The sequence below is a fragment of the Paeniglutamicibacter sp. genome, assembly GCF_046714615.1.
Classification (GTDB): domain Bacteria; phylum Actinomycetota; class Actinomycetes; order Actinomycetales; family Micrococcaceae; genus Paeniglutamicibacter.
In genome coordinates, this window is record NZ_JBKKAP010000126.1 from 1 (window position 1) to 57671 (window position 57671).

A 57671-nucleotide genomic window follows, 5' to 3' on the forward strand; every position below is an offset into this window, starting at 1 on the left:
GCGGTGCGATGCCGCCGCCGAAGACGGAGGAGAACTCCCGGCCCAGCGCGACGCCGGCGTAGCGGTAGCGGGACCCGAAGAGCTCGGGGAAGTAGGCGGCCTGGACTCCGACGGATCCCTGCGCCGCGAAGATGAAGCCGAGCACAATCACCAGCGAAATCAGGAACAGGTTTCCGGTGTTCAGCAACAGGAAGGCCGGGACGGGGAAGACAAACAGGAACGCCGTGATGATGAGGTACATTCTGCGGCGGCCGTAGCGGTCGGACAGGCTGCCGAAGGCGTATGCCGAGACGCAGGCGAAGAGCGCACCCACCAGTAGGACCTTGGGAATGAACGTCGCGTCAATCTTGAGCTGCGTGATCAGGTAGGAGCCAAGGAAGACCTGGAAGATGTACGAGTGCGCGTTGGCGCCCACGTTCATAAAGAAGACCCGGAACAGGCCCGCACGGCCGTTCTTGACGACGTCGGCCACGGGGGTTGCGCGGACGACGCCGGCGATCTCTTCCTTCTTTTCCTCAAAGACCGGTGATTCCTTCAGCTTGCGGCGGATCACGTAAGCGGCGATGGTGACGAAGATCGACGAGAAGAACACAGGCCGCCAGCCGTAGGCTTCCAGGGCTTCGCGGGGCATCATCTGCACCAGTATCCAGACGACAGCGCCCATCGCGGTGCCGGCGGCGGCACCAACGAAGACGAGCGAGGCATAGCGTCCGCGGCTACCCTTGGGGGCAGTTTCCGCAACCAGGACCACGCCGCCAGCCTGTTCAGCGCCGGCGCCGAATCCCTGGAGGAAGCGGCAGGCAACCAGCAGCACGGGGGCCCAGATCCCCGCCTGCTCGTAGGTGGGCAGCAGGCCGATGGCGAACGTGGCGATGCCCATCAGGAAGAGCGTGGCCACCAGCACCCACTTGCGTCCCAGCCGGTCACCGTACTTGGAGAAGAAGAGGCCACCGAGGGGGCGTGCACCGAAGCCGACGGCGTAGGCACCGAACGCGGCGATGATGCCAATGGCCGGATCGATGTTCGGGAAAAAGATCTTGTTGAAGATGATCGCCGACGCGGTTCCGTAGATCACGAAGTCGTACTGCTCAAGTGCCGTGCCTACCAGGCCCGCCCAGGCGGCCCGGCGGACGTTCTTCTGGTCGTGCCGCAGAGTCGTGGCGGCAGGCTGCGCGCCGGCCGTCACTGTTCCGCCGGCGGGAACACCGTTGTTCTCGTTCATAGTCACCAATCCAAAGATTCTTGCCATACCTATTATAGGGATGGCGTCCCACTTTCAATAATCCAACTATAAGCGACATCACACCCCTAAATGCAACCCCGGTCACACTCACAAAAGCCCCGGCAGGGAAAGCCCCAAGTCATGTCAGACTGATGGCATGGAAAAACCGACCGGAGCAAAGACCCTCGAGCGCGGCCTCGAGCTGCTTGACCACGTTGCAGCGGGCATCGACAGGCTCGATGACATCGCCGCTGCGGCCGGTCTGAGCCGCTCCTCCACCCACCGGATGCTTTCTTCTCTGGTGGCCGGGCGGTACCTCTCCCTGGGTGCGGACAACCGCTACCGGCTCGGCCTGAAACTGATGGAACTCGGCGCCCAGACCCAAAGCAGACTGAACCTGCCCGAGGAAATCCAGTCCCGGCTGGCTGAGATCGCCGAGGCCACCCGGGACACCACCCACCTGGGCATCCTGGAGGCCGACGACGTCCTCTACCTCGCCAAGGCCAGAGGAACCCGCGGCATCGAAATGGCCTCGCGGCCCGGCGGCCGGCTGCGCGCCCAAAACACCGCGATGGGAAAGATGATCCTCTCGCTGCGGCCACGCGCCGAGGCGCTGACGCATTTCGATCCCACCGCCACGATCACCGACTACTCCCTCAAGACGGTGGAAGACTTCGACCGAGAGCTGACCCTGGTCCGCGAACGCGGCTACTCGCTGGACAACCAGGAAAACGAGCTGGGCATCATCTGCGTCGCCATCCCCATTCCGGATCTCAGCGGCCAGCCGGTCGCTTCGATTTCGGTCTCGGCCCCCAGCGTCTACATGACCCCGGAACGGATCTCGGACCTGGTGGCACTGCTGAATTCGCACGCGCCTCAGATCACCAGCTGCCTGCCGCCGGGGTTCAAGGATTCCTGGGAGTGATCCGGAACTTCTGCACCGTGTGACCTGGATGCAAGCATCTTCCGTCCCCCGGCACCACGATTGTTAGAGCTTGCTCTTCTGCGCCGGAAGGCGCCCGGGATCGGGCTTCGTCTTGGGCACGCCACACGATCGATCCGCGTTCTGGGAAGCAACGATTCCAGTCTTTTTCCACTGCCCTTCGACAGACACCCCAGGCCCAGCGTCCAGGGCCGTGAAGCCACACCCAAAATGATCGGCCAGCCGGCCGAATGCGCGATGAATCTCCAGCCGCCCGTGGCGTAGCGTCGCTTCCGTTCACGCAGTCTGAAATTCCCACCGCGCGTGCCCACAGTCCATCAACGCGCTGCCACGCGTCAAGAAGATATCGCCTCCCTGCACAGGTTTTACAGCGCTGTCATGCTTCGGAAACATCAGGTCAATCACGATTTTTCCCTTATTCTGCGCGAAACAAAGCCGAAAGCCATGCGGAATCTTGCCCCGATATGTTTGCCCTACCCGCACAACAATTTGGGAAGGGAGCACCGCATGGAACCCGCAGATACCGCTTGGATACTGACAGCTTTCGCATTGGTTCTATTGATGTTCCCCGGTCTTGCCATGCTCTATGGCGGCATGCTCAACGGACGCAACGTCCTGAACATGGTGCTGATGGTCCTCAGCTCACTGGCCGTGACGGCAGTGGTGTACGTCGTGGTGGGTCACGGATTGGTCATGGGCGATTCGGTCGGAGGGGCAGGCATCATTGGCAACCCCTTCGAGCACTCGTTCCTCACCTCCATGATGGTTGATGACGGCAGCGGCGGCCCGCTCTGGGCAGCGTTCTACCTCCTCTTTGCCGGCATCAGCATCGCGCTGGTTGCCTCCGGCGCCGCGGGCCGCATGAAGTTCGGTGCCTGGCTGGTCTTTGTCGCCATCTGGGTGCTGTTGGTCTACGCACCGCTGGGCCATTGGGTCTTCGCCTTCTCCAACGAGGAAACCGGAGCTGTTGGCGGCTGGATGCGCACCCAGCTGAAACTGCACGACTTTGCCGGCGGCACCGCCGTGCACCTGAACGCCGGCGCGGCCGGCCTGGCTCTCGCGTTGGTCCTGGGCCGACGTAGTTCCCCCGCCGGGCGTCCGCACAACCTTCCGCTGATGCTCGTGGGTGTTGCCCTGATCGTCACCGGGTGGATGGGGTTCAACGGCGGCACGGCGGGCGGCGCAAACTTCCTGGCCCAGTACGTCACGCTCACCTCCCTGCTGTCCCTGGCCGGCGGCATGCTCGGCTTCATCACCATTGAACGGTTCCGCGACGGCCACGCCACCATGCTGGGCCTGGGCACCGGAGCGATCGCCGGGTTGGTCGGGATCACCCCGATCGCCGACGCCGTCGGACCCCTCGGCGCCCTGGTGGTCGGCTTCGTGGCCTCGGCCGCGGCCGCGTGGGCCATCACCTGGAAGCGGCGGCACCGGATCGATGATGCGCTGGATGTCTTTGCCATCCACGGCATCGCCGGAATCACCGGTTCCCTGTTCGCGGTCTTCTTTGCCAATGCCGCAGCCCCTGCCGGATTCAGCGGCATCGTCTTCGGCGGCAGCATCGACCTGCTGTGGCACGAGGGCCTGGCCCTGCTGGTCACCATGGTCTACAGCTTCGCCATGACCTACGCCATCGCGTGGACCATGAACAAGATCGTTCCCATCCGGGTGAGTGCCGAGGATGAGGAACTCGGCCTTGACCGTTCCCTCCACGCCGAAACGGCCTACGAGGGCCGCACCTTCTGAATCCCCCAAGTGGCACACACTCCCCCAACGCGCGAAAGGCACCCAAGCATGAAACTCATTACCGCAGTGATCAAACCGATCCGCGTCGAATCGGTGTCCAAGGAATTGGAAAGGGCCGGCTTCACCGGATTGAGCGTCAGCGAGATGCAGGGCCGCGGCGCCCAGGCCGGACGCACCGAGTACTACCGCGGCCAGGCGTTCGCCGTGGAGTTCCGCACCAAGATGTGCATCGAGCTGCTGGTCGACGATGACGAAGTCGACCAGGCCATTGACGTGATCGTCGCGGCAGCCCGCACCGGGTCCGAAGGCGAGATCGGCGACGGCAAGGTCTGGGTGACGCCGGTGGAACGCATTGTGCGTGTCCGCACCGGAGAGCTCAACGAAGCGGCCATCTAACCCAGCACCCTAATTCCTGCTGCGGCGGCGCCCCGGTCCTTGCGGCCGATCGGCCGCCGCAGCAGTACCCGCGCCACTAGTTTCCCCGGCCCCGCGCCGGATCACCGCGTTGTCTTGAGAACGGCCTCCCGCCCCTACGACAAACATCGACTTCCGTTTCCTGAGCGAAGCAGACCTGCTCGAGGCCGGCGTCACCGACATCGCACGCTGCGTGGACGTCATGGAGGAAACCCTGGTGCTCAGGCACAAGGGAGATTGCCTGATGGCCGGAGAGAACGGCAATTCGCACGGCGCCATTCCAATCCTTCGCGCGGGAAGGGTTTCGCTCCGTGCCGGTGATAAAGTGCCTTGAAGAATGAGTGACAACGAACAGAAGTCCGCGCAGACGCGCCGCAGCAGCCATTTGTCGGATGTTCCTTCCGAAAAGCTGTCACTCCGCGAAGCCCAAAAGCGCCTGACCAGGGAACGCCTGATCACGGCCGGCGAGGCTGAATTCAGGATTCGCGGCTACAACGAGACGACCGCGGAGAACATCGCCACCTCCGCCGGAACCTCCCGCGCCACGTTCTACGTCTATTTCAAGTCCAAGGCCGAAGTGGTCCTGGAGCTGATGCAGCGCTCTGCACCGGATGTGCTCAGCGCCTACAGCGACCTCGACGCCATCACGAAACCCACTCCGAAGAACGTGCGGGCATGGCTGCGCACCACCATGGCGCTGTGGGATACGCGGCGCAACGATTTCACCATCATGGAACAGGCGCTCGCCAACGACGACGCGGTGACCGACTTGTGGATTTCCACGCTGGCCAATACCTACCGGGTCATGCCCCGAACCTTTGGCCGGCTCACCGATGCCAAGGACCACGAGCGGGCACGCTTGCACCTGTTGACTCTGCAGTCGGCCCTGGAGCGGATGATGTACTTCGCCGTGATCCGGCGCCGGCCCGTCAAGATGGACCTGCTGCTCGACACTCTCACCGTCCAATGGCTGGCTTTCCTGGAATCCACGTTCCCGGACCACGACAAAAGCTGACGCCACCGACAATTTCTGTCGGCAACGCCAGCTTCAGTGCTGTTAGAGCGAGAGCTTCAGCGGGCATCCGCCCTTGGAGCGGGAGACGCAGATGAACATCGATTCGCACTCCACCTTTTCCTCATCGGTCAGGATGGAATCCCGGTGATCCACCTCGCCCTCAACCACCGGCGTCTCGCAGGTTCCGCAGGTTCCCTCGCCGCAGGACGAGATCACGGACAGGCCCTCGGCCTCGGCCACTTCCAGGATGCTCTTGCCCACCGGGATGCTGAGCGTGACACCGCTGTCAACGCATTCCACCTCGAAGGGGACATCCCCGCCGGTGTCGAATTCCTTGGCCACAAAACGCTCGACGTGCAGGCTGCCCGAAGGCCAGTGGGCCGAAGCGGCCTCAACCACCTTGAGCAACGGTTCCGGACCACAGCAGTAGATCAGGGTGTCCGGCTGGATCTCGCCCAACAGCTCGCCGAAATTGACGTAGCCTTCGGTTTCCTCGGGAGCCAACCTAACCTTGTCGCCGTGGGTCTGCAGCTCCTGGGTGAACGCCATGGTGGCCAGCGAGCGCCCGCCGTAGACCATTGACCACTCGGCGCCGTCATGTTCGGCCTGGGTTGCCATGGCCAGGATCGGGGTGACACCGATCCCTCCGCCAATGAAGATGTAGCGGCGCGAGGGCAGGAGCGCGAAGTTGTTGCGCGGGTGGCTGACCGTGATCAGGTCGCCTTCCTGGATGGTTTCGTGGATCGCCTTGGAACCGCCGCGGCCGTTGGCCTCCTTGAGGATGCCAATGCGCCATGCACCTTGGTCACCATTGGGGGTGCACAGCGAGTACTGGCGCACGAGGTCGCCCACGACGACATCAATGTGGGAGCCGGGTGTCCAGCTTGGAAGGGCTTCCCCGTGGGGATCCACCAGGGACAGGGAGATCACGCCGTCGGATTCCTGTACGCGCGAGCTGACCCGCAGCTGCTGGCGGGCCTGCGGATCGGCGGGCAGTTCCCGACCGTTCCCGGACACGATGTCCTTCGCGTCCCACCTGACCTGCAGGCTGCGCCGCACCGGCAGCAGTGCCATGCGGATGAAGTCCAGTTCCCAATTCTCGGCCGGGTGCAAACCCGGAAGGCGCTCGTAGAGCACCTCGAGTCCGACAGCACCTTGAACCCGGGCCAGGGGCTGGCCCAGGCAGGTGTGGCGGCCCTTGGTGAAGGAAAGGTGGTCGCGCGGATCCTCTCGGTGGATGTCGAACTCGAAGGGTCGCTCCACGTGGTCCGGGTCCACATTGACGCTGGCCAGGGAAATCCAGACCATGTCCCCGGCCTTGATCTCGGCCCCGCCCAGGGTCACGTCGATGTTGGACCGTCGCGAGGCAAAGGGGGAAGACGGGCGGCGACGGACAGTCTCATCAAAGACCCGCTGCCAGAGCGCCGAGTCATCCAGGGCTTCGGCAATGGTGCCCGGGGAATCGTTGAGGAAGAGCACGGCATTGGCCATGGCCTGGGCGGTGGTGTCGGTCCCGGCGGCGGCGAATTCGCTCAGGTGCAGCGCGATCTGGGCCTCGGACAGCGAGTAGTTCCCGTCCTTGTCCTTGTCGCGGGCCATCACCGAGATGAGGTCGTCGTTCTGGCTTTCGCGGCGCTGCGCCACGATGCCGCGCAACACCAGTTGGGTCTTGACGTAGCGATCCCAGACCTCGGAGCGCCGAGGTTCGGGCAGTTCCTCCTGCGCGCTGGCCAGCACCTGGAAGAAGTCGTCGCGCAGCTGGTGCATCATCGGCACGTATTCCAACCCCAGGTCCATCAGGGCCATCAAGGTTTGGGTGGTCAGTTCCAGGCAGTAGTTTTCCAGCAGGTCGATCTCGCCGAGGGACTCGAAGTTGTCCAGGATGCGGTGCGCGCGCGCTTCGATCTCCGGGCGCAGCGCCTCGATGCGTGGCTGGAGGAATCCCTTTTGCGCCACCCTGCGCGCAATGGTGTGCCCCATGGGGTCCGAGCCCACCAGGATCCGGGAGATCAGCTCCGAGGGCATGGTTTCGACGTGGGCGTCGGGAACCGTGATCAGGCCGGCGTTGGAGGCACTGGAGAACTTCTTCCAGTCCGAGAGCACGAACTCGGCGTCGGCGCGCCTGTTGACGATCCAGGCATTGAGGTAGGGGAAGAAGAAGGTGTCGACATCTCCCCTGGCCTCGGTGATGTGGCGCGTCGGATCGAGATAGTAGGCATCGGACATGGGGTCGAAGCCCGGTGCCAGGGGACGGCTCGCGTGGTCGATTACTGGTGTGGTTGTCATTTTTTGCTCCGGCCGAGGTCTTAGAGGGCTGCTGCGGCAGCGATGGTGGAAAGCTTCTGGAATCGCAGGACGTTGTCGCCCTCGTCCATGACACCGGAGGTGAGGCAGACAAAGGTCATGTCGCGTTCCGGGTCGATCCAGAAGAGGGTGGAACCGGCACCGTAGTTTCCGTGCGTGCGCGGGCTGGTGAAGGGCCCGAAGAAGGACGGGTGGGTTCCGGTCCCGCTCAGGGAGAAGCCGAGCCCAAAGTTTCCCGGCGGCTCTTCCCAGCCACGGGCCTTGGCGATCATGGCGTACAGGTCATTGGTCATCTCGCCGGTTTGCAGGGTGGTTGCGGCATCCAGGATGGCCGGGGCAATCACGGCCTTGCCGTCGACCTGTCCATTGCGGCGAAGCATCTCGGCAAAGGCAAACACGTCCTGGGCCGTGGAGACCGAACCAACCCACGGCATTTCGGCATCCTCATCCACGACGTCATTGAGATCCTCAATGTCCTTGGGAGAGAGCCAGCCGCTGTCCGGGATGTAGGCCTTGAGCGGAACAATGCGATCCTTCCACTCATCCAGCGGCCCGAAACGCGTGTCCTTCATGCCCAAAAGCGAGAGCAGGTTCTTCTCGGCCAAATCCCGGAATGACTCCGCGCCATAGACGCGACGGAGCATTTCACCCATCAGGGCGTGGTTGATGGCCGGCGAGTAGGTGAGGTTGGTGCCCGGCTCGTGAATCACGTCGAGCTTGCAGATCGCGGCAATGACGTTTTCGAGGTTGCCGAGTTCCGAGGTTGGAACCGGTTCGGGAGTGGCCGGCATACCCGAGCGGTGGGTCAAGAGGTGACCGAGGTTCACCCGGTCCTTGCGCATGGTGCGGAAGCGATCCGTTCCCCAGAACTCCGGAATCAGGTCCACGACGCGGGTGCTCAATTGAAGCTTTCCCTCACCGAGCGCTTGGTAGACCAACGCATTGGTGAAGGCCTTGGTCAGCGACAGCACCCGGAAGATGTCATCGTCCTTGAGTTCGCGCCCGGCGGCACGGTCGGCCCAGCCGATCGTGGCGTCGAGTCCCACTTCTCCGTGGCGGGCAACAATGATGCGGGCACCGTCGTAGCTGCCCTCACTGATGTCGTTGCGGATGGTGGTCTCGAGCAGTTCGAGGGTCTCGGCGTTGAGGTCGGCGCTCATGGGTCTCCTTGGAATTCTGGGAATGGGGTTGGGCCGGGAAGGAAGGTGTGAATGAGCTTCCAGGGACTACATGTACAGGCCGCCGGAAGGCGAGAGGGTCTGTCCGGTGTAGTAGGCGCCGGCTTCACTGGAGAGGAAGAGCAGGGTCTGCGCGATTTCCTCGGGGGTCGCCGGTCGCTTGATCGGCTGCATGCCGATCAGCATGCCGGTGATCTCCTCGGGCTGCTGGCGGAAGAGTGGGGTGTCGACTGCACCGGGGGCAATGGCGTTGACGCGGATGTTGAACGGGGCGAGTTCGGCTGCGGCACCGCGGGTCATGCCGAGCACCCCGGCCTTGGAAGCCGGGTAGTACAGCGGCATGGGCACACCCATCAGCGCCGCCGCGCTGGAGACATTCACGATTGCTCCGCCGCCGGTGCGCTTGAGCAACGGCGCGGCAGCCCGGATGACATAGAACGGGCCAAAGAGGTTCACGTCCATGACGCGGCGGAAGTCCTCATCTGTGATGTCGGAGAGGAAGTCGGGGTGGAACACCTCACCGGACTGCGCGGCCCGGAAGGACTTGACGTTGGATTCGACGAGCCTCTCATTGGCCGCACGGCTCGGTGCGTTGACGCCGGCGGCGTTGATGACAATGTCCAGCCGTCCGTGCTTTGCCTCGATATCCGCGAAGAGCGCATTGACTGCGGCCGAGTCCGCGACATCGAGCGGTGCGGTGTGGATGTTTTCCGTCGTGGAGTGTTCCCGCGCCAGGCCGTCTGCGGAAAGGTCGGCGGCAATGACGATTGCGCCTTCCGCAGCGAAGGTGCGCGCCGTGGACAGGCCGATCCCTGAGGCCGCACCCGTAATAAAGGCGACCTTGCCGTGAAGCTTGCCGGAGGACGCGAAAGCAGTCGTGCTGGTTTCCGGAGAGGCTGAGGTGAGGGTCATGGGAGTCCTATCAGGAGGTGGCGACAAGTTCGGGAAAAGTAATCCGCGTCACCGGATTTGGGTGGCGCGTGTCACCATCATTGCAACTCGCTAGACACTTGTCCAGTGAGTTTCGAAAAATATTCATGATTCACGGTCACCGCTCAGCCAACTTGCCAGACGGGTGTCCACAGTGGATGATGGGAAAAACTTCCGTGACCCACGTCCCATTTCCGATTCGACCACACCGACCCCGCGTACCCAGCCGTTCGGGCGCACGGCTTGAAGTCGATGAATTCCCGCTTCCCACACCGAAGGGTGACCCATGACCGACCACATCGATTCCCCCGAAAGCGCGACACCTCCGCTTGGCCTCACCTGGGGCATCAAGCGCAGCTTCGTGCGTTATGTTTCGTTCCTTCCCGACGTCTCGGTATCCATCGAGGGCGGCGCCGAGGCAACCAATGGGAGCTACTTCAACTTCGCGCCCAATGGCGGAGAGCTGGATCCACACACCGGCTACGGCACCCTGCACTTCAAAGGCGAAGTCCGCATGTCCGGGCACGGCGGGATGATGCGTCTGGATATCCTGGACCCCTGGGTAGCCCTAACTCCCCAAGGTGCGACTCTCGGGATATCCGCAGGACCCGCAACCGGCGGGATAGTCCTGGCCACCCTGGAACTTCCACCGCCCGAGGCACTGAAAACCGGCACACTGTGGCAAGACGTCCCGACGTTCCTCGCCCCCGGCGGCGTCGCGCTCTTCAACGACCAGTACCCCGTTGGCCAGGAAATGGATCCCCTCTTCATCAACCTCCCCATCACGCCGGCGGGCTAATTCAAGGGCCGGCGGCACCACTTCGACGTCGACGCCCGGGCAACGAATGCGCCCGGGCTTCAGCGAATCCCGTGGCGCCCCCAAGGGAAACGTCACCACCTTCGCCCGCCACCACCCGCCACCACTCGCCCGCACCCGGCCTCGGGCCACCGAAACGATCCAGGCGCAGGTGAGTCTGCCGGCAGCATCGACTCCCTCGATCGGTGTCGATTTCGCGCGCCACGCTGCCATGCTCAATGCGCCGCGCGCGTCCGCCGACCCAAGCCATCGCGGAATCCGACGATCGCCTGGAACCTTGGACCGCTGGCAAAACAGCCGCCTACCAATTGTCGAAACAACCCCCTCACCCAGGGGAATCCCCAGATTTTGGGCCATACGTAAAACGTATATTGACGGCAACTCAATTACTTGTTCTATATGTATTGGACTTCTAGGATCGGTGTGACCCGCCGCACACAACCGTTCCAAGCCACTCCCGCTTAAGACCAACCTCCAGGAGGATGCCCAATGTCGAGCATCACGACCACACCCCCGACAGCACGCCAATCATTGCGTCGCGTTGCCGCGGCCTCACTGGCCGGTAACGCCATTGAGTACTACGACTTCTCCATCTACGGACTGGCTGCAGCCCTCGTCTTCCCCCAGATCTTCTTCCCGTCCTCCGACCCGCTGGTGGGAACGCTGGCAAGCTTCGGGGCATTGGCGGTCGGTTACCTCTCCCGCCCACTGGGTGCGATCGTCTTCGGGCACTTCGGTGACAAGATCGGGCGCAAGCCCATGCTGGTGTTCACGCTGCTGCTCATGGGCATTGCAACGCTCGCGATCGGCCTGCTCCCCACCTACAACGAAATCGGCATCTGGGCCGCTGTCATCCTGATCTTCCTGCGCTTTGTGCAGGGCATCGCGTTCGGTGGCGAATGGGGCGGCGCCATCCTGATGGCCTTTGAATACGCGCCCGAGAACCGTCGCGGCTTCTTTGCCGCCGTGCCTCAGGTCGGACCGGCAACCGGTGCACTGCTCGGCAACGCCGCTTTCCTGGCCGTCACGCTGCTGCCGCGCGAAGACGTTCTGGACTGGGCTTGGCGCGTCCCCTTCATCCTCAGCTTCGTACTGGTCATCGTGGGCATGATCATCCGCCTGAAGATCGCCGAATCCCCCGAGTTCCAGACCACCAAGGACAAGGGACTCGAGGTCAAGGTTCCGATCGCCTCCGTCCTCAAGAACAACTTCAAGGCCGTCCTGCTGGTGGCCGGCAGCTTCCTGGGCTTCGGAGCCTTCTCCATCGTGGTCATGACATTCCTCGTCGGCTACAGCCAGAACACCCTGGGCATCCCCGCCTCCACCATGCTGAGCTTCACCATGATCTCCTTCGTCCTCCAGATCCCCATGATCCTGCTCTCCGGGCACCTCTCGGACAAGTACGGCCGCAAGGTGCTGGTCATCTTTGGAACGCTCGCAGCGATCGCCGGCATCATCATCATGTTCGCCGCCGTCGTCTCGACCCAGCCCGCATTGATCGGTGTTGCCTACGCCCTGGGCTTCGGCTGCCTCTACACCTTCTGCTACGGCATGCAGCCGGCCCTCTTCGCCGACAGCTTCCCCGCCGAGGTCAGGTTCACCGGCATGAGCCTGGGCTACCAGCTGGGCAACGTCCTGGGCTCGGGATTCACCCCGCTCATCGCCACCTGGCTGGTCATGACCACCGGCAACATCGTCTTCGTCCCGGTCTTCGTGGTCGCAACCCTGCTGATCTCACTGGTCTGCCTGTTGCAGCTGGTCAAGCTGGCCAGCCAGCGCAAGCAGGTTGAAGCACGGGAGTTCGCCACCGCCGCCGCGGGCAACTGACACCACTTTCCGTTCCATCCTCGCGGCCACACCGCTCCCCTCCTCCACAGTCAAAGGACCACCATGCAGTTTGAACACACCACCCTGGGCCAGCGGGTCCTCTTCGGAACCGGCCTGGCCGCCGAACACGTGGCCGCCGAAACCGCGCGGCTCGGGGCCACGAACATCATGTGCATCGCCTCGGAGTTCGAGCGCGAATTCGCCCAGATCGCCCTGGCGCAGGTGCAGGTCGCGTTGTGGCACACGGACGTGGTCCAGCATGTGCCGATCGCCAATGCCGTCGCTGCCCGCCAGTCGGCGACGGACGGGCACATCGATCTGATCGTTTGCGTGGGCGGCGGCTCCACCACCGGCCTGGCCAAGGCCGTGGCCCTGACCACCGGGATTCCCATCATTGCCGTTCCCACCACCTATGCCGGTTCGGAGGCCACCAACGTCTGGGGCCTGACCGAGGAGGCAACCAAGACCACCGGCGTTGATGACATGGTGCTTCCGGCCACCGTCATCTACGACGCGGCCCTGACCCTTGGCCTTCCGGTGGGGTTGTCCGTGGCCTCGGGCCTCAACGCCCTGGCCCACTGCGTGGATTCCTTGTGGGCGCCGCGCGCCGATCCCATCAATGCGGCACTGGCTGCCGAGGGCGTGCGCGCCCTGGCGCAGGGCCTGCCGCTGATCCACTCCGACCCCACCGACATCACGGGCCGTGAAACCGCCCTCTACGGTGCCTACCTTTCCGCCGTGGCCTTCGCCTCGGCCGGTTCGGGTCTGCACCACAAGATCTGCCATGTGCTGGGCGGAACGTTCAACATGCCGCACGCCGAAACCCACGCGACGGTCCTGCCCTACGTGCTGGCCTTCAACGCTCCATCGGCCCCCGAAGCCGCCTCACGCCTCTCGGCCGCCATCCGCGCGGGCCTGGGCGCCAGCGCTCCGGCACTGGACGGACTGGATGCCGCGGCCGAAGCCGTCGCGCTGCTGAACGAACTGCGCACCCGCTTGGACGCGCCCACGGCCCTGAGCGACTACGGCTTCACGGCAGCCGACATCCCGGAGGCGGTGACCCGCATCCTCAAGGCCGCACCCGACTCCAACCCCACGGCCGTGACCGAATCCAACATCGCCGAACTGCTCGGCGCTGCCCTTGCCGGTACGACTCCTGCCGTCCTGTCCCCGGCCCTCACCTAACCCGAACCCCCAAGGAGCACACATGAGTATCGACAACGCCTTCACCGATGCGGCACCGGCCCAGGGTCTCTCGGATGAACAAATCGCACGCGAGGAGACCCTGGTCTCCGAGGTCATCGGCTCCTTTGCCGGAGGCGGCAGCGAGCGTGACCGCGAGCTGATCAATGGCCTGGTTCGCCACCTGCATTCCTACATTCGCGAGGTGCGCCTCACCGAGGAGGAATGGAGCACCGCGATCGGATTCCTGACGCGCGCCGGCCACATCACCACCGACACCCGGCAGGAATTCATTCTCCTCTCCGACGTCCTGGGCGCCTCGATGCAAACCATTGCCGTGAACAACGAGGCGGTGGGAGATGCCACGGAGGCCACCGTGTTCGGTCCGTTCTTCGTTGAGAACGCCCCGGAAATCGCCATCGGCGGGGACATCTCCGGCGGAGCCGCCGGCGAGGCCTGCTGGGTCGAGGGAAGCGTCAAGGACACCAAGGGAAACCCCTTGCCCGGCGCCCGCATCGAGGTCTGGGAAGCGGACGAGGAAGGGTTCTACGACGTCCAGTACAACGACGGCCGCACCGCCGCCCGCGCCCACCTGCACAGCGACGCGGACGGGAACTACGCGTTCTGGGCATTGACCCCCACGCCCTACCCGATTCCCCATGACGGCCCGGTGGGCCAGCTGCTGGAGCGCTTCGACCGCTCCCCGGTGCGCACCTCGCACCTGCACTTCATGGTCTCGGCCCCCGAAACCCGCACCTTGGTCACCCACATCTTCGTTGATGGCTGCGAGTACCTGGACAAGGATTCGGTCTTTGGCGTCAAGGAATCCCTGATCAAGGACTTTGTCCCGCAGCCGGCCGGAACCCCGGCCCCGGATGGACGGGATCTGGAGGGCAAAGCCTGGAAACGGGTTGCCTTCGACATCGTCCTGCCGCCGGTCTAGGCATTCACCAAATTTTTCTCCCCCACCCCCAAGAATTCGAACCAGAGTAGAAACAGGACCCACCATGGAATCCCACCACACCCACGCCGAAACCCTGCAGGAAGGCCTGGAGATCCGCAAGGAAGTCCTCGGTGCCGCCCACGTCGAGAAGTCCCTGGCCAACGCCACCGAGTTCGGCAAGCCCATCCAGGAACTTGTCACCGAATACTGCTGGGGTGCCACATGGTCCCGTCCGGGCCTGGACCGCAAGTCCCGCTCCATGATCAACCTGGCGATGCTCACCGCCCTGAACCGCGGCCACGAGCTCTCCGTGCACGTCAAGGGCGCCATCAACAACGGCGTCACCCCGGAGGAAATCCAAGAGGTGCTGCTGCAGAGCGCCATCTACGTGGGCGTCCCGGCGGCCCTGGAATCCTTCCGCATCGCCGAGGCGACCCTGAAGGAGATGAGCATCAATGTCTAAGCCACGCATTGGATTCATCGGGCTCGGCAACATGGGCACGCCCATGTCCGCACGCCTGCTCGAGGCCGGATACACCGTCGTCGGCACCGACCTGTCCGCCGAGAACCGCGCCCGTCTGGTGGCCTCCGGAGGTACCGCGGTCCAAGGCACCGGCGAGGTCGCGGCCTTGGCCGACGTGCTGATCCTGATGCTGCCGAACTCCTCGATTGTGGAATCCGTCCTGGAAACCGACGGCGCCGCGGCGGCACTTCCCGCCGGTGCCATCGTGGTGGACATGAGTTCCTCCGAGCCCTTGCGCACCCGCGCACTGGCCGAACGCCTGGCCGCAGCCGGCGGCCCCACGCTCGTCGACGCCCCGGTGTCCGGCGGCGTGGGCGGAGCCGTCAACGGAAAGCTGACCATCATGGCAGGCGGCGACGCCGAGACCATCGAAACCCTGCGCCCGATCCTTGAGGTCCTGGGCAAGGTGCGCCACACCGGGGAGGTGGGCTCGGGCCACGCGTTGAAGGCACTGAACAACCTGCTTTCCGCGACTCACTTGCTAGTCACCTCCGAGGCCATGGCCGCGGGCAAGGAATTCGGGCTCGACCCGCAGACCATGCTCGAGGTATTCAATTCCTCCAGCGGACGCAGCGGTTCCACCGAGAACAAGTGGCCCAACTTCATCCTGCCGGGCAGCTTCGATTCGGGCTTCGGCCTGGCCCTGATGCTCAAGGACATGAAGATCGCCGCGAGCCTAGCCGAGAGCCTGGGCCGTCCCTCACAACTCGGCGCACGCGCCGTCGAGCTGTGGGGCCAGGCGGCCGCCGAGCTGGATCCGGCCTCCGACCACACCGAGATCGCCCGCTGGGCGGCATCGAAAGGCTGACCCGCAGCATCGCTCATGGCGTCTTTTTCTCGTGGATCATCCCCGGAAAGAGACGCCATTGGCGTTTGCTCCCCTGTGCGCCTTCTGCCCGCTCGACAAGGTGCGCGACCCGTGCGCAAAGAACATTCCGACACCGTCGATTGATGATTGACTGAACGGATGAGTTCGCACTTCTACCGCCCAGCAGAGGGCCACAGGCTTCCGCATGATCCGTTTAATGCCATTGTCGGGCCGCGTCCGATCGGTTGGATTGGAACGCTTTCCCCTGCCGGGGTTCGCAACCTCGCACCGTACAGCTTCTTCAATGCGTTCTCCTACACGCCACCACTCATTGGCTTCTCGAGCACCACTCGCAAGCACACCGCGCGCAACGCCGAGCTGAGCGGCGAGTTCACCTGGAACCTGGTGACGCGCCCCCTCGCGGAGCAGATGAACGCAACGTCAATGACTGCCGATCTCGATGAATTCGCCGCATCCGGCTTGGAAGCCGCCGACTCCGTTGATATCAGTGCGCCGCGTGTCGCGGCCTCGCCAGTGAGTTTCGAGTGCCGGGTCAGTGACGTCATTGAATTGCGTGGAGCTAACGGGCGCACGTCCACCGGGGTGCTCACGATCGGCGAAGTCATCGCGGTGCACATCGATGAGGCCCTGATTTCCGAGGGCATCTACCAGACGGCCCTCGCCCAACCTGTCCTGCGCGGTGGCGGGCCAAGCGCCTATTTCGAGGTGCTTGCCGAGGGCCGCTTTGATCTCACGAGACCACGCTAGAACGTCAGCGCAATTGGTCAGCCCCGGAGCGCTTTAGCGCAGCGCACACCAAAAAACGGGTGGATTCCATAACCCCTATATAGGGACAGGGAATCCACCCGTTGGATGGTGTCTGGCTGGGCGAACCCTCAGTGGCTGTGGCCCACGACCTGGTGCACGGTCTTTGGTCCGGAGGTTTCGAATTCCCGGGTCTGCCGTTTGGTCTCGGCCTCATAGGTCTCCAGGTCGCCGCGGTGGCGGGCGACCATGCGGCGGCGCGCCGACGGCGCCACGTGGCAGAGCCCGGGGACATCGGCATTGTCGCGGCAGTCGATGCTGCCGGCCGCGGGTGCCACCGCGGCCAGCGAGGCACCGCTGCGGCCCAGTCCGCGGCTGGTGTAGCGGCGGCGGGCCGCTCCGGAACACACCGGGCAGTCCTGGGTTTCCGGCGCCGGGGCCGCGATGAAGAACTCGCTGTCCGCCGCACAGTCACCACACCGGTAGTCGAAGAACATCCGGCTCATCAGGACAGCTCCCGCAAGGCCCCGCCGAAGTCCTCCCAGTCGCGCGGATCGTGGGCGATCCACAGCTTGGCGTTCTCCGCGTCGCGCAGCTCCTTGAGCTTGGTGATGGACGCACGTGCCTCTCCGTAGTCCCAGTCCGAGGGATCCACTTCGTCCCATTCGACGGCTTCGCGCAGGTGCACGGTGTCGCCGGTGAGGATGACGTTCTGCGACGGCAGGCGGACCAGCGCGCTGAGCTCCCCCGGGGTGTGCCCGGGCGTGTGGTGGATCTGGATGGCGCCATCGCCGAAGAGGTCAAAGATCGGGGCCTGGACGGTGGTCCAGTTGAAGTCCATGACCTCATCGGAGAAGTCGCCCGGGTTGAACAGGTGCGCAGTGGCAGGGCCGGGGCCGGCTGCCCATTGCAATTCGCCGGGTCCTGCATAGAACTTCGCCTGGGGGAAGAGATACAGTCCGCCGGAGTGGTCGGCGTGGGTGTGTGAGAGCACCACGTGGGTTATGTCCTCGGGACGGTAGCCGAGCTTGGCCAGCTGCCGGTCGATGCGCTGCTCCGGCGTGCCGGAGATCATGGAGGTTTCCGGGCGGTCGCCGTAGACCAATGCCGGGTCCTCGCACACGCGCGGGTCCATGCCGGTGTCAAAGAGCACCAGGCCCTGTTCGTGTTCGATCACGTAGGCCGGAAGCGGGATCTCCACGGTGCCCTCGGCGCCGACCACCAGGTGCTGGGCGTCAATGGTCATCTTCGGCGAGTCCAGGCCCCACATGCGGATGTTGGTGGAGCGTGCGGTGTGCGCGGCCGTGGCCCGTGCGCTTGTTTGTGACATCTTCTACTGCCCCTCGTGGTTGATGTATTGCTGTTCCGGAACCCGTTGCGGGTTGCCGTGGTGATCCGTCCGGAGGCCGTCGAGCCAGTCCAGGACTTCTTGGAAGACCTCGTGGTTGTTGGCCTCGAAGACGAGCCCGTGCCCGTTGCCCGCGATGCCTTCATTTCCCAGCGACAGGTGCGTGGCCAATGCACCCTTGGTGCGCAGGAAGTCGGTTGTTGCCTTGTCCGCCTCGCCGCGTCCGGAGGCTGCCCCGGACACCACGAGGACGGGAATGCCGTCCAACCTGTCCCCTTCAAGCGGAACGGCGGTGGCCCCGAATTCCAGGGAGCCCCTTGCACCGAGGTCGCGGAACGGCGGACCAAGGGGTTCGACGGAGATCACCGCCTGGACCAGTTCGGGGACCCGGGAGGCCGCAAGCCACCCGGCCGCGGCCCCGGCGGAGTGCGTGAGAAGGACACTGCGCCCGATGATTTTCAACAGATCCACCAGGCGCCGGGCATCGAGCTCCTGGCCCAGGGCCGTGTCCAGCAGCATGCCACTGGAGGAGGCAACGAGTGCGTCGAGTTCCCCCGAGCCGGGTTCCCTGCCCCAGGCCCAGGCAGGATTCGGCACCGCGGAAGACCCGGAGGCCGCCGGCGGGACGAACACCGCCGAGACTCCCGCATAATCCGGGAACGGCGTGCGCGCCCCCAGCCGCGCGGGGTCATAGGGGGAACGTCCGTGGCCGGGACGGTCCAGCAAGTAGGCGGGGCTTCCCGCCGCTACCGCCTGGACCGCCCAGCCCGGAGCCGAAGCCGAGACCCCCAGCCAGTCCGTGGACTGGCCGCCACCGCCGTGGACGAAAACGAAGGGCATCGCCGAGGTCCCGCTGGCCGGGGCTTCCCACTGGACCCAGGCCGGTCCCAACTGCCAGGGTTGCGTTTCCGGATCCTGCACCTCTCCCGGAAGAAAGAATCCCCCGGTCCGTACCGTTCGTGCAGCCTCGTCGTGGTGCGGTGCGGTGGCCCTCATGCCGAACTACTTGGCTGCCGGAGTAAGCCGGACCGGGACCGAATCGTGGCCGAACGCCTGGTAGTTCACCGTCTGTCGCGGCTCCCCGGTCAGTTCGATCTTCTCGATCCGCTCCACCATGGCGCGCAGCAGGGTCGTGGCCTCGAGCCGTGCGACCACATTGCCGGCGCAGGTGTGGATTCCGAAGCCGAAGGACAGGTGGCCTCGGGCCATGTCGCGATCCACATGGAACTCGTTGGGGTTCTCGAACTGGCGCGCGTCACGCCCGGAGCCGAGCCACATGGTGAGGATCTTTGCCCCTGCCGGGATCCGGACACCGCCCAGGACGGTTTCCTTGATGGCTTGGCGTCCTCCGTAGCGGGAGGCCGGGTAGAAGCGAATGGCTTCCTCCCACGCGTTGTCCACCAGGGACGGGTTCTCCCGCAGCTTCTGCCACTCGGCCGGGTTGTCGGCGAAGGCGCGGACCATCGAGGCGATCGAGGCGGTGGTGGTGTCGAACCCGGCGGCGAAGATCGACTTGAGGATCTGCTGTGCCGTGTGTTCGGAGACCTTGCCCTCGTCGGCCATCTGGTAGAGCTGCCAGCCGATGCCGCCCTCGGTCTGGACCCCGCGCTGCGTGTTGTTCTCCACCCAGTCGATGGCCTCCGCGCCGCTTTCCAGCTTCTGCTTCTGCAGTTCGCTCGGCGGGCCGAAGACGTTGAAGACCGCGTCGCCGAACTTCAGCAGCAGTTCCCTGCCTTCCTCGGGCAGGCCCAGCACATCGGGGAACACCTTGAGGATGTACTTGACCGACAGGTCGTCGAAGGCGTTGATTTCAGCCGGGCCGTCGGCCAGCATTTCGTCGAGCAACCGCTCGGCCTCGGCCTTGAAGTATGCGCCCATCTTCTTGAGGTTACCCTCGTCAAAGACGCGCATGACCGCACCCTTGGATGCGGTGTGCTCCGGTGGGTCTTCAAGGATCAGCGTGCGCGGGCGGAAGGGCGAAGGGGCATAGAAGGGGCGGTCGGTGGATGAGAAGGTGCGCCAGTCACGCAGGGCCTTCTGGATCTCGGCGAAGCGGGTGATCGCGTAGTAGTCGTATTTCTCCATGTAGACAACCGGTGCGATTTCCCGCTGCGTGCCGTCGTGAAGGTGGACGTTGTGCAGCGATTCGAGCGAAAACGCGTCGTAATCGGAAACCGGTGCTTCGATGACTTCCTGCGTGGGTGAAACTGACATCTTCTTTTTCCCTTCAAACTCTTCAAATATGGGGTGTCGAAACGGCTACGGATCCAGGCGTTCCTTAGGAACCGGCCTGGCGCAGCGGCGGCGGATTGCCCGTGGTCATCCAGTCCATGCGGCGCTGCACGCCGGCGAGCGCCATATCCGGGTGCGGCAGGACGAAGAAGGAGTTGCTGCGGATGGCTTCGAGCACCTGGCCGGCAACTTCCGCCGGTTCCAACCCGGATTCCGCGGTGACGGCGGCGAGCCGCTCCATGACCTGGACCCGGGAGGCTTCGGCGGCCAACGGAACATCCACGGGACGGTTGCGTTCGGCGTCAACCATGCGCGTCTTGACCGGACCCGGCGCCAGTAGGGAAACGCCCACGTTCGAACCCGCGGTGCGCAGCTCGACCTCGAGGCATTCGCTCATGCCCAGCACCGCGAACTTGGAGGCGCAGTATGGGGTCATGGTGGCGGTGCCCGAGTTGAATGCAGCAACCGAGGCGGTGTTGACGATGTGCCCGCCGCCGTTGGCTTCAAGCAGCGGCAGGAAGACGCGGCAGCCGTTGAGGACGCCAAAGAAGTTCACGTCCATGACCCAGCGCCAGGCCGATTCGGAAATCGACAGGAAGCTGCCGCCTGTCTCCACCCCGGCGTTGTTGCACACCACGTCGACCCGTCCCAGGACGTCCAGGGTCCTGCGGGCGAGGTTCTCGATGTCCTCGATGTTTCGCACGTCGGTGGGAACACCGATGACCCGCCCCTTGGCGGACAGTGCGGCAACTGCGGTATCCAGTGCCGACTGTTCGACATCAGCAATGACCACGTTCATTCCCTCATCCAGGAAACGCTCGGCCAACGCGTAACCGATGCCGCTGGCACCGCCCGTGACGACGGCAACCTTGCCGAAGAATTCTTGTATTCCGGGCACGGTCACCACGCCCCGATCAGGGACTTGGTTTCCAGCGACTTCGGGAAGAGGAGACGCTGGACAACAGCTTCCTTGTCGGTTTCCAGGCGGCGCAGGTTCTCGAGCTGCCCTTCCAGGACCACTTGGTCATCGGAATGGTAGACGAGCTTCTTGTTGTTGCTGGCTGCGGGGCTGACGATCTCGGTGAAGACCCGGCGGCGTTCGGTGGCGTAGTCATCGAGCACTGACTCGTCGGCTTCCCCGGCGATGACCGCGGCCAGGGCCTCGGCCAGCACGTAGGTGTCAAAGAGGCCCGAGGTCAGGCCCAGGCCACCGGTCGGGTTGGTGGCGTGCGCGGAGTCCCCGGCGAGCAGGACGCGGTTCGCACGGTAGCTGGTAGCCGAGCGCTGGTGCATGGTGTACGGCGAGAAGGCATCGACCACCACCTTTTCCGGGTCCTGGACGATCTGTGCGAAGAAGCCGGGCATGCGCTCGGACACCGATTCCTCGGGAAGCGAGGCGTCCTCGCAATAGGTGTAGCGCCACAGGCCCGTCTCGCCGGAATTGTCGATCTTGGAGATGATGGCACCGTAGGTGTCATCTATCAGCATGGTCGTTTGGCTGTAGCCTTCGGCCTCGAAGGGGTAGCGGATGTTGGTGGCCACAAAGCGCTCGGGCCAGGTCACGCCCTCGAAGTCGATGCCCACCGCTGCGCGCACCTTGCTGCCAGCGCCGTCGGCGCCGATCAGCCATGCGCCACTGACTTCGGTCTCGCCGGACTGGGTCTGGAAGGTGGCAGTCACCGAGTCCTCGTCCTGGACCAGGGAGGTGAACTTGTGTCCCCAGTGGACCTCGGCATTGGGGTACTTGGCCAGGTGTTCCAGCGCGATCTCCGCCAGGACGTTCTGTCCCAGGTGGAGGTTGTGCGGATGCTCCACGATGCCTTCGAGGGAGCCGAGACCGAAGTTGATGACTTCGCCGGTCTTGTGGACCTTGTAGGTGTAGTCCTGCTTGAGGAATCCGCGCTCGGCGGCGTCTTCCAACAGGCCCATGCGTTGCAGTCCGTCAAGGACCGACCAGTGGTACACCATGGCCCGCGGGGCCATGGCAATGTCCAAGCCGCGTTCGAAGACCTTGACGTTGACACCTGCCCGGGCCAGGCCCAATGCGTTGAGGATGCCAACGGGTCCCGCACCGACAACAATGACGGTGGGCGACGAGGATGAAGATTCGGTGCTCATTCTGAGGAGCCTTTCCGGGGAAGGATGAAGGGAGTGGCTAGATCTCGAGTTCAAGGACGTCGCAGGCGGAACGCGAAACGCAGATCATCATCATTTCGTTGGATTCCTTTTCCTCGTCGCTCAGGATCGAGTCGCGGTGGTCTGCCTTACCGCTGATGATGCGGGTTTCACAGGTGCCGCAGGTCCCTTCCATGCAGGAGAAGATGACAGGGGCGCCCGCCTCCTCGGCGACCTCGACGATGTTGCGGTCCGCGGGCACCTCGATCTCGATCCCGCTCAGGGCCAGCTTGACCGTAAAGGACGTCTTGGCCGCGGCAACAACCGGCTTGGGTGCGAATCGTTCCAGGTGCAGTGTTCCGGCGGGCCAGGATTCGGCGGTCAGGGACTCGAGTGCGCGCAGCAGGCCCTCGGGACCGCAGGCGTAGATCTTGACCCCTTCCCGGGGAGTCCCCGTGAGTGCGGCAAGGTCGGGAAAGCCGCATTCATCGTCGGGACGGATGTCGACCTTGCCGGGGTATTTGTCGGCGAGTTCGCTCCAGAAGGCCATGGAGGTGCGGGAGCGACCCATGTAGGTCAGCGTCCAGTCCTTGCCGTTGCGTTCGGCCTCTTCCATCATGGGCATCATGGGGGTGATGCCGATGCCCGCGGCAATGAAGTGGTACTCGGCGGATTCAACGAACGGGAAGTGGTTCCGCGGGCCCGTGACTTCGAGGATGTCGCCGGCTTCGATCTTTTCGTGGACCTCTTGCGATCCACCGCGGGAGTTCGGGTCCTTCAGGATGCCCAGGCGATAGGTTCCGGATTCCGTGGGGCTGGAGCACAGCGAGTACTGGCGGCTGAGTCCCGAGGGAAGGTGGATTTCCAGGTGGGCTCCGGGCTGCCATGCCGGAAGGCCGGCTCCCTGCGGATCAACGAGTTCGAGTTCGGTGACGCAGTCGCTGGCGTCCTTCTTGGCCAGCACCTGCAGCGGTGCGCGGTAGACAAGCGCGTCGGTGCGCGCGGGGCTTTCAACAGTCATTGTCCTGTTCCTTACTTCTCGAAGCGGACCCGGGCGTGGGTCCACCCTGTGCGCAACGGGCGGCCGTTGGAAACGATCTCCCCCACGAGTTCAAAATTCGAGGTCTTCTCCAGGAGCTGGACGACCATGGCCTTGAGCTCGGCCCGGGCAATCGGGGATCCCATGCACTGGTGCGGGCCGTGCCCGAAGGTCAGGTGCGGGTTCGGGGCGCGATCCGCCATGTACGCATCGCCGTTGGGGAACTTGTCCTCGTCGCGGTTCGCGGCGAAGACGTTGAGCCCCACCTTGGCGCCGGCGGGAATGGTGACTCCGTGGGCTTCCACCTCGCGGGTGGTCTTGCGGCCGGTGTGGTGCAAGGGAGGCGCCAGTCGGAGGATTTCCTCGATCGCGGAATCCACGAGCTCGGGCTGCGTCCGCAGCTGTGCCTGTGCTTCGGGGTTTCCTCCGAGGTACTTCATGATCGAACCAATGGCTGCCGTGGTGGTGTCGGCGCCGGCCGAGAAGATCTGCACGCCGATGGCCACGGCCTCTTCCTGGGTGATCGGACGGCCCTCGGGTTCGAGTTCCAGCACCCCCGACATGATGTCGATGGCCGGGTCCTGCGGATTGGCGCGGCGGTCCTCGATGAGGGCCTCGACGGTCGGGTTCCAGAGGTTCTTGTTGACTTCGCGGAGCTTTTCCACGTCGTTGCGAACCGCGTCTGCCTTCGCGAGGCTGTCGGCCATGGTGACCCAGGCGTCGTCGGGCAACAGCAGGAACCGTGCCAGGACCTTCTGCGGGACGATGACGCCGAAATCCTCGATCATGTCCGCCTCGCCGGCCGCGATCAGCGGGTCGAGGTGCTCTGCGACCAGCGCCTCGATGTCCGGCTGCAGCATTTCCAGCCGCGCCGGGAGAAAGTACGGCGCCAGGAACTTGCGGTAGAAGGTGTGTACCGGCGGATTCTCCTGGATGGGGATCGAGCGCATGAACTGCGGGAACTCCAGGAACGGCTGGCCCGAGGCGTAGGTGCGCCAATCGCGCGAGCCCTTCTGGACATCGGAGTACCGGAAGAAATCGAAGAAACCGTCGTAGTCGCTGGTGTAGGCGACCGGGCATTCGGCACGAAGCTCTTTGTATACGGCCGGGTACTCGCCGGACTCCAGCTCGATGGGGTTCCAGTCGTCTTCAATGACGTCTGTGGTTTCGATGCTCACGTGGCAACTCCCTTGCAGTTCGGATCCGGGGCCTTGTAACCCCGATCACTTCTTTAGAATCGACAGTAGTGTGACGCAAGAAACATAGCCATACACTTCTACTCATTCCTGAAGGGCAGGTATACGATCCACGTATGGACATTCGTCACATTCGCTACTTCCTCGAAATCACCCGCCAGGGCTCGATCTCCAAGGCCGCCAAGGTCCTTCAAATGACCCAACCTCCGCTCAGCGCCTCGCTGAAAAACCTGGAGGAAGAGCTGGGGGTGAGGCTACTGGAAAGAACCGCCCGAGGCATCACCCCGACGCGCGCGGGCCAACTACTTCTGGAGAAAGGCGCCCGGCTCGTCGACGAGACCGACCGGCTTGCCCAAGAACTCATGCGCCAGGGCCAGGGCCTCAGCGGCTCGCTCCACCTTGCGGTGATCCTGCCGTTCGCCTGGGCATACCTCCCCCGTGTCCTGGGCAGGTTCCGGGAGGCCTCCCCCGACACCGATATCTCCCTCACCGACGTCAACCCGGGGAACGTGATCGAGGAAATCCGCAACGGGACCCTGGACGTGGCGATCGTGGCGACCGGCTCGGCAAGCCGGCTCCAGACGATGTACCAGGACGATACACGGGTGGAATTGATCTCCAAGCTCGGCATCTCCCCCGTGCTGCCAACACGGTTCAAGGACGCACCCAAGACGATTCCCCTGCAGGATCTTATGGGGGAAACCTGGCTTCTTCCCGTGCCCTCGCTTCGGCTCCCGGGCATGACCGAGATGTTGGTGGATTTCTGGCTTGGCCAGGGCCTGCCGTTGCCCACGATCAAGCCGGTGACAAGCCTGCAGACCACGCTGCCCTTGGTGGCCGCCGATCTGGGGATCAGCATCATGCCGCCGGAGATCCAGCAAATCGCGCGCACCACGGTGGTCACCCGCAAGATTGATCCGCCGATCCCACCCATGGAGATCGCGGCCGTCTGGAGCACGGCCCGCGAGCCCTCAGAAGTTGCCTCCAAATTCATCGAGGTCCTTCTGGGACCGCGCGCCGCGAGAATCTAGGTTTTTGACCCGTCCTCCACCCCTCCATCTCGCAGGACGCTCGATGAATAGGCCAGGGCGCTTGACGGGGCGACTCCTGCAACTGCCCCGGTCCGGAAGCTTCCACGTCCCGGGCCGGTCGAAGGACTTTGAGGAGGGGAGAAGTTCGCGTGTCCCACCCCTTCGGTCGGAAGGAGCCTTCCCGTTTGATGGCTTGTTCGTTAACGAGCTCACGGTCGTTGCAACTCCCAAGGATCCGGGGTGTCGCAACGACCGTGGGAACGTGCCATGAGGAGGGGGCCTTTTCATGATTCCGGCGACCTGCCCGGCTGCCCGTCGGAGCTGACGAGCACGGCATGGTCGGCATCCCGGAGCGGACTCAAACGACTCCCACCCGTCAAGACTCGGCGAAAGGGCTTCCGCAGTGGCTAACCGTGCGCCGGGATCTGCACTGGCGTGTCCGAAGACCCGGCGGTCCCGGAAGATTTCCTGCGGTTGAGGTCGGCGATGGCAATCAGCCGCGTCATGGAGATCATGGCGACAAAGAGGAGCGCTGCCACGAAGATCGAGATCGCGTATGGACTGCCCGTGTACTGCAGGAGCACGGCGGCGACCATGGGAGTCAAACCCGAACCAAGGCTGGTGGCTATCTGGTATCCGAGTGACATTCCGGTGAATCGGACTTCGGCGGGGAACGAGTCTGCAAATAGCGCGGCCTGGGCGCCGTAAACCAGGGAGTAGCAGCAACCAAAGCCGATGATGTAACTCAGGGCAATGAACCACGGATTTTGGCTACTCACGGCCCAGAAAAGGTGGAACACAGCAACTATGACGAGGGAAGTGCCGATTATCATCAGCTTTCTGCGACTCATGATGTCGGAGAGGTGACCCGCGAGCAGGATCATGGGGATCTGGACAATGAAAGTGACGAGGGTGATCGTGAGCATGATGGTCGGGTCGATGCCCACTTCCTTCGTGCTGAAGTTCACCAGGTAGACAATGACCAGGATGGAGAACGCGCCGAAACCCAGGTGCGAGAGAGCAACCAGGACGACGGATTTCAGGTGTTTGCGGAGAACCTCAAGAAGCGGGACCTTGACCTCTTGACCTTCCTCTTTCACCGTATTGAATTCGGGCGATTCCGAGATGCGCAGGCGGATATATAGTCCAACAGCGACGAGCACCGAGCTGAAAAGGAATGGGATCCTCCAACCCCACGCCATCATCTCCTCGTGCGGCAGCAGAGTGACCAGGAGGAAGGCGGCGTTGCCGAGAATCGATCCGGCAGCGGGGCCCAACTGGGGAATGGCTGCATAGAATCCGCGACGGTGTGCCGGCGCGAACTCGAAAGCCATGAGGATGGCGCCGCCCCATTCACCGCCAAAAGCGATCCCCTGCGCGAGCCTGAGCACGACCAGGATGATTGCCGCCCAGATTCCGATCGATTCGTACGTGGGCAGTAGGCCGATCAAGGTGGTGACCCCACCCATGATGAGCAGAGTGATCACCAGGATGGATTTTCGGCCAATGCGGTCACCGTAGTGTCCGAAAATCACCGCACCCAGCGGACGCGAAAAATAACCTACGGCAAGCGTGGCGAAGGTGGCCAAGGTAGCGATAAATGGATTTGTGTTGGGAAAGAAGATTGTCGGGAACACGAGCGCTGCGGCGAGCCCGTAGATCGAGAAGTCGTAGTACTCGATGGTGTTGCCCGCGAGGCTGGCGGCAGCGACCTTGCGGGCTGCGCCTTTCGGGCGTTGGTTTTGCGCATAGGCAACGGACACGTAAATCTCCTGAAGTGTGAGGGACGTCATGGGCGAGTGTCCCGAGCGTAATGCTCGACCCGAGGCCCGACGCAACGAAAATCCTTAAGTCCTTCTTCGAGACATACGGAACAGATATGCCTATTCCCGCGGATTTCCAGACAAGTGTCTTACCAATCAAAGTTGCGTCCGCATAAAAGTAGACACGTGTCTAACTCTGTGGCAGGCTGTCCCCGTCACTACTGTGAGGCAGAACACTCCGCTTCGACCGCAGGAACGGCCTCTAAAAGATTGGGAGCATCGCATGGATCTGGAAGGCAAGATCGCAGTTGTCACTGGCGCAGCATCGGGCATGGGCCTGGCCGCCGCCAAGGCCTTGATCGGGGCGGGCGCAACCGTCTACGGGATCGATCTGAGGCAGGAGGCCCTCGACCGCGAGTTCACGGCCCTGGATCGCGCCCACGGATTTGTCGCGGATATCTCCGACTCGCGCGCCGTGGACCGGGTTTTCGCCCAGGTCGATGCAGAGCACGGCAAGCTGGACGTGCTGGTCAACGCCGCCGGCGTCTCCACGCCGAACAAGGAGAAGCAGGCCTGGGTGGATGAGATCAACAACAAGACGATCGCATCCTTCAAGAGCGGCGAGCCCTACATCCCGGAATTCCTCGGAGGGATCTCGGACGAGGACTTTGACCGCGTCGTCGCGATCAACCTCAACGGCACCTTCTACACCATTCGCGCCGCCGTCCCGCTGCTGAAAAAGGCAGGCCGCGGCTCGATCATCAACTTTGCCTCGGTCGCCGGGCTCATCGGCCTGCCCATGCCCGCCTACTACCCGGCATCCAAGGCCGCGGTGGTGGGACTGACCAAGGCGGTCGCCGCCGAACTCGCCCCCTTCGACATCCGGGTCAATGCCCTGGCACCGGCCGGCATCAACACCCCAATGTTCACCGCCTCCGGCGAGGACCATGTCCAGGCCCTGCTGGCCCTGCAGCCGCTCAAGCGCGTTGCCGAACCGGAAGAAATCGGCCGCACGGTCCTGTTCCTCGCCTCGGACGACGCCGGCCACTACACCGGCCAAACCATGTCGCCCTCCGGCGGCGCCCTCATGCTCTGACCCCACCGCCACCGGCACCCTGAACGGAGAAATCCCCCATGCAGCAAATCGCACTCCCCGAGACCACCATCACCGATATCCCAGGCATTGAACCTCGCTTCCTCGAGGTCCTGGACGAGACCATCCGCGCGGACATCGACCGCGGCGACTACCACGGCGCCAACATCATCGTGGCGCGCCACGGCGAGATCGCCATGCGCGGCAGCTACGGCATGGCCGAGGTCGCAACCGACCGCCCCACCCGGTCCGATGACGTGTACCGCATCCTTTCCATGTCCAAGGGCTTCACCAACGTCCTGATCTACCGGGCTCTCAGCGAGGGCAAGCTCATGCTGTCCACGCGCGTGGTCGACCTGATCCCGGAGTTCTTTGGAACCGAACCGTTCCGCGCGGCCCGCAAGGACCGGATCAACCTCGCACACCTGCTCACCCACCGCGCAGGCATGCCCGCCACTCCCAACCCGGGGCTGGGCCCCGACGGCTTCGGTGTGCTGGCGGATGTCATTTCGGCGCTCTGCGGCGTGGACGTGATCAATGACCCCGGCACCAACCTCAACTACTCCGCGGCCATCAACCACGCGCTCATGGGCGAGATGGCCCGCCGTGCGTACGGGGCGGCCTCCTTCCGGGAATTGATGCAGGAGAAGGTGTTCGAGCCAATCGGGATGGACAACACCCGGTTCGGCATGCCTCCCGCTTGGCAGGACCGGGCTGTGCCGCTGAAGGTCATCGAGGCCAACGATTCCTGGCTCAAGCCCGAGGACATCGAATGCCTCAACGACGTCATCGACCGCCCCGACGCCGAGATGCCCTGGGTGGGAGCAGTCTCCACGATCGAGGACGTCTTCGCGTTCACCGAGGTGCTGCGCAACAGGGGCCGCACCGCGGCGGGGGAACAGCTCTTCGGGGAATCGGTGCTGGACTTTGCCACGTCCAACCAGACCGGCGAGGAGATCAACGACCTCTACGGCATGGTCGCCGCAGCGCGCAGCTGGGACCTTCCGCCCGGGAACATGGGGCTGGGCATGGCCCTGGCCGGAAGCGGCACGCACGCCCGGTTCTTCGGCCCGTTTGTCTCCCCCCGCACCTTCGGTTCCTACGGCGCAGGGTCCTCGCTGCTCTGGGTGGATCCGGTCTCCGGACTGTCGTTTTGCTTCCTCTCCTCCGGGGTGATGGACGAAGGCGACAATGTCGCCCGCTTCCAGAAGCTGTCCACGATCGCCGCCTCCGCGGTCATCGGCAAGTAAGGATTCAGCCATGACCGTCCTCCAGGAGAATGTCCGGCCCATGGGCCGCTGCCCCGTCGCCCACGGTTTCGATGCCATGGGCGATGACTACTACGCCGACCCCGCCCGCCACCTGGCCGAGGTGCGCGACGCAACCCCGGTGTTCTGGTACCCGTACCTCAACGCCTGGATCGTCACCACAAGGGAGGACTGCCTGACCGTCCTCTCCGACTGGCAGACTTACTCCTCGGCGTCCAACTCCGCGGCGGATGTCCCCGAGAAGCACCGGGAAATCTACCCGCCGGAACTCGTGGCGAAGATGATCGTCGGCCAGGACCCGCCGGGCCACACCGACGCCCGCTCCGTGGCCCAGCGCGGCTTCGTCAAGGAACGCATGGACCGGCTCCAGCCCGAGATCGAGGCCCGTGCCCACCGGATCATCGACAGGTTCGAGAACAAGGGGTCGGCGAACCTGCTGGAGGAATACTCGCTCGAGCTGACCACGCAGACCATCATGGCGCTGCTGGGACTTGGCTACGAGCACGAAGCCATGCTGCGGCAGTTGCGCGACGATCTGTTTGCAGTGCTGTCCTCCGCCCACGAGCCCCTGCTCGAACCGAAACGTTCCCAGGTCTGGGACAGGTTCGTCGCGGCCAACCTGGTGCTGCGCGACATCGTCGATTCACGACGGAATTCGGACGCCGACGACATCATCTCGGTGATGGCCTCGGCCAAGCAGGACGACGGGTCATGGGCCCTGCCGACCCCGCAGATCGCACTGCATGTTTCCGAATTCGCGGCCGCGGGCACCGACACCACGGCGCAGGCCATGACGAATGCGGTGCTCTTCCTCGCCGAAAATCCCCAGGCCCTGCAGGACGCCATCGACGAGCCCGAATTGTGGTCCCGGGTCTTTGAGGAAACCGTCCGCCGGCGCCCGTCATCGACCTTCACCTCCCGCCGCGCCACCCGCGACATCGAGCTCTCCGGGGTCAAGATCGCGGCCGGGGACATGATCTGGATCGCCTTGGCCTCGGCCAACACCGACCCCGAGCACGTGGATCGGCCCTTCGAGTTCGACATCCACCGCCCCAACCCCACCGACCACCTCGCCTTCACGGCCGGGCGGCACACCTGCCTGGGCAATCCGCTGGCCCGGGTGCAGGGCACCACCGGCCTGCGGGTGCTCTTCGAGCGCCTGCCCTCGCTTCGGCCCGACGAGAACGACGCGCCGGACTTCCTGAAGATGGCACTGTTGCCGGTGCGCCGTTCCTTGAACGTCCACTGGGACGTGGCCGACGTTGAACGCTCCCGGGAACGAACCATCCGCACACTGAACCTGCAGGTCCTGGAACGGACCGAGGCCTCGGACTGCGTCGCCACGCTGACCCTGGGGCATCCGGACGGAGGCCAGCTTCCGCACTGGAAGGCCGGAGCCCACGTCGATGTCCACATCCCCAACGGGGAGCTCGATCCCTACGTGCGCCAGTACTCGCTTTCCTCGGACAGTGAGGAGCGGAGCACCTACCGGATCGGCGTGCTCAAGGAAGTTTCCGGGCGAGGCGGTTCCGCTGCCGTGCACGAGAGGCTCGTTGCGGGCTCTGCCGTCACGGTGTCCTGGCCGCGCAACAACTTCCGCCTTTCCCCCGCGGGGAAGTATCTGTTCATCGCCGGCGGCATCGGCATTACGCCGATCCTGGCCATGATCCGGGAAGCCGAGCGCGCGGGAGCCGACTGGGAACTGACCTACGGCGGCCGCACCCGCACGTCCATGGCTTTCCTGGACGAGCTGGCCGCTTACGGCGACCGTGTCACCGTTGTTCCCCAGGACGAGTTTGGGCACGTCGACCTGCCCGGGTTGCTGGCCGAGGCCCGGGCGGACACACTGGTCTACGCGTGCGGTCCCGAACCGCTGCTCCGGGCGGCCGAAGGGCACGCCGCCCACTGGCCCAAGGATGCCTTGCGTTTGGAACGGTTCGCCCCCAAGCCCGTGGAGCGAACCGCGCCGGACAGTCCGTTCGAGGTCGAGTTCGCCGAGTCCGGCACCGTCATCGAAGTCGGCGCGGACGAGACGATCCTGGATGCAGCCGAGAAGGCCGGCCTTCCGGTGATCTCCTCATGCAAGACCGGAACCTGCGGCACGTGTGAGACCCCGATCCTCTCGGGGCAGGCAGACCATCGGGATTCAATCCTCTCGTCCTCGGAACAAGAGGCCAACGAAACCATGATGATCTGTGTTTCCCGTGCCGCCGGAAGCTGTCCTCGCCTGGTGCTCGGCCGCTGAGCGCGACCTGCCCGAGGTGGCCCTGCCTGCGGTAGCTCCTGAACCGTTCGGCAAGGCCCACCTCGGGTAGAGCGCTGCAGGGCAGCTGGGTGCGCAACCGGGCGCCTAGACCGTCCAACGGGTACCTCGAATTCCGGATTCGGGGTACCCGGCGATCCTTCGTGGTCGGCTCGGCAGCAGTCGGGGCCAGAGGTCAGGCTCGGCAGCCATTACCGAATCACTCGACCGGTTCGGTCGTTGCTGCGCCACACCGGGACGGGCCTCGAGCGTTCATTGGCATCCTCCGCAGATCTTCCGGGCTCTCCGCGGGAGCGGACATCTTCTCCGGGCCGGATCCGACTCGCCCCGGCCCAATACGGGATTTGCTGACGGCTTTGCGCCCCCATCCCGGACCGCGGGGTGCCCACCGGTCCATACACGGAAGGTATATCCAGCTTCTTCCGGCTGAACGCCGGATATGGGCAGGCAGGCTTGCTCCAACTAGCGTAGTGACGGGCCCCACAGCCCGGCGGAACGGCGTGGCCCGTGCCCGGCACCATCCGGGGCCTACCCGCTTGAGAGGCCTCGCCCGAAACCGATGCCGGATCCTGGGACGCAGAACTTCACGGGCACGGACGACGTCTTCGACCGCAAACCACGCTTGAACCTACCCGAACGATGAAGGAACAACGCCCATGACGACAAACATCACCACTGCCCCGGCTACCTCCCCGAACCAACTCAGGGTCGAGTTCGAGCGCCTGCATGGGGACTGGGACGAGCGGCTGCAGGCGTTGTTGGATCTTGACCCACGCATGTTCGCGGTTCATGCCGGGCTGGTTGGCGTGGCCCATCGCCAAGGCGTGCTCTCCGAGAAGATCCGCCACCTGGTCCACCTGGCCGTCGCGGCGGCAGCTACCCACCTCTACGGTCCCGGCACGGAACGTCATGTACGCGGTGCATTGAAAGCCGGCGCCACCGAGCACGAGGTCGCGGAAGTCCTGCAGTTGTGTGGAACCCTCGGCATCCACGCCCACAATGTCGGCGGGGCCATCCTCGAGAAAGTCCTGCGGGAAACCGGCAACATTCCGCAGGAGCCGGCTCCCCTGTCCGAGCGCCAGCAAGAGCTCCAGGATCTCTTCACGGCGCGCCGCGGATTCTGGCACGAAGACTTCGAACAGCTCCTGCGACTTGACCCCGATCTTTTCGAGGCCTACTGCGAGTATTCCGGGCTCCCCTGGACGGATGGGGTGCTCGAGCCCAAGGTCAAGGAATTCATCTATATCGCGTTCGACGTTGCCGCGACCCATCTGCACCGACCCGGCATCGAACAGCATTTCCGCAACGCCCTGCGCCACGGAGCCACGCCGGATGAGCTGCTGGCCGTTCTGCAGATCGCCTCAACCCTTGGCACCCACGGGGTCCTTGAGGGCGCCCTGACCATGGCCCTCGTGCGAGCGCACGGAGCCGACGCTTCCGAACAGGAGTAACTGGCATGACCACTACAACCAGCAGTACAAACCACTCCCCCATTTCCGAGGACCGCCGCCTACGGAAGCTCGGTGAGCTCTTCGACGTCAGGGGGCTGGGCATCGTGGTCACAGGGGGCGGCAGCGGGCTGGGCCTGCGCATGGGCACGGCGCTGGCCGAGGCTGGCGCCCACGTGACCCTGCTCGATGTCGTGGAGGACCGGCTCCTGGAGGCCCAGGCCGAACTCGCCCAAAGCGACCTGCGGGTCGACATCGCAGCCGCCGACACCACCGACTTTGAACAACTCGACGCCCTCTTCGACCGACTCGAGCATGGCGAGCACGGCCTGCATGCGGTGTTCGCCAACGCCGGGATCAGTGCGGGGATCGGTCCGCGCCTGAAGTCGGGCAGGATCACCGAGCTGGACCATGAGCGTTGGCAACAGGTCCTCGACGTCAACCTCACCGGCGCGGTGAACGCCATGTCCGCGGCGGCCAGGCACATGAACACGGGATTCGGACGCATCGTCGTGACCTCCTCGGTCGGCGGCATCCGGGCGGATCCAATGGTCGGCTATGCCTATGCGGCAACCAAGGCCGGCGTGGTCGGGCTGGTGCGCAACGCCGCGCTCGAGCTCGCCCATCGGGGCATCACCGTCAATGCGATCGCTCCGGGCCTGTTTGAGACGGGCATCCGCAAGGCCAACCCCATCGCCGCGTCGATGAGCTCCGACTTCATGAAGGTTTCCGCCATGAAACGCGCCGGCGAGCTATCCGAACTCGAGGGTCTGGCCGTGTACCTTGCCTCTCCTGCATCCAGTTACGTCACCGGTGCCGTGCTCAACATTGACGGCGGCGGCCAGCATGTGGGACCCAACGACATTGAACTCTAAGCCATCCCCGGAAGCTCCAAGTAGCGCGCCTCCGACCCAGGAGGAAAGCCCGGTGCTCTAACACCCTCCCCTGCGCCCGATTCCACCGCGGCCCGGGGCAATGCCCTGCCAGAGCGCGAAGCCTTTCCCGCCAACACAACGGCGCGCCGGCCCGCCCGGAAGGGGCGGTTTCGACCGCCTTGTGATCGCCGCAGGGCGCAGGGGTCTTCAGTGTGCCCCGAAGTCGGGGACTGCGAAATCCAGGTGAACCAGCGGTGGTCGCCTCAGCTGCCGCTGGGCCATCAATGGCACATCCATGGCGGTCCGCTCGGCACCGTGGCACCTTGCCCCCCCGTTCGCCCCAATGGCATACGAGAAATATATGTCCGAAAACCTTTTTCGCTTGACACGTGTCTAGTTTTATCTGAACACTGGTGACTTGCATCACGCTCGCAAAATTTGGCGGATGTCCGATCACGGGGATTTTGCCCGTTCGGCAGGTGTTCCACCCTCCCAAGGAGATCGCATGAGTAATAATCGGTTCGCGGCCGCTGCCGCCCCACAGGGGTCAGCTTCGTCATCCCCGTTCAACAACCGTCCGGCGGTGTCCACGATCGATTCGGGGGAACCCGGCGGCAGGACCCTCTCATGGCGCAAGGGTGGCCTGATGTTGGCGGTGACCTTCTCACTGCTGCAAATGCTCAACGAGGTAGGCACCCTCATGGCCATTCCGCTTTACGGATCCATGGCCGCCGGACTGGGCCTCGAGCCGCAGCAGGTTTCGTGGGCGTTGCTGGCGACCACGCTTTGCGGGGCCTCGACGATTGCCCTGCTGGCCAAGGCGGGTGACATCTTCGGTCACCGCCGTCTGATGATTTGGTGCGTCGTGGGGATCACCCTGGGCTACGCGATCTCCGCAGTGGCCCCCAACTTCACGGTGCTGTTGATCGGCCGTTTCCTCACCGGCGTCATGGCAGGGCAGGCGCTGTGCCTGGGAATCATGCGTGACCGGCTCAGCTCCGTGGACCGCAAGAAGGCAGTTGCCGTCATTGCTGCGGGCCAGGCCGTGGGAGTATTCATTGGCTTCGCGTTCGGCGGGGTGTTCGTTGCGCTCGGCCTTTCGTGGCGCCTTGCCTTCGTTTTCGGTGCCCTGCTGACCATACTCTCGCTGGTCGCATTCCTCCGCTGGGGCGACGATTCCGATGCCCTCTTGCGCCACAAGGACTCCGCACGGTCCCTGGACGTCGTTGGCGTCCTGCTCATGGGACTGGGCCTGACCGCCCTGTGCGTGGGAATCAGCCAGTCAATGGTGTGGGGCCCCACCTCGGCACTGACCCTTGTTTCCGTCGGGCTGGGCGTCGTCCTGCTTGTAGCTTCCCTGGTCTGGGAGTCTCGTTCAGCCCACCCCCTGGTTGACGTCAAGGAGCTGTTCTCCGCTCGACTCCTGCCCGCCTACACGGTGTTCCTGACCATGGGCATCACCGGCATGCTGATGTTCAACCTCGTGATGACCTGGGCGATACTTCCGGCGCCCCTTCTCGGTTACGGTTTCGGCTTCAACCCGCTCGTCTCGAGCCTGCTGTTCATTCCGATGATCGTTGCCGGCATCGTTGCCGCACGTTATGTGTCCCGAGCCCTGGTGCGTGTTCCGGCGCGCAACGTGATCTTGGGTGCGGGAATTGCCTTGGCCGCCGATTTCGTTTTCCTGCGATTCACGCACGAGCATGTCATCGCCGTACTCGTTGCCATCTTCGTCTTCGGTTTCGCCTACACCTCGCTGCTCACCACTGCGGTCTCCGTGATTGCGCTCGAGGCGCGTGAAGCACAGGCAGCGGGGACAGCATCGGTCTACGTGGCCATCGCCCTGGCGGCCTCGTCGATCGGCGCGGCCATCTTCTCGGCAATCCTGGGTTGGGGCACCGACCCCGTCACCATGGCACCGCGACCGGAAGTCTTTGACATCGGATTCATCGTGGCCGCCTTCGCCACGGTCTTCGCCATCGTCTCGGGGCTCACGCTGTCGAAGCAGGTGCGGCTCTCCCAAATAGTGGCCCACTGATCCCACACCGGTTCTTGGACCGGGTCACTCGCCAAACAGGTGCGCCCATTGCCGGGCCAGCGAGGCGAGGACCCGGTCTTCCCGTTCCTGGTGACCACGGATGTAGAGGAAGTAGAAGTTCCGTTCCAGACTCGTCATGAGGGTGGCCATGTGCACCTCCCGGTCCTCCCGCTCGTCTTCGCCCTGGCAGCCTACGTACAACGATGTCTGGGCCAAGGCGATTCGCCGGAGCAATGCCAGCCACTCGTCAAGCACCTTCGGTTCGGTCCCCATGGCCCGATTGATGGCTTCAAACTCCGGGGCGGACCGTACCCACATCTGCCGGGCCTTTTCGAGCCAACCTCTCATGGAATCGGGTGCGTGATCAGGCATTTGATCGAGGATCGCATAGAGCTCGACAACCTCGGCTTCAATCTCCTGCATCCGGCTCATGATGATCTGTGGCTTGCTATTGAAGTAGAGGTATAGATTTGCCCTGCTCCCGCCGGCAGCCGACGCTATCTGTGCCATTGACGTCTGCTCGTACCCTTTTTCCTTGAACAGTCGCAAGGCCTCGTCGATAAAACGCTGTCGAGTGGCAACGCTCTTGGAAGTGCGGTCAGTCATTAGGGGCTCCGGTGTAGGCGATGGCAACGTACGATCATGCTCCGTTCGTGGGAGAACCTACCGACGATTTGCTTGACGGCCGTGGTGGATAATTTCTTGCGCGGCGGGTGTCGCGCATCTTCATTGTCTCAAACGCATCCGGAACAACGATGTCGGCCCGCGGCTTCCCCCGCCGGGCTCTCGATGTAGCCACTGCTTTTGCTCGATGGTTCCGAGAGTGCCGCGGCTATGTCTGCCTTTCTCGATGATGAACTCGGCGGCCCTGGTCCCGATTGACGGTTTGGGGTGAGTCCTCGATCTTCGCAATCAGGTCGGGCCGGGAGACGAGGGCGCCGCGGCGTAGTGCCTTCCCTGTCAGGCCACTGAACCACCGCTCCAGGGCGGTTCCTTCCGTCGGCCACGAATGGAATCCGAGTGCAGTCAGCAGTATCGACGCTTGGTCCGACGGCTGAGGATCTGACACCCGGTCGAGCCCGAATTCCGAAGCCATACCCGTGTCGTATACCTGGCCGTCAGAGGTTGCATTTGCACTCGGCGAAGCGCCCGACGGCGTTGTTAGACTCGCCAACATGCCAAATCAAATGCCCCATACCAGCCTTTCTCGTCGACGCTTATTGCAGTCCAGCCTGGTGGCCGGGGCAACGACGGCCATAGGTGCCGCGCCCGGCCATGCCTCTGTCCGCGACCCGCGGGAGGCCACGGCCGATACCGAGGTGATCCTCCTCGGTGTTGGGGGTGGGCCCACGTTCATGCCTGGGGCCGAGTGCGAGGGCATCGCAAGCGCACTGAAGGTGGGTGATCGGTACTATCTGGTGGATGCGGGGCACGGCGTCCTACAACGACTGCGTCAAGCTCGGCTGGGAAACTGGCAGGTGCCGAATGGCGGTCCGCTTGACGCGCTTCGGGCCGTATTCCTAACCCATCTGCATTCTGATCACATTGTGGATCTCAACAGCCTCTTCACGTCGGGGCTATTCAATGGGCTCCAAATGGTCGATCGTCCGGTGGAGCTTATTGGTCCAGGTAACAGGGGGATGCTGCCTCCGGTGTTCGGCGGCGGGCCTCGCGGCCAGGTGGTTGCTCCGGATAACCCCACCCCTGGAACTGCCGAAACATGGGAATTGATCAAGCGCGCGTTCGCTACCGATTTCAACGACCGGATCGCCGATAACCATGCGAAGAACCCCGATCAACTCGTTCGGGCACGCGACATCGTACTGCCCTCGGATTTGATAGCCGATCCCAATGGAAACAACGTTCCAGCCATGGAGCCCGTACCGGTCTATGAGGATGACCGGGTCAGTGTCACGTGTATCCTCGTTCAACATGCACCGGTATTCCCCGCTTTCGCCTACCGATTCGAGACAGAAGCCGGGAGCGTGGTTTTTTCCGGCGATACATCGCGCACGCCTAACTTGGTAAAGCTTGCTCAGGGCGCCGATGTGCTGGTGCACGAGGCCATCTCCCGTGAGTGGCTTAATGAGGAAATGCCTGAGCCGCGTTCTCCACAGGTTCAAGCTGGCTACCAGCACATGCTTGGCGCCCACACTGCTGCGGATGAAGTAGGCAAGGTCGCGGAGGAAGCCGGCGTCCGTCGATTGGTACTGAATCATCTGGTGCCGATGGACTGGCCTGTACGTCGCTGGCGCCAGACGGTGCGACGAGACTTCTCGGGCGATCTGACGGTGGGCCAAGACCTGCTGCGGATCCCCTTGTCCTAACTGCCAACCTCCAAGGGAAGACGCCCTTCTGCCCTCATGCCGTGACCGATCAAATGCACCACATTTTTCGAGCGCGTTTTTCCGGAGCGATCGACCAGACCAACAAAGGTTCGAGCACGGCCTAAATCCGATTCCTTCCACCCGCTGCAGGACCCGAATGTCTTCAGCCGGTGCGTGCCAATATCCCGGCTCCGGCTTTCAACCTGAGTCTGCGCACGTCTTTCCGCGATTCGCTCCGACCCGTTATCCCTCTCATTCGCAGCCGCAACCTACAAATGGGAACGGCCGCATCACCACGTACCTCTAAGGAGATCCAATGTCCCCATTTCGAAGTCGTTTGAACGCCACCGCGGCGGTCGCCGGCGCAGTAGTCGGATTGTTGTCCCTCTCGGCTTGCTCACCAGCCGCTTCCCTACCAATGTCCGCCCCGGAACCGGAAGCCGTCTGGAACGCGCAACTTGTTCCCGGGCCCAACAAACCGGAAGACCTTCTCCAGCTTCGTTCGGGCATCGTTGTTGTCAGCGGCATGTCGGCTGATCCGGGTGGAGACTCAGGCAAAGCCGGGAGCCTTTACTCCATGGATCCGGAGACAGAACGACTTTCCCCGCTCTGGCCGGGAACCGGCAAAGCCGTTGAGCATGACAAGACTCGTTTTCCCGAGTGCCCTGGCCCGCCTGACAGTTCAGCGGCATCGCCGCACGGCCTCGGAAGCGAGATTGACAGTGATGGCACTGAGCTCCTGTATGTCGTCAACCACGGTGGCAGGGAAGCGGTCGAGGTTTTCGAAGTGGGTGGTTCCGCACAGGACCCGGGGCTGACCTGGGTGGGATGCTCCGTGCTACCTGATGGCTCATTCGGCAATGGTGTGGCCCCCGATCCGTTGACGGATGGATTCTACGTCACGCATTTCCTTGATCCGACCGACATGCCCGGCGAATTTGCGCGTGCATTCGAGGGCGAGCCTACTGGCCACGTTTTGCGTTGGACCGTGGAAGCCGGCTGGAAGAAGGTCGGCGGCAGCGACATCTCGACCCCCAACGGGATTGCCGTATCCCCGGATGGAAAATCGCTTTACGTCGCTTCGTGGGGCAGCAAGGAGATCCTGGAAATCAATGCCGCAACGGGCGAACAGCTGAGGTCAGCGAGCATCGATCTCATGCCTGACAATCTGCGTTTCACCGGCGAGGGGACACTGTTGATCACGGGGCAGGTCATAGACAGCCTCGAGACGTTCAACGGGTATCTGTCGGGCCAGCGGAAACCTGACGAACGCTATGACATCTACGAACTGAACCCCGCAGAATTCACGATCAAACGAGTAGCCCACGGAGAACAGAGTGGATTTGGAAATCCAACGACGGCGATCCAAGTTCCGGGAGGGATGCTGGTAGGAAGTGTCGCCGGGACCAAGATCCTGAAGCTCGACCGAGATTAGGGCATGAGGGGCGACGGGCGGGTCCGTCGGGGCACCATCCCGGCGGCACCGGAAGAGGCCGTGTTCTCTCGCAGGCCGGAGGTTGGCTGACTTAGTTCTCCCAGAACGGGTAGTCGGTGTACCCGACAGCGCCCTCGGTGTAGAAGGTGGACGCGTCGGGTTCGTTCAGCGGCAGGCCCTCTTGCCAGCGGCGCACCAAATCCGGGTTGGCGATCGCCGGGCGACCAACCACCACGGCGTCACCCCAGCCGTTGGCGGCAACCGCAGCGGCGTCGTCGTACGTGGTGACGGCCTGGAACCCGGTGTTCAGCAGGACGGGTCCACCGAAGCGTGAGCGCAGGTCCTGGACGAGGTCCCCGGCGGGATCCGCGTGCAGGATGCTCAGCGCCGCCAGGCCCAGGGGCGCGATCCCATCAAGGAGGCCTGCATAGGTTGCCGCGACGTCTGCCGGATCGCTTTCCACCGCGCCCTGGACGTTGTGCTCGGGGGAAATGCGCAGGCCCGTCCGCCCCGCCCCGATGGCCTTGGCCACGGCGGTGACGACCTCGATGACGAAGCGCGCCCGGTTTTCCGGGGACCCACCGTAGGCGTCGGTGCGGGTGTTGGCGCTGGGTGCCATGAACTCGTGCAGCAGGTAGCCGTTGGCACCGTGCAGTTCCACTCCGTCGAATCCCGCGGCCATCGCATTGCGGGATCCGCGCACGAACTCCTCAACGATGCCCGGCAGCTCGCCGGTCTCCAGAGCGTGCGGGACCGGGTAGGCGTGCTTGCCGGTGTAGGTCCGCGAGACGCCGTCAACCGCGATGGCGCTCGGCGCGACGACGTGGCCCTGCCCGGTGGTCTCGGTGTGGGTGACCCGGCCGGCGTGCATCACCTGGGCAACGATGAGGCCGCCTTCAGAGTGCACCGCGTCGGTGACGCGCTTCCATCCGGCGATCTGCTCCTCGGTGACAAGACCCGGCTGGCGGACGAACCCCTGGCCCGTGAAGCTGGGGTAGACGCCCTCGGACACGATCAGGCCCATCGAGGCGCGCTGCCGGTAGTACTCCACGACGTCGTCGTTCGGCACGCCGTCCACTCGGGATCGGGAGCGGGTCAGCGGTGCCATGACGAGTCGGTTGGGCAGTTCGAGGTCACCGAGGGTGAGCGGGGAAAACAGGTCCATGGGGCGGGACTCCAAACGTTGGGGTGGGGTTGCCTGGTGCAACCGACCCCGCGGCAACGGTATTCCTCCCACGCCGCATGGGTGAGGCGGAACACGGTTCTTTCGGCATCCATCCGATCCAAGTGGTCGACGGCCGACTTGTCATCCCTGCACCGGGCCACGCTGGCCACCAGGGCTTGGTGGGTGCAGTTTGTTCGGCGGTCGACGGGGTCGACCTACCCTGGAGCGGTTACTCATAAGATCATGGGAAACTATTATGAGCAACTGGTCCAAGTCATAAAAATGGGCTGACCACTTTATGGGTACCGGCACCTCCCCGCTCCAAGGTGCAGGAAATACAACAAGCATCGAGTTGGAACGGCAAACCTAGATGCCGGCCACCGCCAGCGAAGTCATGCACCAGCAAGCCCAGTTCAGCCCTTACAGGTCGTTCTTACTGCCAATGATTGCCGATCAAAACGAGCTGGTCGCGGGCAGAAATCCTAGGCCGCCTGCCATGGGACGGCAGGGAGCCGGAACGAACGGGCAAAACTGCAAGGACCGCCGAGACAATTTCAATCACCTCATGTCTGCGGCAACTCGTGCCAACGGAAACCATTTGCAGGCGACCGGTGGCGAGTGGCCTTGATGCGAGGCTCGCGGGAGCTATGCGCGTTGCTGGTCCACGGGCGGGTGCTCCGCGATGCAGAACAGGTTCCCTTCCGGATCGGCAAGGGTGGTCCACTGGACGTGCGGGTATTCCTCCAGGACATCCCACTGGTGCGTCGCGCCGAGTCCTATCAGGCGCTCGACCTCCACCGCTCGGGAACCCCACGGGACGGTGAGGTCCCAGTGTGCCACCTGGCGTTCGGCCCGTGGCTCGCTTTCCGGCTGGAAGAACATCCCGAATCCTCCGGGGCCATTTGGCGGCAGGTAGACGCTGTCGCCGCCGGCCGAGGATTCGGCCCCGGTGACCGCTGCCCAAAACTTGGCCAGGGCGATCGGGTCCTCGGCCTCAAGGTTGATTGCTCCGAGCGTGATTTGGTGGTTTGTCATGGGTGCAAGAATAGCTGGCGCAGGCGACATGTCCGGGTGCTTGAAAGGCCAGGAACTCCGGAGACACTCACCTCAATTGCTGTGAGCGCTCCACACGCCCATCGACAAGCTGAACATCCAGTGCAATGACTTCCCCGTTTTCCACCCGCGGAATATCGCGTCCGTGAACCGCAGAGAGCACCAGCCGAATAAGCGTGCCGTGGCTGACGATGACCAGACGCCGCCCTCGGTGGGAAGCTGCAAGCCATGCCAAGGCAGCGGTTCCACGCAGCACCACCGATTCGGCACTTTCCCCGCCCTCCATCAGTTCGGCCTTGGCTCGCTCGTCGATGCCCACGACACTCGCGCCCTCCGCCGGGCCGTAGTCGCGCTCCACCAGCGCCGGAACCTCCACCACGGCACCGGCACCCAGCAGCTTGGCAATGATCCGAGCGGTTTCACGGGCCCGGCCCAAGGTGGAGCTGACCACCAGATCCCAAGGGCCCTGGGCGGCGAGTTCCTCGGCCGCGGCCAAGGCCTGCGCCCGGCCGGTGTCGTTCAGCGGGATATCAGCCCTCCCCTGCAGCCGGCCGGTGCGGTTCCATTCGGTTTCGCCGTGGCGGACCAGGGCCCAGTGATACTGGATCATGCCGCCCGCCCCTCGCTGGTGCTGGGTTCCTCGCAGAACACATGCGCCTGATCGATCACCGGACGGACCAGCTCCCCCTCCGTGGGCACCCAGCCATCCACCAGCACGCGCAGCTGGGTGCCTGCCCAATCCAGGCTGGTTTCATATCCATGCCTGCCGTAGAGCGCCGAGGTGACGCGCGCCAACGGGGTATCTGCCTGCACCGGCTCCAGCCGCACCGCGGTGGGCGCCACCGCGGCAACGGCACGTCGCGAGCGCGAGCCTGCCAACGCCCGCTCACCGATCACGCGTGTGGCGGGGCTCCCGTGCGCACCGCTGCCGACCGGGAGCCTGAGCCCGGGATGGTCGGCATGGAAGTGACCGTCGACCAAGGTGCCCGGGAAGAGCGTCGCATCCGAAACAAAGGATGCGACAAAGGAGTTGACCGGATTTTCCAGCAATTCCCTGGGCGTTCCGATCTGTTGGATCTTCCCCCGGTTCAGCACAGCCACCCGGTCTGCCAGACCGAGGGCCTCGGCGCGGTCGTGAGTCACGTGCACCGCTGTCAGGCCCTCCTCGCGGGTCAGGGCCCGCAGCTCCAGCCGGAGCCTGGCCCGCAGGGGTTCGTCCAGTGCAGAGAGTGCCTCGTCCAGCAGCAGCGCCTGCGGTTTGGCCACGATCGCCCGGGCCAATGCCACGCGCTGGCGTTGTCCGCCGGAGAGTGCCGAGGGCTTCCGGTTGGTGTATTCGGCAAGGCCAACCTGCTCCAACACCGCGGCCACGCGCTTGGCGATCTCCGCCCGCGGGATACCCTCCAGCTTCAGCGGATAGCCGACGTTGCCCGCAACGCTCAGGTGCGGCCAGATGGCGTGGTCCTGGAAGACCATGCCCAGCTCACGCTTCTCGGGTGGCACCCACATTCCGTCGCCTGCCACGGTGCGTCCACCGATTGCGAGCTTCCCCGCGGAGGGCCGCAAAAAACCGGCAATGGTGCGCAGTAGAGTCGTCTTGCCCGAGCCGGAGGGTCCGAGCAAGGCCAGGAACTCGCCGTCCCGCACGTCCAGTTCGATCGCGTCCAGGCCCACATGCCCGTTGCCGTAGACATGGCCCAGATTGGTCATTTCAATGGTTGCCACGGGAAGTTCCTTTCACAAGATTTCTATTTGTCGCCACGGCGATTGGCCAGCGCGGCGGTGGCCGAGAGCCCGAGGATTCCCACCAGGGCAACCAGCAGGGCCAGGGCGGAGGCGCCGCCGTAGTCGCCCGACTGTTGCAGGTTGAAGATGGTTACGCCCAGGGTCTGGCTTCCTGGTGCCACCAACAGGATGGAAATGGTCAGTTCCCGCACCGCGGTCAGCAGCACGACCACCCCGCCGGTCACGGCGGCCGGGACCGCCAGCCGTGCCGTGACATCCAGCAGGGCGCGCAACGGGGTTGCGCCGGCGGAGCGGGCAGCCTCCTCGAGCGCGGAGGACACGGCGGCCAAGGGTGCGCGCACGGACTGGACCACCAGGGCGATGAACGCCATGACATAGGCACCCAGTATCACCCACGGGGTGTTGAAGATTCCCAGCATGGGGGCAATGAGCAACCACCCCACGGCAATCACCAAACCCGGCAGGGCCTGGGGCAGGGTTGCCGCCACATCGAGCGCCGGGTTGCTGCGGTGTTTGTCACGGGTCAACAGCAGCGCGATGCCCAGTCCCAGCACCGTGCAGCACAACGCCGCTCCCCCGGCCAGCATGATCGAGTTCCCGATCCCGGAGATCGCACCCGGGGAGGTGGATGCGCGAATGATGTTGTCCAAGGTCAGGTTTTCCCACGTCAAGGGGACTCCCGGGGCGGGCAACAGCGCCTGGCTAGCCAAGGCCAGCAACGGCACCAGGCAAATGACGGCGGTCCATAGCCACAACAGCACCGCAACCGGAATCCGGGCGCGGCCCAATTCCAGCTCCATGCCGGCGGGGCCGGAGCCCAATTGCGTGCCGGTGGGCAGCCTGCGCTGGGCAAGCACCGTGAGCACTGCGAGCCCCAAGAGCACCAGGCCGATTGCCGAGACCGCGGGCAGCGGGTTGCTGGTGGTGCTGGAGGCCAGGTAGCGATACACCAGCGTGGTCAGGGTTGTGTAGCGTTCCGGCAACCCGATCAGGGCCGGGATGCCGAAGTCGGAAAGGTTAGCCACCAGGGTGAGCACGAAAGCCGCAAGCAACCCGGGGCGCAGCAACGGAAAAGTCACGGTGCCAAGCACCTGCGCGGTTCCCGCCCCGGAGATGCGGGCGGCTTCCTCCAGGTTCCCGGGGATCCGCCGCAGGGCGGCGGCGATGACCAGGTAGGCCACGGGGTAGGAATGCACCGCCAGCAGGAAGACGACTCCCCAGCCACCGAAGATGCTGGCCTTGGCATCGATGCCGATTGACTGCAGGGACTTGTTCACCGGGCCGTTGGCACCGAGCAGCGCCATCCAGGCCATGGCGCCAATGAAGGGCGGGATCAGGAAGGGAAGCAACACCAGCCAGCGCAGCAGCCCCTTGAACGGGACGTTGGACCGTTCAAGCACCACTGCAAGGAACGCGCCGGCCATGGTGGCCAGCAGTGCCGAGCCGGTGGCGCTGGCCACCGAGTTCAGCGCGGCGGTCGCCACGGCCGGGTCCCCGAAGACCTGCCTTGCCGCGGGTTGGATTCCCTGCAGGGCCAGTGCCGCAAGGGGCAGGCCCACCAAAAAGGCCATGGCGACCCACACCATCGTGCGCAGCAGACCCAGGCCGTCCCCGGCGCGGCCTGGTTTCCGGAACGGCACGCTCCGGTTGCGCCGACCGAGGGCAGGAACGGACACACCGAGGGCGAGCTCCCGTTCCTGCTCCGTGGCCGTTTTTTCGATGATGTCGGTCGCCATGGGGTCCTTTACTTCAACAGCGAGTTGAAGAATTCCACTGCCGCTGCCTGGCCGGAGGCGATCTTCACCTGGTCCGGATCCAGCAGGTTGATCTCGCTCAGTGCCGGGGCACCTGCAGGTACACCTGCATCCTCACGGACCGGAAGGTAGGACTGCGAGACCGCCAGCTCCTGGCCTTCCTTCGAAATCAGGAAATCAACAAAGTCGTTGGCGACTTCCTGGTTGGCGGAATCGGCAAAGACGCCGGCGGGCTGCGAGACGTAGGGGACGCCATCGCTGGGGTAGCCCACGGCGATGGGCGAGCCCTTGGCGGCGAGCTCGCGGGCCACGTAGTCGACCACGATGCCGACCTCCGCGCTGCCCTCGGCCACGGCCTGGCCGACCGGCCCGTTGCTTTCCAGGACCGTGGGGTCGTTGGCCACGAGCTTTTCCATCCAGTCCTTGCCCAGGGCCGGCTCCTGCAACCACACAGCGGTGTTGAATGCCGCGGCGCCCGAAACGTCCGGGTTCGGCATCGCGATCTTGCCCTTGTAGGTGTCCTCGGTCAGCGAGGCCCAGCTTGCCGGTGCCTCGGTCAGTGCGCCGGTGTTGTAGGCAATGATGGTGGGGATGATCCGGGTGCCCACCCAATGGCCTTCGGCGTCAACGAACTTCTTGTCCAGGTCGGCACCGTTTTCGATGTCCAGCTTCGCCAGCGAGCCGTCGGCGGCGTAGCCCTCGAAGGTCGGGACGTCGGCCGCCAGGATGACGTCAGCGGTGATCTTTCCTGCCTGCTTCTCGGTGGCGATACGGGTCTTCAGTTCCCCGGTGGCTGCCCGGAACACCTTGACTTCGACGCCGGCGTTGGCCTTCTCAAAGGCCTCGACAACCTGGTCGATCTTGGCCTGCGGCTCCGAGGTGTAGACAGTAAGGGTCTTCGTGGCCGCGGCATCGGCGGGAGTTCCGGCACCGGCGCAGGCGGTCAATCCCAGCACCGGGATCAACAACAGGGGTGCAAGGACTGTGAGGCGGTTCTTCATGTCTTCTCCTAAAGGTGCCGCACACCAGTGGTGCGGCTTGCGAGTGGTTGTTGCTGGTTGAAACTGATCTTTAGAGCAGGGCAGGTTGGCGGGCGGGCACCGGCACCTCGCGGGTGAACGCAGCCACGGGTATGGCCACCTGCACCGGTGTGGCGGACAGCTGCCCGGCACCGACCTTGATGACGCTGAACCAGCTGGGATCCAGGCCCCGCGTCGAGCCTTCGGAAGCGAAGAGGTCGTGGTTGTAGGAGACGGCCGGGCCGATCCACACCGGAATGCCTCCCAGGCTTCCGGTGGCGGGCAGGTGGTAGTGGCCGCAGAGGATGCCGCGGACGTCGCTGCCGGCAAGCACCGCTGCAAGTTCCTCGGGGCGGGCCAGGCCCCTTCCTGCCAGGGCCGGCAACAGGGAGTCGATCGGCGGGTGGTGCAGGGCAAGAACCGTCCCGCGCGGCGCGGGCGTTTTCAACACCGCCAGCAGCCATTGAAGCTGCCGGCCGCTGAGCCGCCCTTCGGTCTCGCGGAACCCGTGGGTGTCCAGCCCGATGATCCGCAGGCCGTCGACCAGGTGCACCGTGTCCGCGGGGTTGGGGCCGCTGGCCAGGCGCTTGCGGTTGAACGCCGCGCCCACCGAGCCTGCCGGATCGTGGTTGCCCGGCACCACGATGACCGGGCAGCCGAGTTCCCGTTCCGCCTGCTCAAACAGTTTGGCGGCACGGGAGTAGACCTGTGCACCGCGGTCGGAGATGTCCCCGGTGACAAGCACTGCATCGGGGAAAAAGCGGGCGGCGGCATTGAGTGCCGCAGTGGTGCGGGCCCAGGTGTCGATGCGCCCATGCAGCAGGGCTCCACCATTCAACAGGTGGGTGTCGGTCAATTGCACCAGGGTGGCGCCGGCTGCGCTCATACGTCCGGCCCGGCTTCATCCGCGGCGCCGGGACCCGCCAGTTCCTCGCGCAGGATCGTCAGGTCGGCCGGATCCAGCCCGTGGACCAGCAGGTAGCAGGCGGCACTGCCGAAGCGGGCCTCAACCATGTCCAACGCCGCGTCCAGGGCAGCGGCCGGGCTGTCCAGATGAAGGTGCAGCGCTGCCTGTAATTCCCCGCTGTCGCCCAGTGCACAGGACAGCTCCTGGTTCACGCGCTCGCGGTAGCTGGCCGGCAGGTCCCGGGCGCTGCGCGCATAGTCCCCAAGGAGGATCTGGCGCGGTACGCCGGCAACTTCCAGCACCAGGGCCACCACCAGGCCGGTGCGGTCTTTGCCCGCGGCACAGTGCACCAGCACGCCTGCAGGCAGGCCGGCGGCGATGGCGCCCACGGCCTTGGTGATTTCCGTGCCGCGGGTGGTGAGCAGGGAAAAGTAGACATCCTCGATGGCCGTGGCCACCGGCAGCTGCCCGAGGTACAGCGGGACCGATACATGCACGGCACCCGCCGGGACGTAGCCCCTGCGTTCGGCAATTTCGAAGGGCTCGCGCAAATCCACGACAGTCCCCACGTCGAGGGAGTCAAGCTCCCGAAAACCTGCCGGTTCAAGTCCGCTGGGGGCAGCGGACCTGAACAGCCGACCTGCGCCGGCGGTGGGGACCCGGCGCAGGTTCGGCACCGCGGTGGTGGCTTCCAAGATGCGGGGCATTCCGGGGGCTTTCCTCAATGACTTGTCTCGTTCCCCCAACGGGGATATCTAGCTGCACATTGATTCAAGCCCGGTCACGTGGCCGGATGGTTAATTTCTTTCCACCGGCAGGCGACCCCACGGTCAAGATTTCGCGCTTGGCCTCCCGCTTTGCCAATCCCCGATGGGTCCCTATCCGCATTGGCGTCCGGGTCCTAGAATCGGGAGGGACTCAACCGGGGAGGACTGCCCGGGTCATACCGGCTGCGGCCACCTGTTGTTCCAGCGATTCCGGGAAAGGATGCACACCATGGCCGATGCCAAGGGGCCCGTGGACCCTCCGCGGCCCGGACGCGAACCCGGCACGCAGGTGGCGCGCAAAAATGGGCCCGTCCTTGGCGTGGCCATCGACTACCTGGACGGGCAGATCACCGAACTGCTCACCCAGGATCCGGAGGTTCGGACGGGAAGCCCTGAGGCCGTCCACGAGATGAGATCGGCAACCCGGCGGCTGCGCTCCGCCCTGGAAATCTACCGCAGCCTCTTTGACGCCCGTGCCACGAAGAGGCTCGGGGACGAGTTGAAGTGGCTCACCCGGATCCTGGGGCGTCCCCGGGATGCCGACGTCATGCGCGAACGGCTCCGGGCACACCTCCGGGAACTGCCCGAGGAACTGAAGACCGGACTTGTTGCCGGGCCCATCGAGCACGTCCTCGGTAGGGAGTACAACTCCGGCTACATCCAGGTGCGCGAGAGCCTGGAGACCGAACGCTACCGCCGGCTCCTGGCCGACCTTCAGAACTTCCGCGACCATCCCCCGGCCACGGATCGTGCCCGCCGGCCCGCCCTCGCCGAGGGTGTCAGGTTCGTCAACAACGAGGCCAGGCGCTTGGAAGGTGCACACCGGGCCGCGGCCCGAACTCTGCCCGGACACGCCCGCGACGTGGCGCTGCACGAGGTCCGCAAGGGCACCAAGCGGCTGCTGCATGCCGCCGAATCCGTCGCGGGGATCTACCCGAAACGGGCCAAGGGCCTTGCCCGAAGAGCGCACCGGCTGCAACGGATCCTGGGCAGCCACCAGGACAGCGTGATGACCCGCGCGTTCCTGGACTCCTTGGCCGCCGGCCAGGACCTGCCCGAAGAGTCCAGGCGCGCCTACGAGCGGATACGGGAAACCGAGGAAGCCATCGCCCGCTCCGCGGCGAAAAAGTACGCCAAGTCCCGGAAGAAGGATCCCCCGCTCCGGCTGCGCCGCTGACGCACAAGGCTGCCGGAACCCTTCTTCGGCGAGCGCAACGAAACCGGGCGCCCAACCGTCGGCCGCGCCCGGCTCCCGCTTGCTTGGGTGCTTAAGAAGCGTCGCCGGCAGAGGTTTCCGTGCCCTGCGCGTCCGCCGCGGCCGGCGCACTCTCGGGAGCCTCTGCATAAGCGACCGAGAGCCTCCGGTAGGACCGTGTGGCCAGGGCGGCAAGTCCCAGCACGATAGAGGCGATACCCGAGACCAGGAAAACCAGCGCGATGCCGCGGGCATTGCCCTCCCCCAGCAACCAGCCCCAGCTTTGCTTCCCCGGTTCGGACGCCATGTAGGGGATGATCCAGAATTCGGCCAGCGGCGCGATCATGAAAGCGGTGATCGGGGCCGCCGCCGCCTCGAACGTCATGGCGAAGCCAAAGACCCTGCCCTGGATCTTGTACGGGACGACCTTTTGGATGACTGTCTGTTCGGCGGCCTCGACCGCGGGGATGAGCATCATGTAGATCCAGATGCCCAGCGCGTAAAGCCACCACCACTCGCGGATCGTGAAGGTGGCACCGAGCACGCCGCTGAAGGCGACCAGAATCAACATCGTCCGGATAGGGTTCTTTCCCAGGCCGAACTTCGCCACCAGCCCGCCGCCGATCAGGAACCCGGTTGCCGTCACCCCGAGCACCACGCCCCAGATCTCCACCGGGAAAATCGTCAGGCCGTACGGGTCCATGAGCGCCATGAACACTCCGCCGGTCAGGTTGTTGAAGGTGGTGAACAGGATCAGCGCAAACAGGCCCTGCGTCACACGAACCGCCGCGATCCCGGCACGCAGCTCGGCGAAATTCTCGCGGCCTTCCGCGCGCACGATCTTGGGCTCGGGGATCCGCAGGACCAGCAGGTGCGCCAGCACCGCAAGGCAGGCCACCAGCGCAATGATGATCGTCCCGCCCATGCCCAGGAACCCGATGGCCAGGCCGCTGAAGACCGAGGTGATCATGAACGCGAGTCCCTGCACCGTGCCCACCAGGCCATTGGCGTTCGCCCTGCGATCCGCCGGCACCAGCAGCGTCACGGTGGTTGAAAGGGCAATGTTGCGCAGCTGTTCGACGACCGCACCGATGAGCACCACGATGGCAAAGAGCCAGAACCAGATTCCTGTCAGGCTCATCAGTTCGGCTTCGGGAACCAGCAGGAACATCGCCAGTGACAGCCCGAAGCAGGCCACCGTGAACAGTGTGGATCCCACCATCACCGCGTGCTTGCGGTAGCGGTCGACGAGCACGCCAAAAAAGAGGCCGAAGAACGCGACCAGCAGCATGTAGGCCCCGCCGATGAGCCCGGTCGCCAACACCGACCGGGTTTCCAGGTAAACCCAAAAGGTCAGGGCAAACCACAGGAAACTGGTGATGACATTGGCCAGGGCCGTATTGACCAGCACGTGCATGAACGTGCGGTGTCCCGCCTTCGGTGGCGTCGCATTCGTGGCGGCTTGCCTGTCGGTGGTTCCTACGTCCGCTACGGACGGATCTTCCTGCGGCATGCCCCAAGCCTAGAACCCGCACCCAACGCTTCGATAGGGGTTTATTAAGTCAAAATGCCCCGGTCCCGGCAATACCGATGTTCGGGTCCGGCGGCGGACCCGACGGCTGTCCCTGAGCATCCCTGGGAGGCCCACGGACACTCAGGTCATAAGCAACATTAAGCATGCATCGCACGCACACCTCCGAACCCAACGCGGCCGTCGGTGCAATTCGGCTTGATTTCGGCCGCACAAGCCCAGCGCTCTCGCTCCACATCACTTAACGTTGCTTAACGTCGAACTGTGGTCTGTAATGGTGATCACACCCCAAAGTTTTACTGGCCACGGAAGCAACACCGCGAAGGAGGCAAAGATGCCGAGCACCACCAGCACCCCGACGGACCGACCCACCCGGGTGTCCGCCGCCGCGGTGGCCCGCGCATCGGGTGTCTCCACGGCCACGGTCAGCTACATCATGAACGGGCGGCCCGGGGCCTCGGTGGAAACCCGGCGGCACGTCGTGAAGATCGCCAACGAAATGGGATTCCGGCCCTCCGGCAACTCGTCAGGCCGCGACCCGCTGCTGACCCGGGTCGTGGGGTTGATCCTTCCGAACATCGTCAACCAGATGTACACCGGGTGGGCACAGCACATCATCAACGCCACGGCCGCCGAGGGCTTCGAGGTCTTCGTCGCCACCACCCAGGACGATCCCGAATCACTCGCCCAGGTCGCCGGAACCCTGGCAGCCCGCAACGTGGACGGGGTCATCATTGCCGCCGCACTGCGCGAGGACTCCAGGGCACTGCGGACACTTCGCCAAAAGCGCATCCCGTATGTCTGCCTCTCCCGTCACTCGGACCACCTGCCCGGCGACTTCGTGGGCATCGACGACGATGCCGCAGCCGCCGACCTCATGGGCCACATCCTGGGCCACGGCTACACGGAAATCGCCACGGTCATCGGCCCCCGTTTCTCCACCGCCTCGCTGGCCCGCGAACAGTCCTTTGTGCGCACGGCGAGCGCGTCGGGCGTCGTGATCACCGGCGACCGGAAGATCAGCACCAGGCTCAATTCCGACGGCGGGCGGGTCGCCGGCGAAAAGCTGCTCGGCTCGCCCAACCCGCCACGGGCCATCGTCTGCGGCTCCGACGAGATCGCCATCGGCGTCATGGAACATGCGCTCTCCCTGGGGTTGCGCATCCCCGAGGACGTGGCGGTGGTCGGCAGTGACGGACTGCCGCGCAGCCGTTCCCTGCTCATCGGCCTGACCACAATCGTCCAGCCCGTCAGGGAAATGGCCGAGCGCTCCTTCGAACTCCTCCTCGACCAGATCACCCGCCCGCGCGGCACCTACAAGCATTCGGTGTGCGCCCACCGCCTGCACATCGGCCGGACCTGCGGCTGCCCTCCCGACAACGGCGCCCAGTAACCCACACCCTATTTCTTGCTCCACCGCTCCTCCCCCTGGCGCGCCCGCGTCCGTTTCCCCCCCTGCCATGCCCCGATCCAGAAAGTCATTGAGATGCCTACAACAGCAAGGACGACCACCATGCGGTCCCCCGAAGTCGTCAACAAGATCATTTTCCGGCGCATCATGCCGCTGCTGATTGCCGCGTACGTCATGGCATTCATCGACCGGACGAACATCGGCATGGCCAAGGACCGGATGGAAATCGACCTCGGCATCTCGGCCACCGCATACGGCATCGGCGCCGGGCTGTTCTTCCTGACCTACGCGCTGTCCGAGATCCCCTCGAACCTGATCATGCACAAGGTCGGTGCCCGCTTCTGGATCATGCGCATCATGATCACCTGGGGCATCCTCTCCGCATGCATGGCCCTGGTCCAGGGCGAATGGTCCTTCTATATCCTGCGGATGCTGCTGGGCATCGCCGAGGCCGGGCTCTTCCCCGGGGTCATCTACTTCATCACCCAGTGGTTCGTGGTCAAGGACCGCGCCAAGGCCAACGGCATGTTCCTGCTCGGCGTCTCCATCGCCAACATCGTCGGCGCCCCGCTGGGTGGCGTGCTGCTGACCCTTGACGGATTCGGCGGCCTGCACGGCTGGCAGTGGATGTTCATCATCGAGGGCATCCCCGCCTGCATCCTGGCATTCGTCGTCTGGAAGTGCCTGCCGAACAAGCCCACCGAATCCAGGTTCCTCACCCGCGAGGAGGCCGAGGACCTCGAGGCCCGCATCCTGGCCGAAGAGACCGCAGGGGCCAAGGCCTCGGGCAACTCGAAGCTGCGCCACGTACTCAGGGACAAGCAGATCCTGTTGGTTGTTGCCATCTACTTCACCCACCAGATCGCGGTCTACGCGCTGAGCTTCTTCCTGCCCTCGATCATCGGCACCTACGGCACGCTGAACACCATCCAGATCGGCCTGTTGACTTCCATCCCGTGGATCTTCTCCGCCGCCGGTGCCTTGCTGCTCCCGCGCTTGGCCACCAATTCGTCCCGCTCCCGCCTGATCGCCACCTCCACCATGGTCGGCATCGTTGCCGGCTTCACCCTCGGCGCCGTTGGAGGTCCGGTCCTGGGCATGCTCGGCTTCTGCCTCGCCGCCTTCAACTTCTTCGCCCTGCAGCCGATCCTCTTCACCTACCCGGCAACGCGCCTCTCCGGCGCGGCACTGGCCGGCGGCATTGCCTTCGTGAACACCGTGGGTCTCTTCGGCGGGTTCCTCGGCCCCTACGTCATGGGCTTCATGGAGGAAACCACCGGAAGCAAGCTTTCGGGCCTCTGGTTCATCGTCGCGATGTGCACCATCGGCGCACTACTGACCCGCAAGCTCAAGCGCGGCACCGAGGACCCCGCCAAGTCCTCCGTCGCCGCCCACTAGATTCCCGCCACGACCAGGAAGACACGCACCATGGACAACAACAACAGACTCGACTTCAGCAACCGCAGGGTGCTGGTCACCGCCGGTGCCGCCGGCATCGGATTGGCCATCGCCACTGCATTCAAGGACTTCGGCGCATCAGTCTTCGTCACCGACATCAACCCGGCAGCCGTCGAGACGGCCCGGGCCGCCGGATTCGCCGCTGCCATGAGCGACGTGTCGGATGAAGCCCAAGTCATCGAGCTCGCCGCCGCGGTCCGTTCCGAGCTGGGCGGGCTGGATGTGCTGGTGAACAACGCCGGCATCGCCGGGCCCACCGGCACCATCGATACCCTTGACGCGCAGGCCTGGAAGTCCACCTTCGAGGTGAACGTGCACGGCCAGTTCTACTGCATCAAGCACATGCTCCCAATGCTGCGCGAGGGGCGCGACGCCTCCATCGTCAATCTCTCCTCCGCTGCCGGGCGTCTGGGCATGGCCGGGCGCAGCGCCTACTCGTCCTCCAAGTGGGCGGTCATCGGGTTGACCAAGACCCTGGCCATCGAGCTGGGCGAGGAACAGATCCGCGTCAACGCCATCTGCCCCGGTGCCGTGAACGGGCCGCGCATCGAAGCCGTCATCGAGGCCAAGGCCGAGATGCTCGGTCGCCCGCTCGCCGAAGTCTCCGACCTCTACCACCGCCAGTCCTCACTGAACCGACTGGTCGAGGCCGGCGACATCGCCGACATGGCCGTCTTCCTGGCCAGCTCCCTGGCCCGCAGCGTCAACGGCCAGGCCATGGCCGTCGACGGCAACACCGAAAAACTCTACTAAGGATCTGGACCCACCCTCATGGCAAATACACGCAAGGTCATCATCACCTCCGCCGTCACCGGCGCCATCCACACCCCCACCATGTCCCCGCACCTGCCGGTCACCGCCGACGAAATCGCCGACGCGGCCATCGGCGCCGCCGAGGCCGGCGCCTCGATCGTGCACATGCACGCCCGGGACCCCAAGGACGGGCGTCCCTCCCAGGACCCCGCCCACTTCGAGCCCATCCTGGCCAAGCTCAAGGCCAACACCGACGCGATCATCAACATCACCACCGGCGGCTCCCCGCACATGAGCGTGGAGGAACGCATGCGCCCGGTGATCGAGTTCAAGCCGGAGCTTGCCTCGCTGAACATGGGCTCGATGAACTTCGGCCTCTACCCGATGCTCGAGCGCTTCACGGAGTTCGGGCACGAGTGGGAACGCGAGGGCCTGGAGAACTCCCGCGACCTGGTCTTCAAGAACACCTTTGCCGACATCCAAAAGATCCTGGAGATCGGCAACAAGAACGACACCCGCTTCGAATTCGAGTGCTACGACATCTCGCACCTGAACAACCTCGCGCACTTCCAGGCGCGCGGTCTGGCGCGCGGCCCGCTTTTCGTCCAGTCCGTGTTCGGCCTGCTCGGTGGCATCGGGGCACATCCCGAGGACCTCATGCACATGCGCCGCACCGCCGACCGTCTCTTCGGCGAGAGCTACGAGTGGTCGATCCTGGGTGCCGGCAAGAACCAGATGCCGCTGGCCACCATCGGTGCGGCCATGGGCTCCCACGTCCGCGTGGGCCTGGAGGACTCGCTGTGGATCGGCCCCGGCCAGCTGGCCGTCTCCAACGCCGAGCAGGTCACCCGCATCCGCACCATCCTCGAGGCGCTGAACTTCGAGGTCGCCACCCCCGACGAGGCCCGCGAAATGCTGCAGCTCAAGGGCCGCGAAAACGTCGGATTCTAGGAAAAGCCCCATGAAAATCCTCATTGCCCCCGACAGTTTCAAGGGAACCTTCACCGCCGCCCAGGTTGCCGCGGCGATCGCCGACGGCGTCAGGTCCACGGGGGCCGAGGCCCTTGAGCTGCCGGTGGCAGATGGCGGGGAAGGTACCGAGGAAATTCTCGGTGCCGCCCTCGGGGCCGAGCGGATCCACGCGGACACCGTGGGTCCCTGGCGGGATCCGGTACGTGCCGCCTACTCGCTGGGCGCGGATGGCACCGCCTACATCAACCTGGCCGCGGCCAGCGGGATCACCCTGCCGGCTCCGGGCGGGCGCAATGCGCTCACTGCCGACACCTACGGCACCGGCCTGCTCATGGTCGATGCCGTGAAGCGCGGTGCCAGGCGGCTCGTGGTTGCAGCGGGCGGGTCGGCCACGACCGACGGCGGGGCTGGTGCGTGCGCGGCGATCGCCGAAGACGGCGGGCTGCGCGGCGCACAGGTTGTGGTGCTCAGCGATGTGACCACACCCTTCGAGGACGCCGCGGTCGTCTTTGGCCCGCAGAAGGGCGCGACCAAGGACGAGGTGGAATTGCTGACCGCCCGGCTGCACCAGTTGGCGGCGACGCTGCCGAGAGACCCGCGGGGCGTGCCTGCCACCGGCGCGGCCGGCGGATTCAGCGGCGGTCTCTGGGCCTGCTTCGACGCCGAGCTGCGCTCCGGTGCCGACTACGTTCTCGATACCCTTGGCTTCGAGAACGCCGTCGCCGAAGCCGATGCCGTGGTGGTTGGCGAGGGTCGCCTGGATTCCCAGACCCTGCAGGGCAAGATCATTTCGGTCATCATGGCCCGCAGCGGGAGCATTCCGGTCTACGCCGTGGTCGGTTCGGTCACCGAGGATGCCCCGCGGGATGCCTTCGCCCAGGTCGTGGTGGCCACCGACGAGAAGCACATGCGTGCCGCCGGCGCGCAGATTGCCCGCGAGTCGATCGGAGTATCCAACCTCTGCTAGCGCTGACCCATTCGTCCCGCTTGGTTCGCAATCTTCTCGGTACAGTCGACTACGATGCACCAAATTATTCACCGGGCACATGACCGCAAAGCCAGTTTGCTCGAGCGTTTTGATCGAGCCGGAATCTGAGGACCCCACATATCCAACGGGTGCCACAGTTGATTTCAACGGCGACACCCGCCGATATCAAGACTGCCTGGGAGAACATCACTACGAGGTATGCCTGTAAGGGGCCACAATCCCAGAGGATTGGGCAAGCTTCTCATCAAGCCATCTTGGTGGGCCGGGCGGCAGCAGCCCTTCCGACCAGATGGAAAGATCCGGGGAATGACACCCCACAGGGGTCAGACGGTTCATTAGTCACATCTGCTCGGAGGGACCAGTACCACTCTGCCAGCTGGCCCCCGGCCAGCCACCACCAACACTTACAGACGGTTCAGTACTCACCTGTTACTTGTCGGGAGAGAATAACTACAAAGCGTATAGGGCCTCTAAGCAACATATCGAGCCAAGGACACAAGGTAAAGCATTGTCGTCTCCCTGGCCGCAGATAATCTTCCCGTATTGCATACACGAAATGCGCTACTTGGTTGATCGAGGTTCGTCGATTTCCGTGCGGATATGTTCCATATGCCGGCTGATGGTTTTCCAGCCACACACTCGCCGGATCGCAGTTGGGCACCCCCTGCGCAAAACATTTTGCGTTTTCAGTGCTTGGGTTTACTTCACGATTCGGGTCAAAAATTCATAGCCAATGGAATAGATAACATTCATTCGTAGACGATGTTTTACCATTTTGCCATCCCGCACTGATTCAAGAAGTTCTGCTTCTCGGAGTTTCCGGAGATGGCGCGATACCTGTGGAGCTCCGATGCCCAGCCGCCT

Annotated in this window: 50 protein-coding genes (1 of these 50 running past the window's edge); 26 read left to right on the forward strand and 24 right to left on the reverse strand. The window is 64.4% G+C overall.

From position 1 onward, the window contains the following. The coding region (locus ACLQ7E_RS14795) for an MFS transporter (RefSeq protein WP_411733339.1) at positions 1–1222 on the reverse strand (1222 nt) is incomplete at its 3' end. Between the two features lie 157 nt (positions 1223–1379). Between ACLQ7E_RS14795 and ACLQ7E_RS14800 the strand changes: the two genes are divergently transcribed. The 4 genes from ACLQ7E_RS14800 to ACLQ7E_RS14815 all read left to right on the forward strand — a co-directional run bounded on the left by ACLQ7E_RS14800 (position 1380) and on the right by ACLQ7E_RS14815 (position 5340). After that, positions 1380–2147: an IclR family transcriptional regulator gene (locus ACLQ7E_RS14800; protein ID WP_411733340.1), complete on the forward strand. Its 768-nt coding sequence runs from the start codon at positions 1380–1382 to the stop codon at positions 2145–2147. Between the two features lie 525 nt (positions 2148–2672). After that, positions 2673–3911, forward strand: coding sequence for an ammonium transporter (locus tag ACLQ7E_RS14805; protein ID WP_411733341.1), 1239 nt, complete (start codon positions 2673–2675; stop codon positions 3909–3911). A gap of 48 nt (positions 3912–3959) precedes the next feature. Further along, positions 3960–4307, forward strand: coding sequence for a P-II family nitrogen regulator (locus tag ACLQ7E_RS14810; RefSeq protein ID WP_411733342.1), 348 nt, complete (start codon positions 3960–3962; stop codon positions 4305–4307). A gap of 355 nt (positions 4308–4662) precedes the next feature. Further along, the gene (locus ACLQ7E_RS14815; protein ID WP_411733343.1) at positions 4663–5340 is read left to right on the forward strand and encodes a TetR/AcrR family transcriptional regulator; all 678 of its coding nucleotides are present in this window, start codon (positions 4663–4665) and stop codon (positions 5338–5340) included. A gap of 42 nt (positions 5341–5382) precedes the next feature. Here the strand turns inward: ACLQ7E_RS14815 and ACLQ7E_RS14820 are convergent, their stop codons facing one another. The 3 genes from ACLQ7E_RS14820 to ACLQ7E_RS14830 form a co-directional block, all read right to left on the reverse strand. Continuing rightward, on the reverse strand, positions 5383–7626 hold the full coding sequence (locus tag ACLQ7E_RS14820; protein ID WP_411733344.1) for a cytochrome P450: 2244 nt from the start codon (positions 7624–7626) through the stop codon (positions 5383–5385). Positions 7627–7646: 20 nt separating this feature from the next. Next, positions 7647–8804: a serine hydrolase domain-containing protein gene (locus ACLQ7E_RS14825; RefSeq protein WP_411733345.1), complete on the reverse strand. Its 1158-nt coding sequence runs from the start codon at positions 8802–8804 to the stop codon at positions 7647–7649. Between the two features lie 66 nt (positions 8805–8870). After that, the gene (locus ACLQ7E_RS14830; protein ID WP_411733346.1) at positions 8871–9734 is read right to left on the reverse strand and encodes an SDR family NAD(P)-dependent oxidoreductase; all 864 of its coding nucleotides are present in this window, start codon (positions 9732–9734) and stop codon (positions 8871–8873) included. A gap of 304 nt (positions 9735–10038) precedes the next feature. Between ACLQ7E_RS14830 and ACLQ7E_RS14835 the strand changes: the two genes are divergently transcribed. The 7 genes from ACLQ7E_RS14835 (at position 10039) to ACLQ7E_RS14865 (ending at position 16620) form a co-directional block, all read left to right on the forward strand. Continuing rightward, a complete protein-coding gene (locus tag ACLQ7E_RS14835; RefSeq protein WP_411733347.1) occupies positions 10039–10551 on the forward strand; it encodes an HtaA domain-containing protein in 513 nt (170 codons plus the stop codon). 507 nt (positions 10552–11058) lie between these two features. Further along, positions 11059–12396 carry an MFS transporter gene (locus ACLQ7E_RS14840; protein WP_411733348.1) on the forward strand — a complete coding sequence of 446 codons (1338 nt, stop codon included), beginning with the start codon at positions 11059–11061 and terminating at the stop codon, positions 12394–12396. Positions 12397–12459: 63 nt separating this feature from the next. Next, entirely contained in the window at positions 12460–13581 is a 1122-nt protein-coding gene (locus tag ACLQ7E_RS14845) for a maleylacetate reductase (RefSeq protein WP_411733349.1), read from the forward strand. Positions 13582–13603: 22 nt separating this feature from the next. Further along, complete coding sequence (locus tag ACLQ7E_RS14850) at positions 13604–14521, forward strand: dioxygenase (protein WP_411733350.1); 918 nt, start codon at positions 13604–13606, stop codon at positions 14519–14521. A gap of 64 nt (positions 14522–14585) precedes the next feature. After that, positions 14586–14984 carry a carboxymuconolactone decarboxylase family protein gene (locus ACLQ7E_RS14855; RefSeq protein ID WP_411733351.1) on the forward strand — a complete coding sequence of 133 codons (399 nt, stop codon included), beginning with the start codon at positions 14586–14588 and terminating at the stop codon, positions 14982–14984. Further along, on the forward strand, positions 14977–15852 hold the full coding sequence (locus ACLQ7E_RS14860) for an NAD(P)-dependent oxidoreductase (protein ID WP_411733352.1): 876 nt from the start codon (positions 14977–14979) through the stop codon (positions 15850–15852). Before ACLQ7E_RS14855 ends, ACLQ7E_RS14860 begins: the two co-directional genes overlap by 8 nt. Before the next feature lie 147 nt (positions 15853–15999). Further along, positions 16000–16620, forward strand: a complete 621-nt coding sequence (locus ACLQ7E_RS14865; protein WP_411733353.1) for a flavin reductase family protein — start codon at positions 16000–16002, stop codon at positions 16618–16620. A 128-nt stretch (positions 16621–16748) separates the two neighbouring features. On the opposite strand, the gene ACLQ7E_RS14870 is transcribed toward ACLQ7E_RS14865, so the two are convergent. From ACLQ7E_RS14870 to ACLQ7E_RS14905, 8 genes are all read right to left on the reverse strand, one after another. Continuing rightward, entirely contained in the window at positions 16749–17123 is a 375-nt protein-coding gene (locus tag ACLQ7E_RS14870) for a hypothetical protein (protein ID WP_411733354.1), read from the reverse strand. Beyond that, positions 17123–17947 carry an N-acyl homoserine lactonase family protein gene (locus tag ACLQ7E_RS14875; protein ID WP_411733355.1) on the reverse strand — a complete coding sequence of 275 codons (825 nt, stop codon included), beginning with the start codon at positions 17945–17947 and terminating at the stop codon, positions 17123–17125. The genes ACLQ7E_RS14870 and ACLQ7E_RS14875 overlap by 1 nt, the downstream gene beginning before the upstream one ends. 3 nt (positions 17948–17950) lie before the next feature. After that, positions 17951–18961 (reverse strand): alpha/beta fold hydrolase, encoded by a 1011-nt coding sequence (locus ACLQ7E_RS14880; RefSeq protein ID WP_411733356.1) that lies wholly within the window; start codon positions 18959–18961, stop codon positions 17951–17953. A gap of 6 nt (positions 18962–18967) precedes the next feature. After that, positions 18968–20179, reverse strand: a complete 1212-nt coding sequence (locus ACLQ7E_RS14885; RefSeq protein WP_411733357.1) for a cytochrome P450 — start codon at positions 20177–20179, stop codon at positions 18968–18970. A 64-nt stretch (positions 20180–20243) separates the two neighbouring features. Further along, positions 20244–21095 (reverse strand): SDR family NAD(P)-dependent oxidoreductase, encoded by an 852-nt coding sequence (locus ACLQ7E_RS14890; RefSeq protein WP_411733358.1) that lies wholly within the window; start codon positions 21093–21095, stop codon positions 20244–20246. A gap of 2 nt (positions 21096–21097) precedes the next feature. Beyond that, positions 21098–22315, reverse strand: a complete 1218-nt coding sequence (locus ACLQ7E_RS14895) for an FAD-dependent oxidoreductase (RefSeq protein ID WP_411733359.1) — start codon at positions 22313–22315, stop codon at positions 21098–21100. 37 nt (positions 22316–22352) lie between these two features. Continuing rightward, positions 22353–23333, reverse strand: a complete 981-nt coding sequence (locus ACLQ7E_RS14900) for a PDR/VanB family oxidoreductase (RefSeq protein ID WP_411733360.1) — start codon at positions 23331–23333, stop codon at positions 22353–22355. Positions 23334–23344: 11 nt separating this feature from the next. Then, complete coding sequence (locus tag ACLQ7E_RS14905; protein ID WP_411733361.1) at positions 23345–24529, reverse strand: cytochrome P450; 1185 nt, start codon at positions 24527–24529, stop codon at positions 23345–23347. 134 nt (positions 24530–24663) lie between these two features. Between ACLQ7E_RS14905 and ACLQ7E_RS14910 the strand changes: the two genes are divergently transcribed. Beyond that, entirely contained in the window at positions 24664–25578 is a 915-nt protein-coding gene (locus ACLQ7E_RS14910; RefSeq protein ID WP_411733362.1) for a LysR family transcriptional regulator, read from the forward strand. A 407-nt stretch (positions 25579–25985) separates the two neighbouring features. Here the strand turns inward: ACLQ7E_RS14910 and ACLQ7E_RS14915 are convergent, their stop codons facing one another. Continuing rightward, entirely contained in the window at positions 25986–27341 is a 1356-nt protein-coding gene (locus ACLQ7E_RS14915) for an MFS transporter (protein ID WP_411733363.1), read from the reverse strand. A gap of 283 nt (positions 27342–27624) precedes the next feature. On the opposite strand from ACLQ7E_RS14915, the gene ACLQ7E_RS14920 reads away from it, so the two are divergent. From ACLQ7E_RS14920 to ACLQ7E_RS14945, 6 genes are all read left to right on the forward strand, one after another. Then, positions 27625–28437: an SDR family NAD(P)-dependent oxidoreductase gene (locus ACLQ7E_RS14920; RefSeq protein WP_411733364.1), complete on the forward strand. Its 813-nt coding sequence runs from the start codon at positions 27625–27627 to the stop codon at positions 28435–28437. A gap of 38 nt (positions 28438–28475) precedes the next feature. Next, on the forward strand, positions 28476–29684 hold the full coding sequence (locus ACLQ7E_RS14925; protein ID WP_411733365.1) for a serine hydrolase domain-containing protein: 1209 nt from the start codon (positions 28476–28478) through the stop codon (positions 29682–29684). A gap of 10 nt (positions 29685–29694) precedes the next feature. Further along, on the forward strand, positions 29695–31947 hold the full coding sequence (locus ACLQ7E_RS14930) for a cytochrome P450 (RefSeq protein ID WP_411733366.1): 2253 nt from the start codon (positions 29695–29697) through the stop codon (positions 31945–31947). Positions 31948–32621: 674 nt separating this feature from the next. Continuing rightward, positions 32622–33416 (forward strand): carboxymuconolactone decarboxylase family protein, encoded by a 795-nt coding sequence (locus ACLQ7E_RS14935; protein ID WP_411733367.1) that lies wholly within the window; start codon positions 32622–32624, stop codon positions 33414–33416. A gap of 5 nt (positions 33417–33421) precedes the next feature. Then, positions 33422–34288 (forward strand): SDR family NAD(P)-dependent oxidoreductase, encoded by an 867-nt coding sequence (locus ACLQ7E_RS14940; protein WP_411733368.1) that lies wholly within the window; start codon positions 33422–33424, stop codon positions 34286–34288. Between the two features lie 505 nt (positions 34289–34793). Then, positions 34794–36326, forward strand: coding sequence for an MFS transporter (locus ACLQ7E_RS14945; RefSeq protein ID WP_411733369.1), 1533 nt, complete (start codon positions 34794–34796; stop codon positions 36324–36326). 24 nt (positions 36327–36350) lie between these two features. On the opposite strand, the gene ACLQ7E_RS14950 is transcribed toward ACLQ7E_RS14945, so the two are convergent. After that, positions 36351–36932: a TetR/AcrR family transcriptional regulator gene (locus tag ACLQ7E_RS14950; protein WP_411733370.1), complete on the reverse strand. Its 582-nt coding sequence runs from the start codon at positions 36930–36932 to the stop codon at positions 36351–36353. Between the two features lie 569 nt (positions 36933–37501). Here ACLQ7E_RS14950 and ACLQ7E_RS14955 point away from each other — a divergent pair. Together ACLQ7E_RS14955 and ACLQ7E_RS14960 are read left to right on the forward strand one after the other, a co-directional pair. Continuing rightward, positions 37502–38653 (forward strand): MBL fold metallo-hydrolase, encoded by a 1152-nt coding sequence (locus tag ACLQ7E_RS14955; RefSeq protein WP_411733371.1) that lies wholly within the window; start codon positions 37502–37504, stop codon positions 38651–38653. Positions 38654–39071: 418 nt separating this feature from the next. Next, positions 39072–40088, forward strand: a complete 1017-nt coding sequence (locus tag ACLQ7E_RS14960; RefSeq protein WP_411733372.1) for an SMP-30/gluconolactonase/LRE family protein — start codon at positions 39072–39074, stop codon at positions 40086–40088. Between the two features lie 91 nt (positions 40089–40179). Here ACLQ7E_RS14960 and ACLQ7E_RS14965 read toward each other — a convergent pair whose 3' ends face one another. From ACLQ7E_RS14965 to ACLQ7E_RS15000, 8 genes are all read right to left on the reverse strand, one after another. Continuing rightward, positions 40180–41253 (reverse strand): alkene reductase, encoded by a 1074-nt coding sequence (locus ACLQ7E_RS14965; protein WP_411733373.1) that lies wholly within the window; start codon positions 41251–41253, stop codon positions 40180–40182. A 645-nt stretch (positions 41254–41898) separates the two neighbouring features. After that, positions 41899–42288: a VOC family protein gene (locus ACLQ7E_RS14970; protein ID WP_411733374.1), complete on the reverse strand. Its 390-nt coding sequence runs from the start codon at positions 42286–42288 to the stop codon at positions 41899–41901. A 67-nt stretch (positions 42289–42355) separates the two neighbouring features. After that, the gene (locus ACLQ7E_RS14975) at positions 42356–42916 is read right to left on the reverse strand and encodes a histidine phosphatase family protein (protein ID WP_411733375.1); all 561 of its coding nucleotides are present in this window, start codon (positions 42914–42916) and stop codon (positions 42356–42358) included. Then, complete coding sequence (locus ACLQ7E_RS14980; RefSeq protein WP_411733376.1) at positions 42913–44031, reverse strand: ABC transporter ATP-binding protein; 1119 nt, start codon at positions 44029–44031, stop codon at positions 42913–42915. Before ACLQ7E_RS14980 ends, ACLQ7E_RS14975 begins: the two co-directional genes overlap by 4 nt. 23 nt (positions 44032–44054) lie before the next feature. After that, a complete protein-coding gene (locus tag ACLQ7E_RS14985) occupies positions 44055–45788 on the reverse strand; it encodes an ABC transporter permease (RefSeq protein ID WP_411733377.1) in 1734 nt (577 codons plus the stop codon). An 8-nt stretch (positions 45789–45796) separates the two neighbouring features. Then, entirely contained in the window at positions 45797–46807 is a 1011-nt protein-coding gene (locus tag ACLQ7E_RS14990) for an ABC transporter substrate-binding protein (protein ID WP_411733378.1), read from the reverse strand. Positions 46808–46877: 70 nt separating this feature from the next. After that, positions 46878–47711, reverse strand: coding sequence for a metallophosphoesterase (locus tag ACLQ7E_RS14995; RefSeq protein WP_411733379.1), 834 nt, complete (start codon positions 47709–47711; stop codon positions 46878–46880). Continuing rightward, positions 47708–48439 carry a tyrosine-protein phosphatase gene (locus ACLQ7E_RS15000; RefSeq protein WP_411733380.1) on the reverse strand — a complete coding sequence of 244 codons (732 nt, stop codon included), beginning with the start codon at positions 48437–48439 and terminating at the stop codon, positions 47708–47710. Before ACLQ7E_RS15000 ends, ACLQ7E_RS14995 begins: the two co-directional genes overlap by 4 nt. Positions 48440–48728: 289 nt before the next feature. Between ACLQ7E_RS15000 and ACLQ7E_RS15005 the strand changes: the two genes are divergently transcribed. Beyond that, positions 48729–49676, forward strand: coding sequence for a CHAD domain-containing protein (locus ACLQ7E_RS15005; protein ID WP_411733381.1), 948 nt, complete (start codon positions 48729–48731; stop codon positions 49674–49676). Between the two features lie 91 nt (positions 49677–49767). Here the strand turns inward: ACLQ7E_RS15005 and ACLQ7E_RS15010 are convergent, their stop codons facing one another. Then, entirely contained in the window at positions 49768–51207 is a 1440-nt protein-coding gene (locus ACLQ7E_RS15010) for an MFS transporter (RefSeq protein WP_411733382.1), read from the reverse strand. Between the two features lie 352 nt (positions 51208–51559). On the opposite strand from ACLQ7E_RS15010, the gene ACLQ7E_RS15015 reads away from it, so the two are divergent. From ACLQ7E_RS15015 to ACLQ7E_RS15035, 5 genes are all read left to right on the forward strand, one after another. Beyond that, the gene (locus ACLQ7E_RS15015; protein WP_411733383.1) at positions 51560–52618 is read left to right on the forward strand and encodes a LacI family DNA-binding transcriptional regulator; all 1059 of its coding nucleotides are present in this window, start codon (positions 51560–51562) and stop codon (positions 52616–52618) included. Between the two features lie 120 nt (positions 52619–52738). Then, positions 52739–54034, forward strand: coding sequence for an MFS transporter (locus ACLQ7E_RS15020; RefSeq protein ID WP_411733384.1), 1296 nt, complete (start codon positions 52739–52741; stop codon positions 54032–54034). Positions 54035–54064: 30 nt separating this feature from the next. Further along, the gene (locus tag ACLQ7E_RS15025; RefSeq protein ID WP_411733385.1) at positions 54065–54847 is read left to right on the forward strand and encodes an SDR family oxidoreductase; all 783 of its coding nucleotides are present in this window, start codon (positions 54065–54067) and stop codon (positions 54845–54847) included. An 18-nt stretch (positions 54848–54865) separates the two neighbouring features. After that, positions 54866–55798: a 3-keto-5-aminohexanoate cleavage protein gene (locus tag ACLQ7E_RS15030; protein ID WP_411733386.1), complete on the forward strand. Its 933-nt coding sequence runs from the start codon at positions 54866–54868 to the stop codon at positions 55796–55798. A gap of 10 nt (positions 55799–55808) precedes the next feature. Continuing rightward, the gene (locus tag ACLQ7E_RS15035; RefSeq protein ID WP_411733387.1) at positions 55809–56786 is read left to right on the forward strand and encodes a glycerate kinase; all 978 of its coding nucleotides are present in this window, start codon (positions 55809–55811) and stop codon (positions 56784–56786) included. A 720-nt stretch (positions 56787–57506) separates the two neighbouring features. On the opposite strand, the gene ACLQ7E_RS15040 is transcribed toward ACLQ7E_RS15035, so the two are convergent. Further along, positions 57507–57671, reverse strand: the 3' end of a protein-coding gene (locus ACLQ7E_RS15040; protein WP_411733388.1) for a DUF5937 family protein. 933 nt of this gene lie beyond the right edge of the window; only the last 165 of its 1098 coding nucleotides appear in the window; the start codon falls outside the window, past its right edge; its stop codon occupies positions 57507–57509.

Coding starts and splice junctions, on each gene's coding strand:
- ACLQ7E_RS14805 (WP_411733341.1), top strand. CDS start 2,673: ATGGAACCCGCAGATACCGCTTGGATACTGACAGCTTTCGCATTGGTT.
- ACLQ7E_RS14825 (WP_411733345.1), bottom strand. CDS start 8,804: ATGAGCGCCGACCTCAACGCCGAGACCCTCGAACTGCTCGAGACCACC.
- ACLQ7E_RS14820 (WP_411733344.1), bottom strand. CDS start 7,626: ATGACAACCACACCAGTAATCGACCACGCGAGCCGTCCCCTGGCACCG.
- ACLQ7E_RS14930 (WP_411733366.1), top strand. CDS start 29,695: ATGACCGTCCTCCAGGAGAATGTCCGGCCCATGGGCCGCTGCCCCGTC.
- ACLQ7E_RS14920 (WP_411733364.1), top strand. CDS start 27,625: ATGGATCTGGAAGGCAAGATCGCAGTTGTCACTGGCGCAGCATCGGGC.
- ACLQ7E_RS14935 (WP_411733367.1), top strand. CDS start 32,622: ATGACGACAAACATCACCACTGCCCCGGCTACCTCCCCGAACCAACTC.
- ACLQ7E_RS14995 (WP_411733379.1), bottom strand. CDS start 47,711: ATGAGCGCAGCCGGCGCCACCCTGGTGCAATTGACCGACACCCACCTG.
- ACLQ7E_RS14875 (WP_411733355.1), bottom strand. CDS start 17,947: ATGTCACAAACAAGCGCACGGGCCACGGCCGCGCACACCGCACGCTCC.
- ACLQ7E_RS14855 (WP_411733351.1), top strand. CDS start 14,586: ATGGAATCCCACCACACCCACGCCGAAACCCTGCAGGAAGGCCTGGAG.
- ACLQ7E_RS14940 (WP_411733368.1), top strand. CDS start 33,422: ATGACCACTACAACCAGCAGTACAAACCACTCCCCCATTTCCGAGGAC.
- ACLQ7E_RS14815 (WP_411733343.1), top strand. CDS start 4,663: ATGAGTGACAACGAACAGAAGTCCGCGCAGACGCGCCGCAGCAGCCAT.
- ACLQ7E_RS14910 (WP_411733362.1), top strand. CDS start 24,664: ATGGACATTCGTCACATTCGCTACTTCCTCGAAATCACCCGCCAGGGC.
- ACLQ7E_RS14800 (WP_411733340.1), top strand. CDS start 1,380: ATGGAAAAACCGACCGGAGCAAAGACCCTCGAGCGCGGCCTCGAGCTG.
- ACLQ7E_RS14955 (WP_411733371.1), top strand. CDS start 37,502: ATGCCAAATCAAATGCCCCATACCAGCCTTTCTCGTCGACGCTTATTG.
- ACLQ7E_RS15005 (WP_411733381.1), top strand. CDS start 48,729: ATGGCCGATGCCAAGGGGCCCGTGGACCCTCCGCGGCCCGGACGCGAA.
- ACLQ7E_RS14950 (WP_411733370.1), bottom strand. CDS start 36,932: ATGACTGACCGCACTTCCAAGAGCGTTGCCACTCGACAGCGTTTTATC.
- ACLQ7E_RS15035 (WP_411733387.1), top strand. CDS start 55,809: ATGAAAATCCTCATTGCCCCCGACAGTTTCAAGGGAACCTTCACCGCC.
- ACLQ7E_RS14860 (WP_411733352.1), top strand. CDS start 14,977: ATGTCTAAGCCACGCATTGGATTCATCGGGCTCGGCAACATGGGCACG.
- ACLQ7E_RS14885 (WP_411733357.1), bottom strand. CDS start 20,179: ATGTCAGTTTCACCCACGCAGGAAGTCATCGAAGCACCGGTTTCCGAT.
- ACLQ7E_RS15020 (WP_411733384.1), top strand. CDS start 52,739: ATGCGGTCCCCCGAAGTCGTCAACAAGATCATTTTCCGGCGCATCATG.
- ACLQ7E_RS14960 (WP_411733372.1), top strand. CDS start 39,072: ATGTCCGCCCCGGAACCGGAAGCCGTCTGGAACGCGCAACTTGTTCCC.
- ACLQ7E_RS14970 (WP_411733374.1), bottom strand. CDS start 42,288: ATGACAAACCACCAAATCACGCTCGGAGCAATCAACCTTGAGGCCGAG.
- ACLQ7E_RS14895 (WP_411733359.1), bottom strand. CDS start 22,315: ATGAGCACCGAATCTTCATCCTCGTCGCCCACCGTCATTGTTGTCGGT.
- ACLQ7E_RS14835 (WP_411733347.1), top strand. CDS start 10,039: ATGACCGACCACATCGATTCCCCCGAAAGCGCGACACCTCCGCTTGGC.
- ACLQ7E_RS14870 (WP_411733354.1), bottom strand. CDS start 17,123: ATGAGCCGGATGTTCTTCGACTACCGGTGTGGTGACTGTGCGGCGGAC.
- ACLQ7E_RS14810 (WP_411733342.1), top strand. CDS start 3,960: ATGAAACTCATTACCGCAGTGATCAAACCGATCCGCGTCGAATCGGTG.
- ACLQ7E_RS14985 (WP_411733377.1), bottom strand. CDS start 45,788: ATGGCGACCGACATCATCGAAAAAACGGCCACGGAGCAGGAACGGGAG.
- ACLQ7E_RS14880 (WP_411733356.1), bottom strand. CDS start 18,961: ATGAGGGCCACCGCACCGCACCACGACGAGGCTGCACGAACGGTACGG.
- ACLQ7E_RS14945 (WP_411733369.1), top strand. CDS start 34,794: ATGAGTAATAATCGGTTCGCGGCCGCTGCCGCCCCACAGGGGTCAGCT.
- ACLQ7E_RS14975 (WP_411733375.1), bottom strand. CDS start 42,916: ATGATCCAGTATCACTGGGCCCTGGTCCGCCACGGCGAAACCGAATGG.
- ACLQ7E_RS14850 (WP_411733350.1), top strand. CDS start 13,604: ATGAGTATCGACAACGCCTTCACCGATGCGGCACCGGCCCAGGGTCTC.
- ACLQ7E_RS14925 (WP_411733365.1), top strand. CDS start 28,476: ATGCAGCAAATCGCACTCCCCGAGACCACCATCACCGATATCCCAGGC.
- ACLQ7E_RS15025 (WP_411733385.1), top strand. CDS start 54,065: ATGGACAACAACAACAGACTCGACTTCAGCAACCGCAGGGTGCTGGTC.
- ACLQ7E_RS14990 (WP_411733378.1), bottom strand. CDS start 46,807: ATGAAGAACCGCCTCACAGTCCTTGCACCCCTGTTGTTGATCCCGGTG.
- ACLQ7E_RS14965 (WP_411733373.1), bottom strand. CDS start 41,253: ATGGACCTGTTTTCCCCGCTCACCCTCGGTGACCTCGAACTGCCCAAC.
- ACLQ7E_RS15015 (WP_411733383.1), top strand. CDS start 51,560: ATGCCGAGCACCACCAGCACCCCGACGGACCGACCCACCCGGGTGTCC.
- ACLQ7E_RS15010 (WP_411733382.1), bottom strand. CDS start 51,207: ATGCCGCAGGAAGATCCGTCCGTAGCGGACGTAGGAACCACCGACAGG.
- ACLQ7E_RS14900 (WP_411733360.1), bottom strand. CDS start 23,333: ATGACTGTTGAAAGCCCCGCGCGCACCGACGCGCTTGTCTACCGCGCA.
- ACLQ7E_RS15030 (WP_411733386.1), top strand. CDS start 54,866: ATGGCAAATACACGCAAGGTCATCATCACCTCCGCCGTCACCGGCGCC.
- ACLQ7E_RS14845 (WP_411733349.1), top strand. CDS start 12,460: ATGCAGTTTGAACACACCACCCTGGGCCAGCGGGTCCTCTTCGGAACC.
- ACLQ7E_RS14840 (WP_411733348.1), top strand. CDS start 11,059: ATGTCGAGCATCACGACCACACCCCCGACAGCACGCCAATCATTGCGT.
- ACLQ7E_RS15000 (WP_411733380.1), bottom strand. CDS start 48,439: ATGCCCCGCATCTTGGAAGCCACCACCGCGGTGCCGAACCTGCGCCGG.
- ACLQ7E_RS14830 (WP_411733346.1), bottom strand. CDS start 9,734: ATGACCCTCACCTCAGCCTCTCCGGAAACCAGCACGACTGCTTTCGCG.